The sequence below is a fragment of the Bryocella sp. genome, assembly GCF_058498515.1.
In genome coordinates this window covers 113816-154718 of the sequence record NZ_JBMHYI010000042.1, presented here as the reverse complement: position 1 = coordinate 154718, position 40903 = coordinate 113816, and the positions used below count along the sequence as shown (strand labels likewise).

Annotated in this window: 34 protein-coding genes and 1 pseudogene (1 of these 35 only partly in view); 14 read left to right on the top strand and 21 right to left on the bottom strand. The window is 63.9% G+C overall.

The features are described 5' to 3' along the window. Positions 1 to 113, top strand: a pseudogene (locus AC5E6W_RS12440) (IS30 family transposase); the annotation flags it as partial. A 76-nt stretch (positions 114 to 189) separates the two neighbouring features. On the opposite strand, the gene lysC reads toward AC5E6W_RS12440, so the two are convergent. After that, the gene (lysC, locus tag AC5E6W_RS12435; protein WP_491752623.1) at positions 190 to 1638 is read right to left on the bottom strand and encodes a lysine-sensitive aspartokinase 3; all 1449 of its coding nucleotides are present in this window, start codon (positions 1636 to 1638) and stop codon (positions 190 to 192) included. After that, the gene (gene asd, locus AC5E6W_RS12430) at positions 1635 to 2816 is read right to left on the bottom strand and encodes an aspartate-semialdehyde dehydrogenase (RefSeq protein ID WP_491752622.1); all 1182 of its coding nucleotides are present in this window, start codon (positions 2814 to 2816) and stop codon (positions 1635 to 1637) included. The genes lysC and asd overlap by 4 nt, the downstream gene beginning before the upstream one ends. Positions 2817 to 3066: 250 nt before the next feature. Here asd and AC5E6W_RS12425 point away from each other — a divergent pair, with 250 nt between their 5' ends. Continuing rightward, positions 3067 to 4272 carry a GGDEF domain-containing protein gene (locus AC5E6W_RS12425; protein WP_491752621.1) on the top strand — a complete coding sequence of 402 codons (1206 nt, stop codon included), beginning with the start codon at positions 3067 to 3069 and terminating at the stop codon, positions 4270 to 4272. Positions 4273 to 4560: 288 nt separating this feature from the next. On the opposite strand, the gene AC5E6W_RS12420 is transcribed toward AC5E6W_RS12425, so the two are convergent. The 7 genes from AC5E6W_RS12420 to AC5E6W_RS12390 form a co-directional block, all read right to left on the bottom strand. After that, complete coding sequence (locus tag AC5E6W_RS12420) at positions 4561 to 4872, bottom strand: hypothetical protein (RefSeq protein ID WP_491752620.1); 312 nt, start codon at positions 4870 to 4872, stop codon at positions 4561 to 4563. Between the two features lie 444 nt (positions 4873 to 5316). Next, a complete protein-coding gene (locus tag AC5E6W_RS12415) occupies positions 5317 to 6120 on the bottom strand; it encodes a carboxypeptidase regulatory-like domain-containing protein (protein WP_491752619.1) in 804 nt (267 codons plus the stop codon). A 222-nt stretch (positions 6121 to 6342) separates the two neighbouring features. Then, positions 6343 to 7359, bottom strand: coding sequence for an isocitrate/isopropylmalate dehydrogenase family protein (locus AC5E6W_RS12410; protein ID WP_491752618.1), 1017 nt, complete (start codon positions 7357 to 7359; stop codon positions 6343 to 6345). A 59-nt stretch (positions 7360 to 7418) separates the two neighbouring features. Further along, positions 7419 to 7901, bottom strand: a complete 483-nt coding sequence (gene nrdR, locus AC5E6W_RS12405) for a transcriptional regulator NrdR (RefSeq protein WP_491752617.1) — start codon at positions 7899 to 7901, stop codon at positions 7419 to 7421. A 12-nt stretch (positions 7902 to 7913) separates the two neighbouring features. Beyond that, complete coding sequence (locus tag AC5E6W_RS12400; RefSeq protein WP_491752616.1) at positions 7914 to 9065, bottom strand: lysylphosphatidylglycerol synthase transmembrane domain-containing protein; 1152 nt, start codon at positions 9063 to 9065, stop codon at positions 7914 to 7916. After that, positions 9010 to 9714, bottom strand: coding sequence for a lytic transglycosylase domain-containing protein (locus tag AC5E6W_RS12395; RefSeq protein WP_491752615.1), 705 nt, complete (start codon positions 9712 to 9714; stop codon positions 9010 to 9012). The genes AC5E6W_RS12400 and AC5E6W_RS12395 overlap by 56 nt, the downstream gene beginning before the upstream one ends. Positions 9715 to 10087: 373 nt before the next feature. Continuing rightward, positions 10088 to 11062 carry an HAD-IIB family hydrolase gene (locus AC5E6W_RS12390; RefSeq protein WP_491752614.1) on the bottom strand — a complete coding sequence of 325 codons (975 nt, stop codon included), beginning with the start codon at positions 11060 to 11062 and terminating at the stop codon, positions 10088 to 10090. Between the two features lie 100 nt (positions 11063 to 11162). On the opposite strand from AC5E6W_RS12390, the gene AC5E6W_RS12385 reads away from it, so the two are divergent. Next, positions 11163 to 12431, top strand: a complete 1269-nt coding sequence (locus AC5E6W_RS12385) for a threonine synthase (RefSeq protein WP_491752613.1) — start codon at positions 11163 to 11165, stop codon at positions 12429 to 12431. Positions 12432 to 12682: 251 nt separating this feature from the next. On the opposite strand, the gene AC5E6W_RS12380 is transcribed toward AC5E6W_RS12385, so the two are convergent. From AC5E6W_RS12380 to AC5E6W_RS12370, 3 genes are all read right to left on the bottom strand, one after another. Beyond that, complete coding sequence (locus AC5E6W_RS12380) at positions 12683 to 12991, bottom strand: hypothetical protein (RefSeq protein WP_491752612.1); 309 nt, start codon at positions 12989 to 12991, stop codon at positions 12683 to 12685. A 117-nt stretch (positions 12992 to 13108) separates the two neighbouring features. Further along, positions 13109 to 14032 (bottom strand): DMT family transporter, encoded by a 924-nt coding sequence (locus AC5E6W_RS12375; protein ID WP_491752611.1) that lies wholly within the window; start codon positions 14030 to 14032, stop codon positions 13109 to 13111. 183 nt (positions 14033 to 14215) lie between these two features. Next, entirely contained in the window at positions 14216 to 14821 is a 606-nt protein-coding gene (locus AC5E6W_RS12370) for a TetR/AcrR family transcriptional regulator (protein ID WP_491752610.1), read from the bottom strand. A 135-nt stretch (positions 14822 to 14956) separates the two neighbouring features. Between AC5E6W_RS12370 and AC5E6W_RS12365 the strand changes: the two genes are divergently transcribed. Continuing rightward, positions 14957 to 16627 carry a DHA2 family efflux MFS transporter permease subunit gene (locus AC5E6W_RS12365; RefSeq protein ID WP_491752609.1) on the top strand — a complete coding sequence of 557 codons (1671 nt, stop codon included), beginning with the start codon at positions 14957 to 14959 and terminating at the stop codon, positions 16625 to 16627. Positions 16628 to 16849: 222 nt separating this feature from the next. On the opposite strand, the gene AC5E6W_RS12360 is transcribed toward AC5E6W_RS12365, so the two are convergent. Further along, positions 16850 to 18958, bottom strand: a complete 2109-nt coding sequence (locus tag AC5E6W_RS12360; RefSeq protein WP_491752608.1) for a M13 family metallopeptidase — start codon at positions 18956 to 18958, stop codon at positions 16850 to 16852. Between the two features lie 108 nt (positions 18959 to 19066). Here AC5E6W_RS12360 and AC5E6W_RS12355 point away from each other — a divergent pair, with 108 nt between their 5' ends. Further along, complete coding sequence (locus tag AC5E6W_RS12355; protein ID WP_491752607.1) at positions 19067 to 20710, top strand: hypothetical protein; 1644 nt, start codon at positions 19067 to 19069, stop codon at positions 20708 to 20710. Positions 20711 to 20909: 199 nt separating this feature from the next. Here the strand turns inward: AC5E6W_RS12355 and rpsT are convergent, their stop codons facing one another. After that, complete coding sequence (rpsT, locus tag AC5E6W_RS12350) at positions 20910 to 21179, bottom strand: 30S ribosomal protein S20 (RefSeq protein ID WP_491752606.1); 270 nt, start codon at positions 21177 to 21179, stop codon at positions 20910 to 20912. A 298-nt stretch (positions 21180 to 21477) separates the two neighbouring features. Here rpsT and AC5E6W_RS12345 point away from each other — a divergent pair, with 298 nt between their 5' ends. Next, positions 21478 to 22290 carry a hypothetical protein gene (locus AC5E6W_RS12345; RefSeq protein WP_491752605.1) on the top strand — a complete coding sequence of 271 codons (813 nt, stop codon included), beginning with the start codon at positions 21478 to 21480 and terminating at the stop codon, positions 22288 to 22290. Between the two features lie 39 nt (positions 22291 to 22329). Here the strand turns inward: AC5E6W_RS12345 and AC5E6W_RS12340 are convergent, their stop codons facing one another. Continuing rightward, entirely contained in the window at positions 22330 to 22671 is a 342-nt protein-coding gene (locus tag AC5E6W_RS12340) for a hypothetical protein (protein ID WP_491752604.1), read from the bottom strand. Positions 22672 to 23100: 429 nt separating this feature from the next. Between AC5E6W_RS12340 and AC5E6W_RS12335 the strand changes: the two genes are divergently transcribed. The 5 genes from AC5E6W_RS12335 (at position 23101) to AC5E6W_RS12315 (ending at position 28259) form a co-directional block, all read left to right on the top strand. Next, positions 23101 to 24141, top strand: coding sequence for a PhoH family protein (locus tag AC5E6W_RS12335; RefSeq protein ID WP_491752603.1), 1041 nt, complete (start codon positions 23101 to 23103; stop codon positions 24139 to 24141). A gap of 98 nt (positions 24142 to 24239) precedes the next feature. After that, the gene (gene ybeY, locus AC5E6W_RS12330; RefSeq protein WP_491752602.1) at positions 24240 to 24947 is read left to right on the top strand and encodes an rRNA maturation RNase YbeY; all 708 of its coding nucleotides are present in this window, start codon (positions 24240 to 24242) and stop codon (positions 24945 to 24947) included. After that, the gene (locus tag AC5E6W_RS12325) at positions 24944 to 26359 is read left to right on the top strand and encodes a hemolysin family protein (protein WP_491752601.1); all 1416 of its coding nucleotides are present in this window, start codon (positions 24944 to 24946) and stop codon (positions 26357 to 26359) included. The genes ybeY and AC5E6W_RS12325 overlap by 4 nt, the downstream gene beginning before the upstream one ends. 185 nt (positions 26360 to 26544) lie before the next feature. Then, positions 26545 to 27699: a GTPase Era gene (gene era / locus AC5E6W_RS12320; RefSeq protein ID WP_491752600.1), complete on the top strand. Its 1155-nt coding sequence runs from the start codon at positions 26545 to 26547 to the stop codon at positions 27697 to 27699. Continuing rightward, a complete protein-coding gene (locus tag AC5E6W_RS12315; RefSeq protein WP_491752599.1) occupies positions 27699 to 28259 on the top strand; it encodes a GNAT family N-acetyltransferase in 561 nt (186 codons plus the stop codon). The genes era and AC5E6W_RS12315 overlap by 1 nt, the downstream gene beginning before the upstream one ends. 4 nt (positions 28260 to 28263) lie before the next feature. Here the strand turns inward: AC5E6W_RS12315 and AC5E6W_RS12310 are convergent, their stop codons facing one another. Further along, positions 28264 to 29262 (bottom strand): epimerase, encoded by a 999-nt coding sequence (locus tag AC5E6W_RS12310; protein WP_491752598.1) that lies wholly within the window; start codon positions 29260 to 29262, stop codon positions 28264 to 28266. A 209-nt stretch (positions 29263 to 29471) separates the two neighbouring features. Here AC5E6W_RS12310 and AC5E6W_RS12305 point away from each other — a divergent pair, with 209 nt between their 5' ends. Continuing rightward, complete coding sequence (locus AC5E6W_RS12305; protein ID WP_491752597.1) at positions 29472 to 30374, top strand: hypothetical protein; 903 nt, start codon at positions 29472 to 29474, stop codon at positions 30372 to 30374. A gap of 7 nt (positions 30375 to 30381) precedes the next feature. Here AC5E6W_RS12305 and AC5E6W_RS12300 read toward each other — a convergent pair whose 3' ends face one another. From AC5E6W_RS12300 to AC5E6W_RS12280, 5 genes are all read right to left on the bottom strand, one after another. Beyond that, the gene (locus AC5E6W_RS12300) at positions 30382 to 31770 is read right to left on the bottom strand and encodes an amidohydrolase (RefSeq protein WP_491752596.1); all 1389 of its coding nucleotides are present in this window, start codon (positions 31768 to 31770) and stop codon (positions 30382 to 30384) included. Between the two features lie 112 nt (positions 31771 to 31882). Next, entirely contained in the window at positions 31883 to 33280 is a 1398-nt protein-coding gene (locus tag AC5E6W_RS12295; protein ID WP_491752595.1) for a sigma-54-dependent transcriptional regulator, read from the bottom strand. Between the two features lie 137 nt (positions 33281 to 33417). Then, positions 33418 to 35805: a sensor histidine kinase gene (locus AC5E6W_RS12290; protein WP_491752594.1), complete on the bottom strand. Its 2388-nt coding sequence runs from the start codon at positions 35803 to 35805 to the stop codon at positions 33418 to 33420. Positions 35806 to 36065: 260 nt separating this feature from the next. Then, positions 36066 to 37253 carry a VIT1/CCC1 transporter family protein gene (locus tag AC5E6W_RS12285; protein WP_491752593.1) on the bottom strand — a complete coding sequence of 396 codons (1188 nt, stop codon included), beginning with the start codon at positions 37251 to 37253 and terminating at the stop codon, positions 36066 to 36068. Between the two features lie 180 nt (positions 37254 to 37433). Continuing rightward, on the bottom strand, positions 37434 to 38870 hold the full coding sequence (locus AC5E6W_RS12280; protein ID WP_491752592.1) for a M24 family metallopeptidase: 1437 nt from the start codon (positions 38868 to 38870) through the stop codon (positions 37434 to 37436). A 172-nt stretch (positions 38871 to 39042) separates the two neighbouring features. On the opposite strand from AC5E6W_RS12280, the gene fbp reads away from it, so the two are divergent. Together fbp and AC5E6W_RS12270 are read left to right on the top strand one after the other, a co-directional pair. Continuing rightward, positions 39043 to 40062 (top strand): class 1 fructose-bisphosphatase, encoded by a 1020-nt coding sequence (gene fbp / locus AC5E6W_RS12275; RefSeq protein WP_491752591.1) that lies wholly within the window; start codon positions 39043 to 39045, stop codon positions 40060 to 40062. Continuing rightward, positions 40059 to 40903, top strand: the 5' portion of a protein-coding gene (locus AC5E6W_RS12270; RefSeq protein ID WP_491752590.1) for an alanyl-tRNA editing protein. It continues 124 nt past the right edge of the window; the window shows 845 of its 969 coding nt (coding positions 1–845); the start codon lies at positions 40059 to 40061; the stop codon falls past the right edge of the window. Before fbp ends, AC5E6W_RS12270 begins: the two co-directional genes overlap by 4 nt.

The window sequence follows — 40903 nt, the reverse complement described above, 5'->3', positions numbered from 1 at the left end:
CCAGAAAAACACTCGGCTGGAAAGCCCCAGCAGAACTCTTCCTCCCAGATGGACAATTCGACTTCGTACACTTCTGGGCTAACATCACCAACAACGTTGCACTTGGTTCCTGAATCCGCCCACCCGGCGTTGGCGGGAGCAAATGCAGATTCCCTTCGGGAATGACAATCCAAAAAGGAAAAGAGGGGCCTACTTGGCGGCTGCGGCTGTTCTTGCTTCTACGTCGAAGACGTTGGGGTCGGGGTTGGTGAAGAACTTTTTGTGGAGGGAGCGGATGGCTTCTTCTACGTCGGACTCGTCGATCATGAAGCTCATGTTGATCTCGCTGGCTCCCTGGGAGATCATGCGCAGGTTGACGTGGGAGACGGCGGAGAAGACCTGGCCGGAGATGCCGGCCTCGCCGCGGATGTTTTCGCCGACGAGGCAGATGAGGGCCTTGTCGCCTTCGTACTTGACGTCAGCGATCTTGGAGAGCTCGGCGCAGATCTCGGGGAGGGCTTCGCGGGAGTCTACCGTTACTGAAATCGAGACTTCGCTGGTCGAGACCATGTCGATGGCGCACTTGTGGCGATCGAAGACGTCGAAGACCTGCTTGAGGAAGCCGTGCGCGAGGAGCATGCGGCTGGCGACGATGTCGATGATGGTGAGCTTCTTTTTCGCGGCGATGGACTTGAAGGGCGAGGTGCAGTGGGGCGAGGTGGCCGCGATCTCGGTGCCGCCGTTGTCGGGGTTGCGCGAGTTGAGGACGAAGACGGGGATGTTCTTCTGCACGGCCGGGAGGATGGTGGCGGGGTGCAGGACCTTGGCGCCGAAGTAGGCGAGCTCGGCGGCCTCTTCGAAGCTGATGGTCTTGACGCGGAGCGCGTCGGGACAGATGCGCGGGTCGGTGGTCATGATGCCGTTGACGTCGGTCCAGATCTCGATGGCTCCGCCGTGAAGGCCACCGCCGACGAGAGCTCCGGTGTAGTCGGAGCCGCCGCGGCCCAGCGTGGTGGTGATGCCTTTGCAGGAGCCGAGAAAGCCGCCCATGACGGGGACCTTGCTGGCTTCGACGAGCGGGAGGACATGCTCGGTGAGGGCGCGCTCGATCTGGTCTTCCTGGGGATGGGCCTTGCCGTAGTGGTCGTCGGTGAGGATGACGGTGCGGGAGTCGACGTGAACGGAGTTCATGTCGAGTTCGGCGAAGGCAGCGGCGACCATGATGGACGAGAGGCGCTCGCCGAAGCTGACGACGTTGTCCTCGGTGCGTGGGGTGAGCTCGCCGACGGCGCAGATGCCGCGGAGGAGATCGTCGAGCGCGTCGAAGTGATGATGGATGGCGAGCTGCACGGCCTGGAGGCGGTCTTCGCTGGTGGCGGGAACTAATTCGCCGATCGTCTTGAGGTGGCGGGTGCGGAGGGTGTCGGAGAGCTGGAGCGCGCCTTCGCGATCGTTCTTTCCGGCGGCGGCTGCGGCGGCGAGGAGGGTGTCGGTGACCTTGCTCATCGCGGAGACGACGACGATGGGCTTGAGGTTCTTGGCGACACGGCCGGCGACGATGGCGCCGGTGCGCCTGATGGCGGTGGCGTCCTCGACGGAGGTGCCACCGAACTTCATGACGACGATGTCGGGACGAGGTGTGGTTACAGCCTGGCTCATGCGTTCACCAGACTGTCAGCTTCGGTCGGGATGACGTTGCTGTTCACGGGGGGGAACTTGCGGAAGTCGAACTTGCCGAGGACGGCGAGGATCTCGGCGTTGAGGATGGCGGCTCCGGCGGCTCCGCGGACGGTGTTGTGGGAGAGGAGGGTGAACTTCCAGTCGAAGAGGGAGCAGGGGCGGAGGCGGCCGACGGTGGTGGCCATGCCGTCGCCGCGCATGAGGTCGAGGCGAGGCTGTGGGCGGGTGGGGCCGGGCTCGTAGGCGACGGGCTGCAGCGGGGCGGACGGCAGATGCGTGCCGGCGAGGATGGACTGCGGGAGCTTGCCACTGAGCGGCTGGAACTCGGCCCAGGCGGCGAGGATTTCGGCTTCGGTCGCGGGCGTGGAGAGCTTCACGCTGACGCACTCGGTGTGGCCTTCAAGCACAGGGACGCGGTTGCACATGGCGGAGACGGTGATGGGTGCGGGCTCGAAGCCGACGGCTGCGTCGCCGTGGACGCGGACGCCGCCGAGGAGCTTGCCGACTTCTTCCTGCAGCTTCTCTTCTTCATTCTTGATGAAGGGGATGACGTTGCCGAGGATGTCGAGGGAAGGGACGCCGGGATAGCCGGCGCCGGAGACGGCCTGCATGGTTGCGACGAAGAGCTTGTCGATACCGAACCTGGCGTGCAGTGCGGCCAGGGGCAGCACGAGACCGATGGCGCAGCAGTTGGGGTTGGTGACGAGGAAGCCGCCGCTTGCTTTGCGGCTGGCTTGCGACTCGATGACTTCAAAGTGCTCGACGTTGACCTCGGGCACGACGAGGGGGACGTCGGAGGCCATGCGGAAGGCGGAGGAGTTGGAGATGACGGCGCAGCCGGCGGCGGCGAAGCGGGGCTCTAGCTCTTTGGCGATGGGGGCGTCGATCGACGAGAAGATGATGCGGGGCAGATCAGCCGCGTGCTCGTCGGGCGTGAAGGCCTCGGGCGTGTTAGGCTGCAGCACCATGTTCGCGATGCGCTCGGGCAGGGGCGTATCGAGACGCCAGGCGCAGGCTTCGGCGTAGGTTTTGCCGGCGGAGCGGTCGGAGGCGGCGAGCCAGGTGATGTTGAACCAGGGGTGGTCGGCGAGGAGCTGGATGAAGCGCTGACCGACGGCGCCCGTGGCGCCCAGAATTCCAACGTTACGGCGTTCCATCAGGGTATTTTAGCAGCGGCGAAGCCGCGGGTAGCTCGCTGGCGCGGGGTAGCGCTTCGCGGTAGCGTGCTGTCGCACGTCTAGGAGTACATGGCGGGGATCGGCTGCGTGAGGCGGTGAGTTCCTGGCGCTCTAGCGTTGCATCGGCAGATTCCGCTGTGGCGTTTCCGTCCAATTTCGTCGAGCAGAAGTTGTATAGGGACGATGCGTATGGCTTTTTATACTGTCGCAAATCGATCCATCACACGCATTGAAGCTGCTCACCCAACTCGACGTGAGAACACTGATGGGGAACGACATCGTCGTTTGCCTTCTGCTGATGCTTGTGATGTTTCTGATGGCTGGCCGCCTTCGGGAGATGACGGGGCTTCGGCAGCTTGCCGTGTCCTACCTATTGATGAGTTGTGGGCTGAGCATCCTTCTGCTGCGAGGCGTGGTGCCGCCACTGGCGACGATTCTGATCCAGAATGGCTGTTTCTATGCAGGGATCATGCTCCAGTTTGCCGGCACCCAGGCGTTGCTGGGTCTTCGTGCGCGCCTTGGCCCGTCGCTTGCGATAGCGATCCTGTCGGATGCGACGTTGGGCTATCTCCACTCGCCCAACAGGATTGGTATCCGCATTGCGATCTACTCCTGCACGTGCCTGGCGTTGCGGATCCCGCTGTTGATGAGCCTGTTGCGTCATGCGCAGCGGGGCCTGGTGGTGAGGCTGCTTAGCGGATTCACCGTGTTCTTCATGGTGTGCGAGGTGGCGCGCGGCGTACTGACCCTGATGGCAGGAGCTTCCAGTGATCTCTTCAGATACAACATCGTGCAGTCCACTTACATCGCAGTCACCCTCATTGCGGGCTGCGGTATCGGCTTTCTGAGCGTGGTGCTCGCGGCACAAGAGGCGACGGGCTTGAGCGAGCGCAGGGCACGGCGCGACATGCTGACAGGTGCGCTCAATCGCCTGGGGATCGAAGAGCTGCTCGCGGTGGAATTGAGCCGCTGCAGGCGTACGCAGACTGCCATGGCGCTTGCGCTTCTGGATATTGACGATTTCAAGTTGTTCAATGACAAGGATGGCCATTCCGCGGGCGATGACGTGCTGCGGAAGATTGCCGACTGCATCTCGCGGAACCTGCGCCCTTACGATGCCTGCGGCCGTATCGGAGGCGACGAGTTCCTGGTGTTGATCCCGGCGTCCGGCTCGCTGGAGGCGGAACGGATCTGTCACCGCATCCTGGGAGCGGTGCTAGATCTGCCCAGTTACCCCAACGTGGGGAGAGCTCCTACTGTGAGCATCGGGTTCACCGAGGTCGACGAGCTGGATACGGTCGAAGATCTGATGAAGCGAGCGGACGAGGCTCTTTATGCTGCGAAGCGGCTGGGAAAGAACTGTGCGCAGGTGAAGCTGGCTCCGATTGGTGGCCAGACTCGCATCGTCGATGTGGCTGTGAGTGCGTCGATGTAAGCGGGGTGGTTGGCGTGAAGTGCTCTAGCTCGCTGGCGCGAGGTAGCGCTTCGCGTTGGCGCGCTGTCGCGCGTTAGGAGTTGTCAGTGGGCGTTCATGCCATAAAGAAGGTTTATGGAGTCGCCAGCATTCCCCTCAGCGGCTAAAGCCGCATTTTAATCACTACCCTTATGGCGGGACTGAAGTCCCGCCCTGACAAAGCGGGCTTAGCCGTTCCATAACGCGCGAAGCGCGCTGACACTCGCTCACGTGCGAAGCACGCAAAAGCGGATCAGCGCGCTGCAGTGGTTAGTCGACTGCGACGACGCGGCGGCGGGTGTAGACGCGGGAGCCGCCTCCGCCCCAGGCGATGAGGAGCGAGATGACGTGCAGCAGGAACCAGATGGTGATGCCCTGGTCCTGGTAGATCCAGAAGAGGATGAGGAGGCGCGGCACGAGGATCGCGACGATGATGGGGATGAGGCCGACGGTCGGCGGGATGTAGGTCGTCATGGAGTGCTGCAGCCAGGCCACCAGGATGCAGATGCGAGGCAGGAACAGCGAGAGCACAAGAAACCATAAGGGAATCGAGTGGACTGGGAAGGTAAGGGAGAAGTTCATGCGTGCGGCCTCTCTGGCAGTTGAGCGGGAATGTTAATCGGAGCCCTAGCTTTCAGTGGGATGTGGCGGGTCGCGGTGGAGTTGTGCCGGGGCCGTGAATTCGGGGCGTGGCAGGTGGCGAATTCGGGGGTCCTTCGCGTCGCTCAGGATGACGACGAAAAGCAAAAGCAGATCCCCTGCGGGGATGACAACAAGAGAGGCAACGGCAAGTGCACCCGGACCAACCGTACCTGAAGAGGGCGATTTCATCGCGGGCTGGCGAGGTCCCTCACCGGCTGAAGCCGGTTCTCTGGCGGGCCTTTGTGTCAGGGCTGAAGTCCTCCGACGATGCTCAGGACGACCTGTCGTTCGTGCTCTGCCGTGGATGCCGCGGGCCGTGCCCTGCAGTTCGTCCGTGCCCCCGGCCGTTTTTGCTCTGCCGTTCGTGCTCTGCCCTTCGGCTCGCTACTTTGTGGGAGCGGTGAAGGTGAAGTCGGCTTTGGTGGTGCTGCCGCCGGTGACGGCTATGGGGACTTCTTGTTCGCCCATTTTTTCGTGGACGGCGGCGAGGATGTAGTGGCCGGGGGGCAGGCCGTGGATGGTGAAGCTGCCGTCGGGGCCGGTGACGGCAAAGTAGGGGTTGGGTGCGACGTTGATGAAGGCGTTCATCCACGGGTGGTTGTTGCAGCGGACGGGAATCATCGCTTCGGCGGTCTTGAAGATGGCGGTCTGGGGCGCGGCTTGCGGGCCTTGCGAGATGTCCACGGTGGTGTTGCCGGGATTCGTGGGCACGACGTGGATGTTGTGCATGGTGGCGTCGGAGTTATGGAACGAGACGGAGGCACCCTGCTGCAGTGCGATGACGTGCGGGGTGTACCTGCAGTCTTTCTGATCGAGCAGGACGGGCGCGGTTCCGGCGGAGGCTGAGGTCTCCTGGGCTCCGGATTTCACGTAGACGTAGACGTTGGCGACGTGGCCCTTGTCGATGACGTAGGGCTCGCTCATGTTGTCGGCGCCGAAGGCGCAGCCGGGGTCCATCGACATGTCGATGTGGACTCGCTGGGGGATGGCTCCGGTGAACTTCACGATGCCGCTGACAGAGCCGAAGGAAGACGGTGGCGCGGCTGAAGGCGTGAAGACGGGTGCTTGCGAGTAGGACGTTGTTGCTGAGGTCGAGGCATCGCCGGCGGAGGAGGGTGTGCTCTTGCAGCCGGTGGCGAGCAGGATGGCGGCGAGTGTGGCGGCGGGGATCAGGGCTCGGACGTTCACGCTTCTATGATGCTCCTGTTTTCGGATGTCTTGAAGGGCGCAGACCCGCAATGCCGTCGCAATGCCGTCGAGCCAGAAACGTTCACACCTCTACAGAATGCTTCTTCTGTAGAGGTGCGAGGTGTTCAGGATTTCAGGGGCGAGGATTCCTGCGCGGCCCGAGCGGTTATAGGGGAGCTCTGTTGAGCTTCGAGGTTTCGAGCTACGAGCTATGAGGAGAGGCTATAGCGCGGCGATGACCGATTCGGTGAAGGCCTTGGTGCCGGAGGTTCCGCCTACGTCGCCGGTGAGGGTCTTGCCTTCGGCGTAGACCTTTACGAGGGCGGCGTGGATGAGGTTCGCGGTCTCGGACTCATCGATGTGATGGAGCATGAGGACGGCGGATTGCAGGAGGGCGGTGGGGTTGGCTTTGTCCTGGCCGGCGATGTCGGGCGCGGAGCCGTGGACGGCTTCGAAGATCGCGTGCTCCTTGCCGAGGTTGGCTCCGGGTACGAGGCCGAGGCCGCCGACGAAGGCGGAGCAGAGGTCCGAGAGGATGTCGCCGTAGAGGTTGGTGGTGAGGATGACGTCGTACTGCCAGGGGTTGAGCACGAGCTGCATGCAGGTGTTGTCGACGATGTGCTCGATGTACTGGATCTCGGGATAGTCCTTGGCGACCTTGCGGCAGCACTCCAGGAAGAGACCGTCGGACATCTTCATGATGTTGGCCTTGTGGATGGCGTGGATCTTCTTGCGGCCGTGCTTGCGGGCGTAGGCGAAGGCGGACTCGGCGATGCGGGTGGAGCCCTTGCGGGTGATGATCTTGAGGGACTGCGCGATGTCGGGATTGATCATGAGCTCGAGGCCGGCGTAGAGGTCCTCGGTGTTCTCGCGGAAGATGATGAGGTCGATGTCCTTGTAGTTGGACTTGAGGCCGGGAAGCGTCTTGACGGGGCGGAAGTTCGCGTAGAGATCGTACTTCTTGCGCAGGGCCACGTTGATGGACGAGAAGCCGGAACCGATGGGCGTCGCGGTGGGCCCTTTGAGGGCGACGCGGGTGGCTTCGAGTGAGGTGTAGAAGGCTTTGGGGATCAGCTCGCCGGTGCGCTCGAAGGCTTCTGCGCCGGCGTCGAAGCGGTCCCACTCGAAGGAGCAGCCGGTGGTCTTTCCTGCGGCTTCGAGAATCGAGACTGTGGCCGCTGCGACCTCCGGGCCGATTCCATCGCCCGGTACCAGCGTGATCTTGTGAGTGCGTGACATGTGTGGGGGCATTCCTTTTCAGTTGAGAGCGTCGTCGTTGAACTTACTTCGTTGAAGCGCTAGCGTGCTGCGCGTTTGGCCTTCGAGTCCTTGCCGCTGAGGAGGTCTTCGAGCTCGAGTTTGAACTCGTTGACGTCTTTGAAGTCGCGATAGACGGAGGCGAAGCGGATGTAGGCTACGGTGTCGATGTCTTTGAGGCGAGTCATGATGAGCTCGCCGATTTCGCGGGTGGAGCGTTCGCGTTCGGGCGAGTCGACGACGGCGGATTCGACGGCGTCGACGATCTGCTCCATCTGGGTCGCGGAGACCTTACGCTTCTGGCAGGAGTGGAGCAGGCCGGCGAGGACCTTCTTGCGATCGAACTTCTCGCGACGGCCATCTTTCTTGATGACCATGTAGGGGATTTCGTCGAGGCGCTCGTAGGTGGTGAAGCGGCGGTTGCAGCGCTCGCACTCGCGGCGGCGGCGGATCGATTCGGCTTCTTTGGATTCGCGGCTGTCGATTACCTTGTCCTGGGTAAAGCCGCAGTACGGACATTTCATTTGATATTGATTCTAAATGACGGTGGGCGTGGCATCTTGCTTCGCGCTGTCCTGAGCGGTGGCGCGCAGGCCCGTTCCGGTCAGCTGAGCGAAGACCAGGCCGACAGGTACGACGCTGAGGTTCATCACGAACTGCAGCACAGCGCCGCAGGCGGTTGCGACTTCGAGAGGCACGGCAAAGAAGCCGTGCAGCGCGGTGGCGAGGACGGCGATCTGGGTGAACCAGCCGATGATGGGAAGCTGAAGCAGCGAGCCTCCCATGCTGGTGGCCATGAGCAGCATGACTCCGGCGATGGAGAGCGAGGCCAATGGCGGGCAGGCGACGAAGGCGTGCGCGCAGAAGAGGTAGGCGGCGGCGATGCCGATCCACATGATGAGGGAGAGTGCGGCGGCGTAGAGGAACTCGGCGAGGGTGGAGATGGCTTGCAGGCCCTGGCGGAAGTCGAGCAGACGGTGGGCTACGGTCTTTGCGAGGTTCGCGGAGATGGGCTGCAGGAGGCGTTGGGCGATGCGGGCTATGAGCTCGCCGCGGAAGCGCAGGCCGAGCGCGATGAGGGCGAGGAAGAGCGTGCCGGCGAGGGTGGCGATACCGGCTCGCGCGAAGGCTTCGTGATGGGGCGTGGATGTGGGAGCGAGGGCGAGCGTGAGCGAGAAGAGGACGGCGGCGGAGCCGAGGTCGAAGGCGCGCTCGATGGAGTAGATAGCGAGCTGCGTGCCGACTGGGGTCTGCGTGCGGCGCGCGATGAGGATGGGGCGGGACATGTCCGTGAGCCGGCCGAAGAGGCCCACGATGGTGAAGCCGATGACCTGCCAGGGGAGGAGGTCGAGGGTGCGGACGCGCTTGATGGGGGCGAGCAGGACGGACCAGCGCAGGGCGCGGAGCCAATAGCCGACGTAAATGCAGGCGATGCCGAGGAGGATCCGTGGCAGCGAGGCGAGGCGGGCCTGAATGAGCAGCATGTGCCAGTCGAAGTGGAGGCTGGCGCGCTGGCGATAGAGCAGGGCGGCGATGCCGAGGAGCAGGAGTGCGGTGAGGACGGGCTTGAGGCGGCCTGGCCTGGGATGTTGGAGTTCAGGGCGCTGAGGGGCTGCAGCAGGCATCAAGCGGTCAGTGAGCCGGCTGGGGAGCGTGTTCGGCTGCGGCGCGGCGATGCCGGTACTCATTCATGACGCGGGCGACGTAGGCACGAGTCTCGCGGAAGGGCGGCACGCCGTGATAGCGGTCGACGGCCGCGGGACCGGCGTTGTAAGCGGCCAGCGCGAGGGCGAGGCCGTGGGCGTCGTCGCGGGGATCGTAGCGGTTGAGCAGGTAGTTGAGGTAGGCGGTTCCGGCGGCGATGTTTTCTTCGGGGCGGAAGGCGTCGTGCACGCCGAGCTGCGAAGCGGTTCCGGGCATGAGCTGCATGAGGCCCTGGGCTCCGGTGCGTGAGACGGCACGGATGCGGCCGCCGGATTCGGCGTGGACTACGGCGGCGAGGAGGGCGACGTCGATGTCGATGGCGTTGCTGACAGTGTTGAGCAGGGCGGGGATGTTGGTGCTGGTCGAGGCGTGGGCGGTGGGTGGGGCTGGCGCGGGCTTGCTTGCGGGCGGATCGGGCAGCGTCTCGATGGTGGCGACGGAGGTTGCAGGGATCTCCTGATAGGACTGGCCGGAGGAGAAGTAGAGGCGGACGTGGTCGCCAAGGGTTTCGTGGCGGGCGCAGTCGTACGAGAAGCCGTTGGAAAGGGTGATGTGCTCGAGCGCGTGCGCGGAGGCGGCGCACGCGAGGCAGGCGGCGAGGACCGCGAGACGGCTTGGAGTGAAGGCGAGCACTGAGTAGCAGAATAGCTGAGTCGCGGAATAGCTGAATAGCGGAATAGCTGAGTAGCGGAATAGCTGAATAGCGGAACAGCGAACGGGCGGTCATGCGGGGGTGAGGGGTAATCGGGACGAGGACGTCCTGCGAACCCACATCTCAAAAGCGAGATGTGGGGCACCCGGGATTGTGCTGGAGCGGGACTGCGGGTGTGCCCTCTGGCGAGCGTTCTGCGAACCCATGTCTCAAAAGTGAGATGTGGGGCACCCGGGATTGTGGTGGGGCTTGAGGGTTGCGGGCGTCGAGAGAAAAATTGCGATCGAGTTGCGAGTTGCGAGTTGCGAGTTTCGGGTCGGGAGCTGGGAGTTGCGGGCTGCTTATTGGTTTCGGTTAGCGGGTTGTCGTGAGGGTGAGGGATTCGTTCAGGGCGGATTCGATGGCTTCGGCTACGCCGTCTTCGTCGTTGGAGGGAACGATGAGCCAGCCGTCGCGTTGGGCGCGAACGAGTAACTCTTCGGGGGCGTTGGACATGAGGACGGGGCGGCCGGCTGCGGCGAGCATGGCAAGGTCATTCCAGTTGTCTCCGATGGCCATGACGTCCTGCATGCGGATGCCGCGGAGTTTGGCGAGCACCTCGAGGCCGGAGGCTTTGGAGCAGCCGGCGGGGAGGATGTCGACGATGGAGAGATCGCGGTCGGGGTAGATGGTGCGGTGGAGGGTGATCTCGGCTTCGGGGTGGGTGTCGTGGCCGACTCCGGCGACGCGTGGGTCTTCGAGGAGGCGGGCTTCGGCGGCGGTCATGCGCTCGATGGTGCCGCACATCATGGCCTGGATGGGAGCGGAGGGGTGGTGGGTCAGAAGCGATTCAGGATCGTCTTCGACGTCTATCTCCGGAAGGGCATCTTCGAGGCGGTCGACGGAGAGGAAGTACGGCTCGTTGACCTGCATCCAGCGGGAGATGGAGGCGTGGAGCAGATCCATGCGCTCGGCGACGAGGGAGCCGGGGGCGTCTTCGCCGTTCTCGTCCACCTTGTCGAAGGTGAAGACGAGCGTGGAGCGGAATTCGCCGGCGTGCTCGCAGAGCCAGCGGGAGGTGGGGATGGAAAGATGGGTGCGGTGGAGGAGCTGGTGGTCGAGGGTGCGGAGCACTGTGCCGTTGGAGGTGACCATGGCGCTGCGGGGGTCGAGGCCGAGGTCGCGGAGGACTTTCATCGCGTAGCAGTGACGGCGGCCGGTGGCGATGACGATCTCGATGCCTGCGGCTTCGGCGCGTTTGAGCGCGGCGAGGTTGCGGGGTGAGACCTTGCCGCTGGAGTTGAGCAGGGTGCCGTCCATGTCGATGGCGATGACGCGTGGGGTTTGCACAGTTCAAGTCTAGCCAAGTGGCTCGTGGCGCTGGGTTTCAGGCTTCTGACGGTTGTCGTGGGAAGCACAAACGCCAGTGTTCTTATAGGATTGCTGTGATATGGCACGAATTGCTTTCCTGGAATGTGCGGTATGCGGAAATCGAATTTCCGCGGATGAACCGCAAACTGTTTGCCCAATTGATGCCGGCTCGCTGATGGTGCGGTACGACCTGGAGTCGCTGAAGAAGACGGCCAAACGTGAGAACGTGGCGGCGTATGCCGCGGCGGCGAAACACAGCCTGGGCATGTGGCGGTATGCCGATGTGCTGCCGGATGTCACTCCGGTGACGCTGGGTGAGGGCTTTACGCCGTTGCTGCAGAGCAAGCGGTACGACGGGCTCACGATCAAGGAAGAGGCCGCGAACCCTACGGGCACCTTCAAGGCTCGCGGGATGGCGGCTGCGGTGACGATGGCGAAGCACTACGGCCTGAAGCACCTGACGGCGCCATCCGCCGGAAACGCCGCAGGGGCGCTGGCGGCGTACTGCGCGGCTGCGGGGATCACGGCGCATATCTTCATGCCGAAGGATGTTCCGTTTGCGAACATCCTGGAGGCTCGGGCGTATGGCGCGGACTTGACGCTGGTCGATGGGTTGATCTCCGACTGCGGGCGCATGGTGGCGGAGCGGGTTGCGGCGCAGAAGAAGCTGCATGCCGAGGGTGAGTTGCCGGCGAACGAGGTGTGGTTCGAGGTCTCGACGATGAAGGAGCCCTTCCGCGTGGAGGGCAAGAAGACCATGGGCTATGAGCTGGTGGAGCAGCTGGGCTGGGAGTATCCCGACGCGGTGTTCTATCCGACTGGTGGCGGCGTGGGCTTGATCGGCATGTGGAAGGCGTTCGAGGAGATGGAGGCGCTGGGCTGGGTGAAGGGCAAGCGGCCGAAGATGTATGCGCTGCAGGCTGCTGGATGCGCTCCGCTGGCGAAGGCGTTTGCGGAGGGTAAGGAGCGCAGCGAGTTCTTTACGGGCGCGGCGACCGAGGCGAGTGGGTTGCGGGTTCCGAAGCCGTATGCGGACTGGATGGTGCTGAAGATCGTGCGGGAGTCTGGCGGCGAGGTTGTTGCTGTCGACGATAAGGCGATCTTTGGGTCGATTGCGGACTGGTCCAAGCATGAGGGGCTGCTGCTGTGCCCGGAGGGTGCGGCGGCGACTGCTTCTTACGACAAGCTGCTGGCCGAAGGCAAGCTGAAGGCCAGTGATCGCGTGGTGCTGTTCAACACGGGCGCGGGGCTGAAGTATGTGGACACTATCGCGGAGGCCTGGGGGATTCGACGCCAGGTGACGTTGCCGACGTCGCTGCCGGTGGGGGGGATTATTACTCCTGTGTAGCAGCGGAATAGCTAAGTAGCGGAATGGCTAAATAGCTGAGTCGTTGGGTTGCGGAGATGTGGATAGCGAACAGCGGAAGGGCAGCCTGGCGGCTGCCCTTCTTCTGCTGGGAATCGAATGTGCTGCGTTGCAGCGGGCGTTGATGTTGTAACGATGTCGTTGCTACGTACGCACGGCTATTCTGCTGTTCTGCTTCTCTGCTGTTCTGCTATTTCGCTGTTCTGCTATTTCGCTGTTCTGCTGTCCCTCTGCTACTTGGTGCAGGGTTTGTTGTAGGCGGGGCGGGCTCCGTCGGCCTTGGCCTGGGCTTCGGATTCGTACTTGCCGGCCTTCGTGGTGCCGTAATCTTCCTTGCCGTAGCAGTGGTAGACCTTGGTCTGGGTATTGACCCAGACCATGCCGGGGCCGCCGCCGGGTGCGGGAGTTTTTGCTCCCTTGGCTGCGGGAGAGGGCTTGGCAGCAGCCGTTGGCGCGGGAGCAGCAGCCGGCGCCTGGGCAATGGCTGCGGCGGAACAGAAGAGAGTGACGGCGAGGGCCCTGAGAGTGTGACGAATCTTCATGGAGAACTCCTAAGCTCAGAATGGGGAAGGAAGGGGATACCGCGGAATCCTATCAGTTGGGCGTGTCGTTCGCGCAAGGTGGAGCGGCGGTTGGGCACGAGTCATCCCAACGTGGCATCAGGGCTCGGTGGTGATGGCCTCGATGGGTAGCCTGGGTGTGTTTTGCGTGGTGAGGGTTACGGCCGCGGCGAGGATCAGCCCACCACCGACCCAGGCGCTAGGCCCGAGGGTTTCATGCAGGAGGAAGACTCCGAGCAGCGAGCCGATGAGGGGCTCGAAGTTGAGGAGCACGCCGGCTTGCGAGGCGGGCACCTGCGACAGTCCCCAGTTCCAGAGCAGGGTGCTGGATGCGGTGCAGAAGAGGCCGCTGGCGGCGAGGGCGAGCCAGGCCTTGAGACTGACGTGATGGACCGGCGGCAGGCCGTAGATGAGCGGCACGAGGACGGCGAGCATGATGGTGCCGGAGAGCAGGCCGTAGGCGGTGATGACGACGGCGCTGTGATGCTGGACGAGGGATTTGTTGACGAGCACCCAGCCCATGGCGATGGCTAATGAGACGACGACGAGGAGGTCACCGCTGAGCGATGGGCCGCCGCTGCCTGCCGAGTGATGGCCTCCGAGTGCGATGAGCGCGGCTCCAATGGTTGAACCGATGAGTGCGATCCAGCCGAGGGCGGGCAGGCGCTCGTGTGCGAAGGCGATGGCCCCGAGGGCGAGCAGGACGGGCATGGTGCCGACCATGAGCGAAGCGTGCGAGACGGTGGTGAGCGAGAGGCCCTTGAACTGGAGCAGGAACTGGATGGGCACACCGAGCGCGGAGGCGAAGAGCAGGCGGCCCCACTCGCTGCGATTGAGGCCGGGGCGGTGCGTGGCGACCAGCGGCAGCAGGCCGAGGGCCGCGAAGAGGAAGCGGTAGAGGACCATCGCGCCGACGTTCATCTCGACGAGTGCGATTTTGCCGAAGAAGAAGCCGCAGCCCCAGAACATGGACGCGAGGGCGCACGCGGCGAAGCCGAGGAGGCGATTGGGGCGCGAGCGCATCGGTCTAGTGTCGCAGAGTGGGGTGGGAGCTGTAGAGGAGTGAGGTATTCAGGGGAGCAGGCACGAGGGAATTGGTTGCCAACCCACCTCTCAAAGGCGAGAGGTGGGGCACCCGGCGTCCTGCGAACCCACATCTCAGAAGCGAGAGGTGGGGCACCCGACGTGTTTGGGCACCCGGGTTATTCAGGCTTTGTAGCTGAGGGCGCGGAGCATAAAGGCGGTGAGCTCGGCGGCTTCCTGTTCGAGCGAGCTGTCGGGGTGGGCCATGCGGCGCTCGAGCAGGCCTCGGATCATGTCCATGAGCGCCCAGGCTGAGGACTCGAAGGGCTGCTCGGGGATATTGCCGGCCTGCATGGCGTGCTGGAAGAGGACCATGAGGAAGTAGATGGTGGGGCGTTGCCAGCGGAGGCTGCGCTTGAGGTTGCGGCTCTCTCGCTTGAGGGTGACGATGACGCGATAGAGCGCGAGCCGCTCACCCCAGTAGGTGAGACGCGTGATGAGGAAGGCGTTGAGCTTGGCGGGGAAGTCGGGGGCGGCTTCGACGCGGACGGCGGTGAGGTCGGCGATCTCCTGGAGGCAGCGCTCGACGGCGGCGACGAAGATCTCGTCCTTGGAGTCGAAGTAGGCGTAGACGGTGGCCTTGGAGAGGGAGGCTGCGGCGGCGACGTCGTCCATGCGGGTCTCGTCGTAGCCCTTGTCGCCGAAGACGCGGGTGGCGGCGTCAAGGATCTCGGAGCTCCGGAACTCCTTGAGCGGCGTTGGTTTACGGACATGGGACGAGGCTGGCAACGAGGGTCCTGGGGTCTCCGTGCGCTTTTTGAATCCGACGCTCAGTGTAGAGCGTCCGATGACTAGACTCATGAGTTCAGTTTTTGTACTCATGAGTCTAGTTTTTATACTGATGAGTTCCGCCGGGGGGTTGGATTGGTTGTTGAAGACGATCTGGAGCTGGAAGAGTCGTCTGACGGCGCGCGGAACGCTGAAGGAGCGGAGGCGGCGCTCGCGGTCGATATTCCTTCCTTCGACAATGAGATCGAGGCTCCGCGACGGATCTTCAATCCCTGGATTGTAGCGATGGTGGTCACGATCGGGACGTTCATGGAGGTGCTGGACACCTCGATTGCGAACGTGGCGCTGCCGCATATTGCGGGCAGCCTTTCGTCGTCGCAGGACGAAGGCGCGTGGGTGCTGACGAGCTACCTGGTGGCGAATGCGATCATTCTTCCGATCAGCGGCTGGATCTCCAGCGTGATGGGGCGGAAGCGGTTCTACCTGACGTCGGTATTGTTTTTTACGATCTTCTCCGCGGTGTGCGGGCTGGCGCCATCGTTGGCGATGCTGATCCTGTTTCGCGTGCTGCAGGGGCTGGCGGGCGGTGGGTTGCAGCCTTCGGTGCAGGCGATTCTGGCGGACGCGTTTCCTCCGGCGAAGCGTGGCATGGCGATGGCGCTGTACACGATTGCGATCCTGATCGCGCCGGTGCTGGGACCGACGCTGGGTGGCTGGATCACGGACAACTACTCGTGGCGCTGGATTTTTTACATCAACATTCCGGTGGGCATTCTCTGCTTCTTCCTCACGCGGATGGTGCTGGAAGATCCACCGCACATGAAGCAGCATATGAAGGCGGCGCGGAAGCTGCGCATCGACTATGTGGGACTGAGCCTGATCTCGCTGGGGCTGGCGACGCTGGAGATTGTGCTCGACAAGGGACAGGAGCTGGACTGGTTTGGCTCGAAGTTCATTGTGGCGTTTGCGACGATTGCAGCGCTGGCGCTGGTGGGGGCGGTGGTGTGGGAGTGGCGGCACAAGGCTCCAGTGGTGAACCTGCACCTGCTGCGGGAGAGGAACTTCCGATCGTGCTGCATCATCATCCTGTGCCTGTACGCGGTGCTGTATGCGACGACATACCTGCTGCCGCTGTTCATGCAGCAGATGCTGGGCTATGACGCGACGACGGCGGGCATTGCGATGTCTCCGGCGGGGCTGTTCACGATGGCGCTGGTGCCGCTGGTGGGGTTTGTGCTGACGCGGGGCTTCGATCCGCGCAAGCTGATCTTCCTGGGGCTGTCGTGCATTGCGATTTCGCTGTTCTGGATGGGGTCGATGAACCTGGGGGTGGCGGAGAAGGACATGATTCTGCCACGCATCCTGCAGGTAATGGGCGTGGGGCTGACCACTGTACCGGTGAGTACGATTATGTTCCGGTTCCTGCCGAAGGAGCAGAGCGGGCAGGCTGCGGGGCTGTATGCGCTGGTGAGGAATGAGGGTGGAAGCATTGGCATTGCGCTTTCGAGCACGATGCTGGAGCGGAAGACGCAAGCGTACCAGCAGCAGCTGAGCCAGCACCTGGACCCGGCGTCACCGCTGGTTCGCGAGGCGATGGGCGGCCAGGGGCAGACGCTGATGCATTACGGCCAGCAGGGCTACAACCAGATGGCGCTGCTGTACGAGCGGATGCAGCAGCAGGCGCTGCTGCTGAGCTACATGGACCTGTTCCGGACGTTGTGTGGAGCGACGGTGGTGTTGCTGCCGCTGATCTTGTTCCTGAAGCGGCCGCCAGCGATGAAGCATGTGGAGCTGGACGCGCATTAGGTCGTGACGATGGCCGGCGCTATCCCCTCAGCGGCTAAAGCCGCATCGGTTTGCATGGACGAATGTCACGGCTGAAGCCGTGACCTGCCGTTCGTCGCCCGATTGGAGGCACCGCGCTTGCCGTCGTGCAAAGAAAGCCCGGGTCCGTTGGGGGACCCGGGCTTGGTGTTGGGGTTCAGTTACCAGACGCCAGTTGGCCAGATGTCAGATTTCCGATGAGGGTTACCAGACGCGGCAGCTCTTGTCGGGGGTCATGGGTGAGTCTTTCTTGCAGCCGAAGGCCTGGCCGAAGGCGGGCTGGTTGACGATGGAGCCGTTGGCGCGGAAGTGGTCGGGGGAGTGGGGGTCGGTGAGGACCTGGGCTCGGACCTGTTCGGGGCGGGAGTTCTCGCACCAGTTCTGGGCGAAGGCGATGTAGAAGCGCTGCGGGCCGGTGTAGCCGTCGACCTTCTTGGTGATGTCGATGCCATCCTTCTTCGCTCGGGCGAGGTAGGCCATGTAGGCGAGGAGCAGGCCGCCGTTGTCGGCGGTGTTCTCGCCGAGGGTGAGCTTGCCGTTGACCTTGACGTCGTCTACCGCGGTGAAGCCGCCATACTCGCCGACGAGGCAGCCGGTGCGGGACTCGAAGTTCTTCTTGTCGTCGGCGGTCCACCAGTCGTGCAGGTTGCCGGCGCCGTCGAACTGCGCGCCCTGGTCGTCGAAGCCGTGGGTGAGCTCGTGACCGATGATGGCGCCGATATGGCCGTAGTTGACGGCGATGTCGGACCTGGGGTCATAGAAGGCGGGCTGCAGGATCCCGGCGGGGAAGTTGATGTTGTTCATCGAGGGATCGTAGTAGGCGTTGACGGTGGGCGGGGTCATGCCCCACTCGAGCTTGTCGACGGGCTTGCCGATCTTGTCGAGCTGGCGATCGTTCTCGAAGGCGGTGGCGCGCTCGGCGTTGCCGAGGGCGTCGGTGGCGGAGACGGTGAGCTTCGAGTAGTCGCGCCAGTGGTCGGGATAGCCGATCTTGTCGGCGACGGCGTGGAGCTTGTCCTTGGCCTTGACGCGGGTCTCGGGGCTCATCCAGTCGAGGGTGTCGATGTCCTTGTCCATGGCGGACTCGATATCGTGCACCATCTCGAGGGTCTTGGCCTTGGAGTCGCCGGCGAAGTACTGCGAGACGTAGACCTGGCCGAGAGCTTCGCCGAGCGCACTGTCGACGGCCTGGGCGCAGCGCTTGTCGCGGGAACGCTGCTCGGGCTGACCGTTGAGAACGGTGCCGTGGAAGTGGAAGTTTTCCTTGTCGATGGGGCGGGGCAGCTGCGCGGCGAAGGTGGAGAGGAGCTGATAGCGGAGGTAGGCGCGCAGGGTTTCGTTGTCGGCCTGCATGACGGCGGAGACGAGCGCGGGGAAGAACTTGGGGTTGGCGTTGATGACCGAGTCCGGGCCGAGCGGGCCGGGAAGCGCAGTGGGAGCGTGGACGGCTTCGAGGAACGGCTTGACGTTGAACGGCGCGGCGGAGTGCTCGAACTCAGCCATGGTCTGGGGGTGGTAGACGACCATCGGATCGCGGCGCTCGGTGTTGGTCTGAGAGGCTTCGGCGAGCTTGGTCTCGAAGGCGAGGATGTTCTTGGCGTCGGTGGCGGCCTTGTCGGGTGCCTCGCCGGCGAGGACGAGCATCTTCGCGACGTGGTCGACGTACTGGTCGCGGATCTGCTTGTCCTTGTCGCCGGTGCGGGTGTAGTAGTCGCGCTCGGGCAGGCCGAGACCGCCCTGGTCGAAGGTGGCGACCTGCTTGGTGGCGTCCTTGAAGTCCTGCTGCTGACCGAAGGCGAAGAAGGCGTTGACGCCCATGCGCTGGAGTTCGCCGGTGAGGTAGGCGAGGCCGGACTTGGTGACGTGATCGATCTCGGTGAGGAGCGGCTGGATGGGCGTGAGGCCCTTGTCGTCGATCAGCCTGGTGTTGAGGCAGGCGGCGTAGTAGTCGCCGATCTTCTGCTCGCTGGCGGTGCGGGTGGCGGAGGGCTCCTTGAACTTGTCGAGGATGCCGGAGAGCTCCTGGTTGTTGACGTTGTAGAGGACGTAGAACTGGTCGACGCCGGACTGGTCGGCGGGGATGGGATGGGTGGCGGCGAACTTGCCGCAGGCGTACTTGTAGAAGTCCTGGCAGGGGTCGGCCGCGGTGTCGATGGACGAGGCATCGAAGGCGCTTCCGGGAACGTAGCGGGCTGCCGGCTTGGCGGGTTCCGGGGTGGTAGGGGCTTGCGCAGCCGCTGCGAGAGGCGCGAGCGAAAGGCAGGCGGCGAAACCGAGCAGGGCGTGGGGGCCGGAACGGCGAGCTGAAATCATCGTCTAACTCCTCTGAATGAGGCCTGCCTGCCGCACCGCCCTCGTGCGTTGTGGCGGGTGGCTGGCGATGGCCTGTCTGTGCAAGAGTACATGTACGCGGAGAGGGTAATGCGAGTTCCATCCGGGGCAGGGCGCGGGCGGCGGGACGGCGGCGGCAGGCTGCCGGGGGCAGACGCGCGCGTTGCGAGAGTTCTGATCATGGGGTTGTGTGCCGGCTATGGGGCGATGGCCGCGATGGCGGCGGACCGGCCACCGGTGGTCGCGGAGCGGCTGGCTCTGGAGTCGATCGGGGTCAATGGGGTTTCGGCGACGTTGTTGAGCGCGGGGGCTTCGATGCTTACGGTGCACTTTCTGGACGACACGCACCTGCTGGTGACGTTCGGAACGCATGGGCTGGTGCGGCGGCTGGAGAACGACCCCAAGGACGACGAGGACCGCATGGTGGCGATGGAGATCGTCGAACTGCCGAGCGGGAAGGTTGTGGCGAAGGACGAATGGCAGGCGCACGATCATGCGCGCTACCTGTGGAACCTGGGTGGCGGGCGGTTCGTGATGCGCACGGCGCAGGAGTACTTCGAGATCGAGCCGCTGGCGCACCTGGCTTCGGGCAAGCCGTTTGAGCGGATCCAGATCAAAGCGTTTCAGCGGCCGTCGCTGCTGCTGGTTTCGCCGGACCAGAACATCCTCACGGTCGAGAGCCGGGTGCGGGTGAAGCAGAAGGAACAGCAGTGGGGCGATGTGGCGATGGGCAACGTCCCGGTGACGATGCTGGTGGAGTTCTACCGCATGCATGGCGGAGGGGACGGCTCGCGGCTATCGCTGGAGCTGGCGGGGCGGGTGCTGGCACCGCAACCGCTGTTCCTGCCGATCAGCGGAGATGGTGCGCTGTATGCCGAGCCCAAAGGACGAAGTCAGCGCTGGCAGGTGAAGTTCACGCCGTTTGGCGGGGCGGAGATGAAGGCGGGCGAGATCGATTCGAGCTGCGATCCGCAGCTGCAGCTGGTGAGCCGCAGCGAGTATATCGCGGTGGTGTGCCGGGGGCCTGCCGATACGGTGGTGCTGAAGGCGTATGCCTTCGATGGGCATGAGGCGTGGGAAGAGCCGCTAAGCGGGATGGATGATCCGGTGTATGCGACGGCTCCCGAGACGGGGCGGTTTGCGGTAGTGCGCAAGCTCGATTCGGCCGGGCCGGGGGAGATATCGAATGGGGACAGCGCTCCGGTGGCGCGGCAGGAGCTGCGGGTGTACCAGACGGAGAGCGGCGACCTGCTGCTGAAGGTGGAGTTGTCGCCAGCGTTCAAGTCGGCGGAGAACTTTGATTTGTCGCGCGATGGGTCGCTGGCGGTGGCGGTGAAGGATCGCGCGCTGGTGGTTTATAAGCTTCCGGAGCTGGACAAGCAGGACCGGAAGGATATGGAGCTGGCGGCGAAGTCGGCTCCTCCGGTGGTGAGCTCAGGGGCGATCCGGCTGCCGGCGGTGGTGGAGACGGCGAGCGTGGAGGCGGCCGCGGGAGCCGTGGCGGCGGAGAAGGTTAGGGCTGAGGTGGCTTCGGGAGCGGCGAGTGGTTCGGCGAGTGGTGCTCCGACGGCTAAGGGGAGGGCGGTGGAGGCTCAGCAGGCTGCTGCGGAGGCTCCGAGGCCAGCGGTGCGGCGGACGCCTCCTACGTTGCTGAAGCCGGGAGAGAAACCGGAGTTTGGGAAGGCGAATCCTCAGCCGGCAGAGTCGGCGGACTCGCCAGATGTTCCGCACTAGGAGTGGTCGGGGGGCTACTTCGGTGGGTGGGGTGCGAGGTCAGTGATCGCGGTCGTTTGCTGCCGCAAACGATACCCACCGGGCGTCGTGCAGGCCCACATCTCTTCGAGATATGGGGCACCCGACATGGTGCAGAGACAGGAAGGCCAGCCTTCGCAGGCTGGCCTCTGGTGTCTCTACTGTCTCTACGGAACGCGGGTTAGGCCTTGACGATGGCTTTGACGCGGGCGTTCAGGCGGCCCTTGTAGCGGCTCGCGGTGTTCTTGTGGATGACGCCCTTCTGGACGCTCTTGTCGAGGGCGGAGACGGTCTTGCGGTAGGTCTCGTTGAGGGTTTCCTTGTTGCCGGCGGTGAGGGCATCGCGCATGGAGCGGAGCGCGGTGCGGAGCTTGGACTTGTTGGAGCGGTTGACGATGGTCTTGCGCTCGGTCTGGCGGGCGCGCTTGAGGGACGAAACATGATTCGCCATGCGGGAGTACCTTCTTTTCTTTTCTGCCGGTTGTCGGAGAAAGGGGATGCAGACTGGTGGCTGTTGCGGACGGGCCTGAGAGCCTATCAAGACGCAGCGCTAGCCGCTCCTCTGCACTTTCTATTCTAGGGCTACGAAGGATAGGGGTCAAACGGCCGTGGTTCCCGGCTACAATCCGGCCATGCGTCCCCGCATGATCGTGATCGCTCTCGTGTTGCTGGCTGGTTCCTTATGCCGAGCGCAGGATACTTCCGCTATTCCCCCGAAACCAGCCAAGCCTCCGAAGCTACCGGCTCCGTTGACCGACGCGCTAGCGTGCGGGCCGTTTCTGTGGGGGGCCGATGGGCCGGCTCGGCCGCAGGCGAAGATGCTGGTTCCGGTGACCATCGATGGGAAGCCGTTTGTCTATCAGCTGGACACGGGGGCGGATGAGGTGTCGGTGTACGGGAGCCGGCCGCATCCGGAGTGGAAGCCGCTGGCGCAGGGCGTGCGGATGACGAACCTGCAGTTCGGCGGAGCGACATTGCCGTCGGTGGTGGCGTACCCGCTGCTGGCGGTGCCGGATACGGAGGTGCAGGGAACGATTGGGCTGGATCCGCTGGTGGGGCGGGTGCTGGTGATCGATTTTCCGCGGCGGCGGGTCTGTCTGGTGGATCAAGCGGACATTCCGGCGAATCTTGTCCATGCGGCGCAATGGAGCAATGCGGAGGTTCGGCACGGGAAGTTTTTCGTGCGGGCGGAGATCAATGGGAAGCGGTCGAACCGGCTGGCGTACGACACGGGCGCCAGCGGGGATGCTCTGGTGATGGACCTGGAGCCCTGGAAGGCGGCGACAGGGAAGAGCGATCCAAAGGAGGCGACGGGGCGGTTTGCGTCGCAGACCTGGGACAGCACGGTGGAGTATGTGACCGCTCCTGCCACCGGGGATATGATCCTGGCCAACCATGTCTATGAGCACCCGCTGGTTGCCACGGCCGCGGTTCGCGACCGGGATTACACGGATATTTTCCAGGCGGACGGCGTGCTGGGGAATGCGCTGTTCCACGACAGCATTGTGATCCTGGACCTGACGGCGCATGCGCGGTTCGGGCTGATTTATCCGGCGTTGTAGGGCGTTGTACGTTGTGCGTTCTACGTTGTACGGGAGACGCTAGCTGCAGTTGAGGTATTTGTTGTGGGGCCAGCCGTTCTGGCCGCAGCTGAGGTAGAGGCTGGCGGCGAAGAGCAGGGTCATGAGGATGGTCGCCCAGAGGAGCATCTGGACGGGGAGCGCGGTGACGAAGGGCTTGTCGCGGTCGGGATTGCTGCGGATGGGGAAGACGAAGAGGACGCCGCCGGCGAGCGCGATGCAGATGGCGAGGATCAGGCGGACGAGGCTTTCGAGGACGCGGTCTTCCCAGCGGGTGGCCGGCATGAAGAAGGCGGCCACGCCGACGCGGTAGATCGCGACGATCGTCCCGGCGGTGAAGGCGGCTTTGAGGAGATCGAGCACAGTGCAGCAGAACAGCAGATTAGCTGAACAGCAGAGAAGCAGAACAGCAGAACAGCAGAAGAGCAGAGGAGCAACAGCAGATCCCCTTCGGGGATGACAACCAGAAAGGCGAGAGCTCCTAGCCCGAGGCGCTGTTCTGCTTCTTTGCTGTTCTGCTGTTCTGCTATTTTCGTTATTTTGCTGCTTTTGGGGGCGATTGGTCGGATTTTGATGTGGTTTTGCACCGGTGTCTCTTGACTCGGCGTTTCGGCGGGGCTAGAGTTTCGGCAAATCGAACCCCTTGATGCTCATGGCCAATCCGGTGCCGGCGCTACCCGCCAAAAGAAGAATGCGGGGAAGCGTGAGGCGCGCGGGCGGGGCTGCGGGCATCGAATTCCCGACAATTGTGTCTAACAGCAGGTGGTCCTCTGATGGAGGTCAGGTCCCGACTTGGTGAAAAAAGCGCTGCAACTCACGCCCGGAATTGAGCCGCTCTACGGCACACGCGACGAGAACCTTCGTCTGATGGAAGACAGGCTGGGGGTTCAGATCGATCTTCGATCCGACTCCATCCATGTCCTGGGAGAACCCGAGGCCGTAGCCCGGGTGGAGCGCATCTTTACGGACTTCGAGGCGCTGCGGCGCGGCGGGGTCCATCCACACAATGGGGAGCTGAACGGTTTGCTGAAGATGGTGGTCGCCGACCCGACGGTGACGCTGAGGGGGCTGATCGACAGTGGCAAGCAGCGGGCTGTCGGCGTGAAGAGGGTTGTCCAGCCGAAGACGCCGAACCAGCGGAAGTACATCGAGGCCATCGAGCAGAACGACATGGTCTTCGGGATGGGACCGGCCGGTACGGGCAAGACGTACCTTGCGGTGGCGATGGCGGTGAGCGCGCTGCTGGCGAAGAAGGTCTCGCGGATCATCCTGGTGCGTCCGGCGGTCGAGGCGGGCGAGCGGTTGGGATTCCTGCCGGGATCGCTGCAGGAGAAGGTCGATCCGTACCTGCGACCGCTCTATGACGCGCTGTATGACCTCGTCGATCCGGTGAAGGTGGACAAGTGGCTGGAGACGAATGTCATCGAGGTGGCTCCGCTGGCCTTTATGCGTGGGCGAACGCTGAACGAGGCGTTCATCATCATGGATGAGGCGCAGAACACGACGGGCGAGCAGATGAAGATGTTCCTGACGCGACTCGGGAACGGCTCGCGCGCGGTCATCACGGGCGACCTGACGCAGATCGATTTGCCGAACCCCAAGAAGAGTGGCCTGCTGGAGGCTCTGCGGGTGCTGGATGCCGTGGAGGGCATCAAGTTCTGTCACTTCGAAGACAACGACGTGGTGCGGCATCACCTGGTGCAGCGGATCGTGCGGGCGTACGAGACGCATCATCGCGAGGAGCAGATGCCGTTGCCGATGGAGGGAGCTGCAGGTGAGGGCGGCATGGTGCTGGGGAATGAGCGGCCGGTGAAGCGGGCGCTGAAGCAATAGGGAGCGGAATAGCTGAATAGCGGAGTAGCAGAATAGTGGAGTCTTGCTATTTCACTGTTCTGCTATTTTGCTGCTGTCTTGTTAGCATCGAAACACACATGATCCTGCTCGATCCGCCGCGACGATTGCATGCATCGGCCGATCCTTGGGATGGCTCGGGGCTGTCGCGCCTGGCGTTGTCGCGATTCTTTGCGCGGGCGCGTAAGGCTGTGGGGCTGGCGGGTGAGGTGGATGTGCTGCTCGCGGGGGACGCGACGCTGAAGCGGCTGAATCGGGATTTTCGGGGAAAAGATAAACCTACCGACGTGCTCAGCTTTCCTTCTCCGGAGGAGATCTTCGAGCAGCGGGCGGGGGATCTTGCGATTTCATTGCAGACGGCGGCGCGGCAGGCGAAGGCGTACGGGCATGGGCTTGAGGATGAGGTTCGGATCCTGATGCTGCATGGGTTACTGCATCTTTCAGGGATGGATCATGAAGCGGATCGCGGCGAGATGGCGGCGCGCGAGGCGGAGTTGCGGGCGGCGCTGAAGCTGCCTGTGGGGTTGATTGCGCGGGTGGAGGGGCCTCAGCGGCTGGAGCTGGTTGCTGCTGGGAAGAGTTCTGAGGGACGGGCTAAAGCCCGTCCCCTTCAAAGCGCGGCTGGGGTGGGCAAGAGGGTCGCGGGCAAGAGGCTGGTGGGTAGGGCTCCAGTTGGCCAGTTCCCAGATGGCCAGATGCCAGTCGTGAAGGCGCCCGTGGTGAAGGCGTCGAAGAGGATTGTTCGCAAGAGCGCGAAGAAGGCCAAGCGAGCGCGGAGGGTTGCATGAGTGTGGCCTTCGAGTTTGGGCTGTTTGCGCTGCTGTGTGTGCTGGCGCTGGCGTCGTATGTGGACCGGATTTACTTCGAGATGGGCAAGTTTCTCTCGCGGGAGTATGCGGAGAACATTGATGCGTGGGAGCGGAGGGTCGAGCCGAAGCTGAGGATCGGCAGCGAGTCTGCGGCGATTTCGGCGAGCGTGCTGCGGCAGGTGGCGATGGTGGCGATGGCGTTCCTGGTGGCGCTGCGGCTGCGAGGCGCGCTGGGACACAGTGCGGCGTCGATTGGGCGGGCGGTGTTTGAGCTGCTGCTGACGATCCTGATCTTCGACCGGCTGATTCCGGAGCTGTTCTTCACGCGCACGCAGGGGCAGTGGATCGTGCGCATTGCGTGGCTGGTGCAGGCGCTGTTTTACCTGGTGCTGCCGATCACGCTGACGATTGGGTTGCTGCTGTCCATCGTTGGGCTGGCGGAGCCTGAGACCGAGGAGCCGGAGCATCCGAGCGAGGCGATGGATGCACTGCTGGAGGCGGGTGAGGAAGAGGGCATCTTCGAGGAGAGCGACCGCGAGCTGGTGCGGTCGGTGGTGGAGTTCGGCGACAAGGTGGTGCGCGAGGTGATGGTGCCCCGGCCCTCGATGCTGGCTGTGCCGGGGAGCATGACGCTGGAGGAGTTTACGGCCGAGGTGAACCGGCATGGGTTCTCGCGCGTGCCGGTGTATGAGGAGTCGATTGACCACATTACAGGTGTGGCGTTTGCGCGCGACCTGCTGGCAGTGCGCGATGAGGATGCTAGGCGGCGAACGGTGGCGACTCTGCAGAAGCCGACGGTGTTCGTCCCGGAGACGAAGAAGGTGAATGAGCTGCTGCGCGAGATGCAACGCCAGAAGCAGCACATGTCGATTGTGATCGACGAGTATGGCGGCGTGGCGGGACTGGTGACGATTGAGGACCTGCTGGAGACGATCGTCGGCAACATTGAGGACGAGCACGATACGGGCGAGTCGCGGCCTGTCGCGGAGCCCGAGGGGACGTGGCTGGTGCCGGGGGACTTCGAGGTTGACCGGCTGCGCGAACTTTTCACGGAGCGCGAAGAGCCGAAGAGGAAGCTGGAGCTTACGGATGGGGACGATCCTCCGCGCGCGGACGAGGAGGAAGAGCGGGACGAGGAGGAAGAGCGGGACGAGGAGGACGAGTCGTTCCCGATGCAGCAGACCGCGGAACAGATGCTGGCGCAGGTGCTGGATCCGTACGACGCGACGACGGTGGGCGGCCTGGTGAGCGAGATTGCGGGGCATATTCCGCTGCCAGGCGAGGTGGTGGAGGATGGTCCGCTGCGGCTGGAGGTGGTGGCGTCGACCGACCGGACGGTGGAGCGCGTGCGCGTGGGGCTGACGGCGATGGATGAGAGCGAGCCGGAGTGAAGGGCTGGCTTCTAGCTCCTAGCTTTTAGCTTCTAGCTAAAGACTAAAAAATGAGGATTGAGTTTTGGGCTCTGAGCCGGGAGTTTTGAGCTCGAAGCGAGCCGTTGAAGCCGGAGCTGGGAGTTTTGAGCTCGAAGCCAGGGACTCGAAGCTAGCGGCTTCCGTTTCGGTGTCATCATAGAGTAATGGCATTACGCAGTGGATTTGTATCGATCGTGGGGCGGCCGAATGCGGGCAAGTCGACCCTGTTGAACGCTCTGCTGGGGCAGAAGCTGGCGATCGTGACGCACAAGCCCCAGACGACCCGCACCCGTATTCAGGGCGTGCTGGAGCTTCCTGTACGCAAGAAGGGCAAGGGCGATCCGGGCCGGCCGGCGGCGCAGGTGGTCCTGGTGGACACGCCGGGCGTGCACAAGCCGGAGACGCAGCTGGACAAGCGGATGATGCAGGAGGTTCACGACGCGCTGGAGACGCGCGATGTCGTGGTCTTTATGGTCGACGCGACGCACCGCATTCATGAGGAAGAGGCTCCGCGGACCGATGCGGAGGGCAGGACCGTGCGCACAGTGGGGATGCAGAAGCGGGCGATGTCGCGGTCCGAGGATGCGTTCGTGCTGCAGGTGATCTCGAAGCTGGACTGCCCGGTGGTGCTGGCGCTGAATAAGATCGACGAGCTGCCGCGGACGGCGCTGCTGCCGATCATTGCGCACTGGTCGTCGAAGTTCAAGTTTGCGGATGTGATTCCGATCTCGGCGAAGAAGAAGGAAGGGTTGGACCTGCTGCTGGACAAGGTGGTGCGTCTGCTGCCGGAGGGCCAGCGCTACTTCCCGAAGGACCAGCTGACGGATCAGCCGGAGCGCTTCCTGGTGGCGGAGATTATTCGCGAGAAGATTTTGCTTCTGACGGGCGAGGAAGTTCCGTATGCGACGGCGGTGGTGATCGAGGCGTTCGAGGAGCCGGAGACGCGCAAGAAGGGCAAGGACGGCAAGCTGCCGGTGACGAAGATCAACGCGGCGATTTATTGCGAGCGCACGGGGCAGAAGGCGATCCTGATTGGGCGCGCGGGCTCGATGCTGAAGCAGATTGGAACGAGCGCGCGCAAGGAGATCGAGGGGCTGTTGGGGACGCGGGTGTTCCTGGAGCTGTTTGTGAAGGTGCAGGATGAGTGGCGCAGCTCGCGCGGGTTTGTCGAGAACCTGGATTGGCGGCGGCAGCTGGAACAGATGGCGGAGAAGCAGCAGCTGGATCGATCGCTGGCTGCAGCGGCGGCTGGCGTGAAGCTCAACGAGTTCGACCAGGTGGAGATGGAGAACCTGGATCCGGCGGACGACGAGGAGTAATGTCGCTGCTCACGCGGTGGTGGAGACCGGCGAACACGCTGCGCACGGAGCGTCTCGAGCTCGTCGCCATTACGGCGGAGATGCTGGAGGCGGAACGGCGTGGTGACGGTTCCCTCGCGGAGTGCCTGGGCGCGCGCATGACGGACGAGTGGCCTTCGGCCGACTGGGAGCCGCATGTGCTGGAGTTCATCCAGAAGCAGATTGATGCGGGCGGCCCCGCGGAAGCGTGGCACCGTTACGTGGTGCTGCGCGAAGGCTGGTTTGCGCGGACGCTGATCGGGTGCGTTGGCGGCTTTCCCAAGGATGCGGGGGATGTGGAGATTGGGTACTCGACGCTGCCGGCGTACCAGCGGCGCGGCTATGCGACGGAAGCCGCGGCGGCGCTGGTGGAGATGCTGCTCCGCGAGGACGGTGTGACCTCGGTGAGTGCGCAGACATTTCCTCGGCTGGTGGAGTCGATGAAGGTGATGGAGCGCATCGGGATGAGCTATGTGGGGCTTGGGGATGAGGATGGTACTGTGCGGTACCGCAGGATGCGGGAGGACGTGGCGGGGGTCTGAGGCGCTAGTGGGCCGCAGCCTGGGCGCGGGCGACGAGGTTCTTTGTGGCGGAGGGCCAGTCGGGAAAGCGGAACTCGAAGCCATTGCGGAGCAGGACTCCGGGAACGACTCGGCGGGACTTGAGGATGAGTTCGGTCTCCGTGCGCATGAGGAAGGTGCCGATCTCCATCATCCAGCGGGAGGCGGGCAGGCCGATGGGCTGATGCCAGGCGTTGCGCAGGGTGGCCATGAACTCGCGGTTGGGCAGGGGCCCGGGTGCGGTGAGATTGACGACTCCGTCTGTGGCGTCGGTGATCTCGGGCTGGGCTAGCAGAAGTTCGATCGCGGCGCAGAGGTCGTGATCGTGCATCCAGGAGACATATTGGGTACCCGAACCATTTGTCCCGCCGAGTCCAAGGCGGGCGAGCCTGGAGAGCACGCTGAAGACGCCGCCGGGGTCGGGGCTCATGATCATGGAGCTGCGGAGGCGGATCTTCCTGGTGTGGGGCGTCTCGATGGAGGCGAAGGCGGCTTCCCAGCGCTTGGCGACGTCGATGGAGAAGGACCAGGTCTCGGGGAGGTTGGCGGGCTCGTTGGTGCCGCGCTCCGAGGGCAGATCGCCGAGGATGCCGGTGAACTCGTCGTTCGGTGTATCGCGGGAGTCGCGGTAGATGGTGCTGGTGGAGGCGTTGAGCCAGAGGCGTGGCGGCCTGGGAGCGTCGGCGATGAGGCGGCCGAGGAGCAGGGTGGGCTCGACGCGGGAGTCGAAGATGGCTTGGCGGTTCTCGGCGTTGTAGCGGCAGTTCACGCTGCGGCCGGAGAGATGGATGACGGCGTCGGCGCGGTGGAGTTCGTCGACCCAGTCGCCGGGAGTGCGGCCGTCCCAGGGCAGGGTGAGCCAGAAGTTGGCGGTGTGCGCGGCGGCATCGCGTGAGAGCACGATGACTTCGTGCCCATGCGCGTGTAGATGCCTTGCGAGGATGGTGCCGACCTGGCCAGAGCCGCCGGGGATGAGAATGCGCATAACTTACTCTACGACTCCGATCGCTTTCGCAGACGGGGCACTGGCAGGGATGATTCGTACCAACCGATGTGTCGCGCTTTCAGCGCTCATAGCACTTGTGCCCCGTAACCGCGATCGAGCTCCCGATCTTTGGGTTGGTAGGGATCTCCCAGTGTCTATACTGCGCAGGAACTGTTTATGATTGCTCGATACTCCACTCCGGAGGCCACATGAGTCTCATTGCGCCCATCCTTCAAGGTCTTGCTTCACTAGGCTGGGTAATCTTCGCCTTTACTGTGCTCTTTCTCTTCCGCTGTCAGATTGCGAAAGCCTTTGGCCGACTTACCAAGGGTGAGCTCCTCGGTCAGAAATTCGAGCTTCAATCAGATCTAGCAGTGTTGGAAAGTTCGGTCGCCGCATCAGCTACGATCGCTGGTCGCATATCGGAATCGACCGGGATTCAGGATACTGGTGCCGTATCGCGGGCGGAATTCGATCCACGTGTGGATCGGATCTTAGAGCAGGCGGCAACGGCTCCGAAGGTTGCATTAATGAGTCTTGCAGACGAGCTGGAGCGTCAGTCGATACAGGGGCTTGCTGCTCGCGGACTGCTCCGAGGGCGAAATTCTGTACCGACAACCGAGGCGTTCACGGAGCTGCAGCAGTACGGCCTGCCTGAGAATCTGAAAGGCTCGCTCAACCTCTTCTTGAGCGTTCGTAACAAGATCATCCACGGCAGAGACGCTAGCGATGATGACGCACTTAGAGCTTTGGATTCTGGGATGACGATCCTTCGGGCGATAAAATCCCTGCCGTTAGAAACCTATTTCGTCGATCACCCCGGTGTTGAGGTCTACTCGGATTCTGGTTGCACGAGACTCATCCCGGGCGTTAAGGGCGTGATTCTGGATGTCACATCTCCGGGCGGCGTGCAAAAGCGACGACAGATCTTCCCCACCACACGCCTGCACTTCCAAAAAGGAAAGCAGGTAGCTTGGGAGTGGGAAACAAGTAGAACTTGGCCTGAGGCGTGGTACCGAGATCCAAACACGGGTCAGGCCCTGTCGGCATGGGGCGGATCCTGCGAATTTATTGGGCGGCACTTGGATGATGTCTATCAGCCCACGCCCTAAATGGGGACTACTGCAGGAGCGTCAGCGCTTCGGTGGTGAGGGCTTTTACGCCGGTTTCTAGCGTGGGGGCGGGGAGGGGCTCGAACTTGCTGGTGTGGGGGCCGGGGAGTGGGATGCCGGCTTTCTGGGCGGCGGCGAACTTGGCAGGGTCCATGGCGCCGAGCCAGAGGAAGGCTACGGGGATTTCCTGCGCGGGTGGCTGGCCGGCTACGGCGGGTTTGAAGCCGAGGCCGAAGACTCCTACGTCTTCCGAGCCCATGACGCGGGTGGTTTCGATGACGTTGTCCTTGCCGAAGGAGCTTGCGAGCGTGGCTCCCATGCGGCGCATGAGGGCGGGGTCGTTGTAGAGGACGGGCGTGGATTCTTCGTCGAGCACGTGGACGGTGGCGGCTTTGTCGGCGGGCAGGCCGGCGGAGATGGTGATGCCGGCGGCCATCTGGTTGAGGCCGGTGATGACGGTCTGCAGGGCCCTGGGGCTGAAGGCGCGGACGGTGAGCTCGAGCTTGACTTCGTTGGGGATGATGTTGCGCTTGGTGCCGCCGTGGATGTCGCCGACGGTGACGACGGTGGGGTCCTGGGGATCTTCTTCGCGGCTGACGATGGTCTGCATCTGGGTGATGAAGTAGGCGGCGAGCGTGATGGGGTCCTTGCCGACGTTGGGCGCGGAGCCGTGACCGCCGATGCCGTGGATGACGACGTCGATGGAGGTCGAGGAGGCGAGCGTGTCGCCGAGGACGAAGCCGACTTTGCCTGCGGGCAGGGCGTTGGTGTCGTGCAGGCCGATGATGAAGTCGGGCTTGCCGAAGCGGGTGTAGAGGCCGTCCGCGAGCATGGCTTTGGAGCCGTCGATGGTCTCTTCGGAGGGCTGGCCGACGATCATGATGGTGCCGTGCCACTTGGACTTCATGGCGGCGAGGGCGCGGGCGGTACCGATGAGTACCGTGACGTGGACGTCGTGGCCGCAGGCGTGCATGACGCCGGTCATCTGGCCGGCGTTCTGGCCGGACATGGTCTTGGTGACAACGTGCGAGGCGTAGGGAAGGCCGGTCTCCTCGGTGACGGGGAGGGCGTCCATGTCGCCGCGGATGAGCAGCGTGGGGCCGGCGCCGTTCTTCATGATGCCGACGACGCCGTAGGCTTGCGAGCTATCGGGATATTTGCCGACGCGTTCGGTGACGGTATAGCCAGCGTCACGGAGGTCTTTGGCGAGGATGCCGGAGGTGCGCTCTTCGTAGTGGGAGAGCTCGGGATGGGAGTGGAGGTCTTTGTAGAGATCGACGAGGCCTGGGGTTTCGGTGTGCGCGAAGGTGGCGACGTCTTGTGCGCTGAGTTTCGGCGCTTGCGCGCAGAGGGCGAGCAGAGAAAGAGGAAGCAGAACCTTCGCGGTGCGAAGCATGGGCGCACTCCTGGTGGGGGATTTGTTCAAGTATAGCGAGGCCGGGGCTGAAGCCCTTTGTGTTGGCTGGGGCTTTCCGCAGGCTGAAGCCTGCTGCTACTCCGGGGTGTAGCTATTCGCCGACGTTGATGCCGAGGGTCTTCATCTTGCGGTAGAGGTGGGAGCGTTCGAGGCCGAGGGATTCGGCGGCGCGGGTGATGTTGCCGCCGCAGCGGTCGACCTCCTTGAGGATGTAGTCGCGCTCGTAGGCTTCGCGGGCCTGCTGGAGGGTGGTGGGTTCGGCGCTGCCGCCGCGGGCGGGGCCGGAGTCGGAGCGCTGGACGAGCATGGGCAGGTGCTTGGCTTCGATGCGCTGGACTTTGGGGTTGAGGATGAGGACGCGCTCGACGACGTTGCGCAGCTCGCGGACGTTGCCGGGCCAGCGGTACTGCTTGAGCTGCGTTAGTGCGGCCTCGGAGATCTCGACGCGGGGGCGGCCGTACTCCTGGCCGAACTCGAGGAGGAACTCGCGCGCGAGGAGCGGGATGTCTTCCTTGCGGTCGCGCAGGGGCGGGACGAAGAAGGGGATGACGTTGAGGCGATAGAAGAGGTCTTCGCGGAAGTTGCCGCGGGCGATCTCTTCTTCGAGATCCTTGTTGGTGGCGGCGATGACGCGGGCGTCGATGTGGACGGGGGTGGAGGCGCCGACGGGATAGAAGCGCTGTTCGTCTAATGCCCTCAAGACTTTCGCCTGGGTTTTGAGGCTCATGTCGCCGACTTCGTCGAGGAAGAGGGTGCCGCCGTTGGCTCGCTCGAAGGTGCCGCGTTTTTCGGTGGGCTGGTTGGCGGTGCGTCCGCCGTAGGTGGGGCCGGCGCCGTGGCGATAGCCGAAGAGCTCGGCCTCGATGTAATCCTCAGGGATGGCGGCGCAATTGAGCTCGACGAAGACGCGGTCGCGGCGGAGCGACTCGGCATGAATGCTGCGCGCGATGAGCTCTTTGCCGGTGCCGGACTCGCCGAAGATGAGCACGCGGCCGTTGGTGGGGGCCATGAGGCCGATCTGCTGGCGGAGGGCCTTGATGGGCACGCTGCCGCCGGTGATGGGGCCCTGCACGGTGAGCTGGCGGGAGAACTCGAGGTTCTCGCCGCGGAGCTTGCGCTGCTGGACGGCGTTGCGCAGGACGAGGAGGGTGCGGTCGAGCGAGAGAGGCTTTTCGAGGAAGTCGAAGGCTCCGAGCTTGGTGGCGCGGACGGCGGCTTCGATGGTGCCGTGGCCGGAGATCATGATGACTTCGGGGGCGTTGGCGCGGGGTTCGGTAGCGTCGCCGCGGATGCGAGCGAGGACGTCGAGGCCGTCCATGTCGGGCAGCCAGATGTCGAGGAGGATGGCGTCGAAGTCGGCGTCGCGGGTGAGCTCGAGGGCCTCGGCGGCAGTGCCGGCGGTGGTGACGGTGTAGTCCTCCTCGCGCAGGATGGCTTCGAGGGAGTCGCGGATGTCAGCTTCGTCGTCGACGATGAGGATGTGGGTCATAAAGGCAGCAGAACAGCGGAGAGGCAGCTAAATAGCTAAATAGCAGAACAGCGAATAGCGAAGTGCAACGGCGGTTGCGAGTTGTGAGTTGCCAGATGCCAGTTTGCCAGTTGCCAGACGGCCTGTGGGCCTGTGGGCTAGTTGAGGTGGTGGGCTGGTTCTTCGTTGGATGCGGTGGAGGGTTCGTTGTCTTCGGTGAGGGGGGCGGGTTTCAGTTCGATGAGGAAGCGGGCTCCGGCGGGGAAGTTTTTCTCGGCGCGGATGGTGCCCTGGTGTTCCTGGATAATCTTGGCGGCGATGGAGAGGCCGAGGCCGGTGCCTCGTTCCTTGGTGGAGAAGTAGGGGAGGAAGAGGCGCTCGCGCATGTCGTCGGTGAGGCCGGGGCCGGTGTCGGCGATGGAGAGCTCGACCATGGGGGATGTGTTGGGGCCGGAGTCTAGCAGGCGGGAGGAGATGTCGAGCTCGCGGAGCAGGGAGTCCTGCATGGCTTCGGCGGCGTTGTCGATGAGGTTGGAGAGGGCGCGCTTGAGGGATTCGGGGTCGGCCATGACCAGCGGCAGACCGGGCGCGAGCGTGAGGCGGACGCGGATGTGGGAGAGACGACCGGCGAAGAGGGCGAGGGAGTTTTCGACGATGTTGTTGAGGTCGGCGGGACGGGGGCGCGCGGCGGGGAACTCGGCGAGCGCGGAGAACTGATCGACGAGGGATCTCATCGTCTGGACAGACGAGGAGATGATCTCCGAGCCTCGCTGGATGACGGCGGGCGAGGGTGACTCGACGTTGTGGTCGGAGAGCAAAGTGGTGAGGCGGCCGACGTGGCGCTGGATGAGCTCGGCGTTGAGCGAGATGGGCGTGAGGGGGTTCTTGATCTCGTGCGCGACGCGGCGGGCGACTTCTTTCCAGGCGCTCTGTTTCTGGGCGCGAAGGAGCTCGGTGGCGTCTTCGAGGACGAGGACGTAGCCGTGTTCCTCGTGCTCGGCCGGGGAAGGGATGCCGCGCTCCAGGAGGGCGACGGTGGCGGAGAGATGCAGCGTGCCGGTGTTGGATTGCATCTCCATCGCGGCGGAGGCTGCTCCCATGCGGTGGGCGCGGCGCATGAGGCGGTCGATGGTTTCGACGATCTCGGCAGGCAGGACCTGGGCGAGCGTGAGGCCGACGAAGTGCTTCTGGCCGCCGGGGTCGAGGAGCTCGGAGAAGGCGCGGTTGGCGACGAGGATGCGGCCGCCGGCGGAGAGCGTGACGACGCCGTTGGGGATGGTGTCGACGATGGTTTCGAGCTCGTTGCGGCGCTGCTCGAGCTTGGCATTGAGCCCGGAGAGCTGCGCGGTGGAGTCTTCGGCGAGCTGATGGGCGTGCTCGAGGTCGGAGGCCATGGCGTTGAAGCTGGCGGTGAGCTCGCCGAGCTCGTCGGTGGCGGAGGCGGGGACGCGGTGGGCGTAATCGCCGCTGGCGATGGCCTCCATGGCGTCGGCGAGGGACTCGATGGGGCGCGTGACCTGCTTGGCGAGGTTGAGCGCGAGCCAGCAGCAGGCGAAGAGCGCGAGGCCGGTGATGAGCAGCAGCATCATGAGGAAGAGGCTGCGGATGACGCGGCGCTCGCGGAAGGTGGTCCAGTAGTTGTCGGAGGCGATGCGCATCTCGCGCGTGGTGGCGGTGATGCCGCTGGGGATGGGAAGGCCGGCGACGACGATGCCGCCCTGCTTGAGGCCGGAGGTGGCGAGGGTGTAGTCGGTGCCGGCGATGGTGTAGAAGGGGTCGTCGGCGCGGCGGGCGGCGTCGAGCAGGGTCTGCTCGGGGGTGCTGTGCAGCTGGATGGTGGGCTCGGGCGGGGGAGGACCTTCGTCGGCTGTGGGAGAGATGGGCGTGAGGGCGCGGATGTGGGTGACGCCGCCGCGGACGTCTGGCAGGCGGAGGGAAGCGAGGGGCTGGCCGCTGTGGAAGACGATGGCGAAGCCGCCCTGCAGCGTGAGCTCATGGCGCGCGAGGACAGAGCGCACGGCCTCGGCCTGCTGCGGACTGGCGGCGGTGTCAGGCGGCAGGGGAATGTCGGAGAGCTCGAGGGCGATGGAGTCGGACTCGGAGCGGGCGTTGGCGGTGGCGTAGTGGAAGAGCTCTTCGGCGAGGCGGGTGGAGTCGTCGCGCATCTGGGTGACGGGCTGCGAGAACCAGCGGTCGATGGCGCGGTTCATCAGCAGGTAGCTGAAGGCGACCATGAAGACGAGCGGTGCGAGGGAGACGAGGACAGCTCCCCAGAGCATGCGGGTGCGGAGGCGGGTGCCGAGGACGCGGCTGCGCTGGTCGGCGTAGAGCTTGAGGACGTTGCGGACGAGGAGAACGAGGACGCCAACGAAGAGCAGGAACGCCAGCACCGAGAGGGCGATGAAGACGAGGGTCTGGATGGGCGAAGCGGGGTTGAGGAAGCTGAGGTTGAAGGCGTTGAGGGTGCCGAGTCCGAGAAAGAGGAGCAGCAGGCACACGCCCAGTGCGATGACCACACCCTGCCGGCCTCGGAGGCGAATGCCCATGGAGAGAAGTGTACTCGTTGGGGCTGCGGCGGCCTTTGGGCAGTTGAGGATGGAAGACAAAGGGCGACGTGCGGGGCACGGGAGCGATGATCTGGGATCGGCTTGGATAGTGCCTTGGCCCGTAGTCCTCATTTGACCGATCTGCTCGGGAATCCGTTCCTCAGAACCGAAACATCACTACACAGAAGCCGACTTGATCGCAGCCGCCGTTCTAATCGCTAAGATTGGGTTTCCACGATGCCGTCATTGCGTCGATCAGTTCACCCGGCGATATGCCCAATGCCAACACCGATGATGTAGGTGACGGCTCCTTCGAGTGCGCCGACGGCCGTCATCTCCAGGCCGCTGCTCCACCAGGAGCGAATGGTGATGAGCGATTTGGCTGCGCCAACAGCAAAGTGCGCCGCAAGAGAGATGATGGCGGCAACGATGATCGCCGGCATTCCAGCCATAAAGAAGAACGGCAATACGGGGATGAATGCTCCGACCGCCGTGGACAGCGCTCCAGATACTGCCGAGACCCAAGGCACGCTGAGCCCCTCTTCACTGATGTGCAGACGTTCCCGTGCGAGAGCTGCGACAAGCTGATCTTTTTTCTCCGCGATGTGCCCAACAAAGTGGTCGGCATCCTCGGCGGAGAGGCCGCGTGCCTGATAGGTCAGCGAGAGCAACTCGCGCGCTTCGGCCTCGTTGTATTCGACGGCATCGCGCTCGCGGGCAAATTCGGCCTCGTAGATTTCGCGTTCGCTCTTCGCAGCAAGGTATGCGCCCGATCCCATCGAGAGTGCGCTGGCGATCATTCCGGCAAGGCCAGCGATCAGCACGAAGTGTGCGTTGCCGAGGGTTGCCCCGGAGACACCGGAGACGATACCGAAGATTGCGCCGAGTCCATCATTGACGCCGTAGATGGCGTCTCCGATCCAACTCGCCGCTTTGGGACGCCCCTTTTCTCTTTCCGTCACCAACTCATCGAGAGCCTGCTGGGCTTGTTCCGGAGCCAATGGTTCCGCTGGCAAGTGATGGCGGATCAGGCCACCCAGCGTGATGTAGTGGTCGGCCTCATCGGCGAGGATCTCCTTGAGCATGGCGGTGGTGGCCGCGTCACCGAGTTCCTCGATCTGCTTGCCATAGCGCGCGATGTCGCGGCTTTCATCGAGTTCGAGACGCCGTAGCGCCAGTCCCTGCCCACCGATGCGGCTGGCGAGCGAACCGGCCTCGCCAGACTCGGATCCTTCATACTGCGGAACCGGCGCGCCAAGTGCGGTGAGCCGAATGGCCCATAGATCGGCATGGTTCTTCTCGGAGAGAGCGAGCTTGCGTAACACAGAGCGGCGGTGCGGCTCAGTCTCCTGCTTCGAAAGCGTGTTGTACGTGTGATAGCCCCGCATCTCTGCCTGCCAGTTGTGGCAGAGAGCTTCGATGAGCTGTTCTGTGTTCCTCGGGTTCATGAATGGCCATCGCTTTCCGCAACGCGGTACTGTCCCTATCGATTGAACCAGTGGAGTGGCCGCGATGTTCCATCATGACGGAAAGCCCACCTCATCTGCTCGGAAATCGCCGAGTCACTCATCGAAAGTGGGGCATTTCGCGGGGAAATGATGCATCCACGCCGCATTTGATAAGTGCGATCAGGGATGGGGTTGGGAGTCTGCGGGCTTTGTGTCGTGCGGAGTCTCGGCCGGCGTGTCTTTGGCGTTCTTTTGGGGCAGGACGGCGGGGATGGCGAAGGGATCCTGCAGGCTGGGGCTCTGCCAGAGGAGCAGCTCGGCGCCTTTGTCGGTGACGACCATGTCGTCTTCAAGGCGGAGGCCGAACTTGTCGCGGACGTAGATGCCGGGGCCGTTGGAGAAGACCATGCCGGCCATCATCTTCTGGTCGTTGCCCTGGACGAGGTAGGGCCACTCGGATTGGTCGAGGCCGACGCCGTGGCCGAGGCGGTGGGTGAAGAACTCGTAGCCGGCGCCGTATTTGGCGTCGCGGAAGATCTGGCGGGCGGTGGCGTCGGGGACCTGCATGGGGACGCCGGGGCCGGTGGCTCCGAGGGCGGCGGCCTGCGCGTTGTGGACGATCTCGAAGAGGGTGCGCTGGGCTTCGGTGGGCTTGCCGAAGACGAAGCTGCGGGTGATGGAGGCCCAGTAGCCTTCGACGTGGCAGCCTCCGGAGAGAACGACCATCTGGCCTTCGCGAATGACCTGCGGTTTGGCGGCGGGTTGGGGGTTCGCGCCGTCGGCGCCGACCTGGCAGGTGACGACGCCCTGCACGCCGCAGCGGTCGTAGCCGCGCTGGACGAGGGTTTCGAACTGGTGGGTGGTCTGGCCGGGTTGAAAGGCGAGGTAGGCGGCTTTGAAGACGTCGAAGGTGATGTGGTTGGCGAGGCGGATGAGTTCGACTTCGGCGTCGGTCTTGAGGCTGCGGCAGCCGGCGGTGACGGGGGTGGCGGAGACGAGCTTGACGCCGGGGCAGGCGTGGCCGATGCCGGAGACGAAGCCGAAGTTCGTGTGCTCGTCGACGCCAATCGTGGCTGAGCTGAGCTCGGATTCCGCGAGCGTGCGCTTGAAGGTGACGAAGGGATCTTCGTTTTCCTGCCAAAGATAGAAGTTGGTGGTCTTGCGCTCAGGAAGGACCGACTCCAACTGACCGTCGGAGGCTCGGGGCTGCATGATGGCGTCGTTGAGCCACTCGTTGTCCATCTGCGGCGAGATGAGGAAGGGTGCGGCGGACTGGGGCAGCACCCAGCCGAAGAAGCGGTCGCTCTGCTCCCAGTCGAGGCCGGTGAAGTACTTCATCGAGGGGCCGGTGGTAACGAGGATGGCGTTGAGGCCGTACTGCTTCATGAGCGCGCGGGCGAGGTCGAGGCGCTGGTCGCGCTCGTCGACGGGGATGGGGTGGATGTCGGCGCGGCGGTTTTTGAGGTCCTGGAGGGACTGCGGGAGGTCGACGGCGCACTGCGCGGCCGGTGCGTCAGCGGGCTTGGCGGCGTCGGGCTTGGCGGGGGAATCCTGCGCGTAGAGCGAGAGCGCTGGGGCCGTTGCGGCGGTGAGCAGGAAGCGGCGGCGCGTCAGCATGGGTGGATTGTAGGTCGTCCTGCGCGGTGGATAACGGGGACGGAGACTGGGCCGTGGGCGACGTGCGTGCGCGATTACGGAACGATTGGGCTTTGCGAATGCGCTGGCCGGATGCTATTTTCGCCGTGTCTTCGGGGAAACGCTTTCTGCCCGGACGGCCAAGGAGCGAACCATGATCATCACCGTGCAGCAACATCTGCTGCAGCAACAGCGCAACGTCAGCGACGCGACGGGACGCTTCACGTGGTTGATGCATGGCATCACGCTGGCGACGAAGATGGTGGAGTCGAAGATCCGGTCGGCGGGGCTTTCGAACATCCTCGGGGCGTATGGCGAGGTGAACGTGCAGGGCGAGCAGCAGCAGAAGCTCGACGTGTATGCGAACCAGGCGCTGCTGCACTGCCTGGGGCTGGCGGAGGGCGTGGCGGCGCTGGTGTCAGAGGAGGACGCGAACCCGATCACGGTGGATCTGAACCCGGATAACGGGAAGTATCTCGTGGTCTTCGATCCGCTGGATGGGTCGTCGAATATTGATGTGAATGTGAATGTGGGCACGATCTTCAGCATCCTGCGGCGGCCGGAGGGCAGCGATGCGAACGATCACGACATCTCCCACTGGGCGCTGCAGCCGGGCTACAAGCAGGTGGCGGCGGGGTATGTGCTCTATGGGCCGTCGACGATCCTGGTGTATACGGCGGGTAAGGGCGTGTTTGGGTTCACGCTGGATCCGACGGTGGGAGCGTACGTGCTGACCAACGAGAAGATGTGCATGCCGGAGCAGGGGCCGTACTACTCGACGAACGAGGGAAATGCGAACGACTGGCCGGAGGTGTATCGCGAGTATGTCCGGCGCTTGAAGGGCGGCGAGATCGGCGGGCAGGGTTATGGCGGGCGGTATATCGGGAGCCTGGTGGCGGATTTTCATCGCACGCTGCACAAGGGTGGGGTGTTTCTGTATCCGCCGACGCACAAGACGCCGGGCGGCAAGCTAAGGCTGCTGTATGAGGCGAATCCGCTGGCGTTTATTGCGGAGCAGGCGGGTGGGATGGCGGTGACGGAGACGGGCAGGATTCTGGAGATTGAGCCGACGTCGATTCACCAGCGGACGCCGTTCGTGGTGGGCAGCATGGTCGAGGTGAAGGCGTTCAACGACCTGGTGGCGGAGAGGCATGCCGCGGAGATGGGTAAGTGAGTTCGGTGGCTGAGAGGTTGTATTACGATTCGCCGGCGCTGGAGTTTGCGGCGGAGGTTACGGACATCCGGCTGCATTCGGCGACGCAGGACGAGAGCGGAGCGAAGGTGCAACTGTGGCAGATTGCGCTGGACCGGACGGCGTTCTATCCCGAGGGCGGAGGGCAGCCGTGGGATACGGGCGTGCTGGTGGCGACGGCGCCGAGCGGAGCGACGCTGGAGGTTGCGGTCGAGCGGGTGGAAGAGGATGACGCGGGCGAGGTGTGGCACTTCGTGCGCAAGCCGCTGATGGCGGGGACGGTGATCGAGGGCCGCGTGGATGCGGCGCGGCGGATGGATCATGCGCAGCAGCATTCGGGGCAGCATTTGTTGTCGGCGGTGTTTCTGAGGGAGCTGGGGGCGAGGACGGTTTCGTTTCATTTGTCGCCACTGAAGACGGGGAGTGAAAGCTCGACGATTGATCTTGCTTTGCGTGAGGGTGAGACCAAGTTGAGTGAGGAGGATCTTGCGCGCGTCGAGGATGCGGTGGCGCGGGAGATCTATGCGGATCGGGCGATGAAGCCGAAGTGGGTGGAGCGGGATGAGGCTGGGGCGATGCTGGAGCGCGGCGAGCTGAGGAAGCTGCCGGAACGCGAAGGGCCGATGCGGATTGTCGAGATGGAGGGCGTGGAGTTCAACGCCTGCGGCGGGACGCATGTGGCGGCGACTGGAGCGATTGGTGGGTTGCTGCTACGGAAGATCGAGAAGAACAAGAAGGGCTGGCGGGTGGAGTTTGTGTGCGGGCTGCGTGCGGTGCGGGCGGCCCGGAGAGATTTTGCGTTGCTGAGTGGTGTGGCGCGGAC

Excerpts from the sequence above, each read along its gene's own strand:
- lysC (WP_491752623.1), bottom strand. The coding sequence starts at position 1,638 with ATGAGCCAGGCTGTAACCACACCTCGTCCCGACATCGTCGTCATGAAG.
- asd (WP_491752622.1), bottom strand. The coding sequence starts at position 2,816 with ATGGAACGCCGTAACGTTGGAATTCTGGGCGCCACGGGCGCCGTCGGT.
- AC5E6W_RS12420 (WP_491752620.1), bottom strand. The coding sequence starts at position 4,872 with ATGAACTTCTCCCTTACCTTCCCAGTCCACTCGATTCCCTTATGGTTT.
- AC5E6W_RS12410 (WP_491752618.1), bottom strand. The coding sequence starts at position 7,359 with ATGTCACGCACTCACAAGATCACGCTGGTACCGGGCGATGGAATCGGC.
- nrdR (WP_491752617.1), bottom strand. The coding sequence starts at position 7,901 with ATGAAATGTCCGTACTGCGGCTTTACCCAGGACAAGGTAATCGACAGC.
- AC5E6W_RS12400 (WP_491752616.1), bottom strand. The coding sequence starts at position 9,065 with ATGAGTACCGGCATCGCCGCGCCGCAGCCGAACACGCTCCCCAGCCGG.
- AC5E6W_RS12385 (WP_491752613.1), top strand. The coding sequence starts at position 11,163 with ATGGCACGAATTGCTTTCCTGGAATGTGCGGTATGCGGAAATCGAATT.
- AC5E6W_RS12380 (WP_491752612.1), bottom strand. The coding sequence starts at position 12,991 with ATGAAGATTCGTCACACTCTCAGGGCCCTCGCCGTCACTCTCTTCTGT.
- AC5E6W_RS12375 (WP_491752611.1), bottom strand. The coding sequence starts at position 14,032 with ATGCGCTCGCGCCCCAATCGCCTCCTCGGCTTCGCCGCGTGCGCCCTC.
- AC5E6W_RS12360 (WP_491752608.1), bottom strand. The coding sequence starts at position 18,958 with ATGATTTCAGCTCGCCGTTCCGGCCCCCACGCCCTGCTCGGTTTCGCC.
- AC5E6W_RS12355 (WP_491752607.1), top strand. The coding sequence starts at position 19,067 with ATGCGAGTTCCATCCGGGGCAGGGCGCGGGCGGCGGGACGGCGGCGGC.
- rpsT (WP_491752606.1), bottom strand. The coding sequence starts at position 21,179 with ATGGCGAATCATGTTTCGTCCCTCAAGCGCGCCCGCCAGACCGAGCGC.
- ybeY (WP_491752602.1), top strand. The coding sequence starts at position 24,240 with ATGATCCTGCTCGATCCGCCGCGACGATTGCATGCATCGGCCGATCCT.
- AC5E6W_RS12325 (WP_491752601.1), top strand. The coding sequence starts at position 24,944 with ATGAGTGTGGCCTTCGAGTTTGGGCTGTTTGCGCTGCTGTGTGTGCTG.
- era (WP_491752600.1), top strand. The coding sequence starts at position 26,545 with ATGGCATTACGCAGTGGATTTGTATCGATCGTGGGGCGGCCGAATGCG.
- AC5E6W_RS12315 (WP_491752599.1), top strand. The coding sequence starts at position 27,699 with ATGTCGCTGCTCACGCGGTGGTGGAGACCGGCGAACACGCTGCGCACG.
- AC5E6W_RS12310 (WP_491752598.1), bottom strand. The coding sequence starts at position 29,262 with ATGCGCATTCTCATCCCCGGCGGCTCTGGCCAGGTCGGCACCATCCTC.
- AC5E6W_RS12305 (WP_491752597.1), top strand. The coding sequence starts at position 29,472 with ATGAGTCTCATTGCGCCCATCCTTCAAGGTCTTGCTTCACTAGGCTGG.
- AC5E6W_RS12300 (WP_491752596.1), bottom strand. The coding sequence starts at position 31,770 with ATGCTTCGCACCGCGAAGGTTCTGCTTCCTCTTTCTCTGCTCGCCCTC.
- AC5E6W_RS12295 (WP_491752595.1), bottom strand. The coding sequence starts at position 33,280 with ATGACCCACATCCTCATCGTCGACGACGAAGCTGACATCCGCGACTCC.
- AC5E6W_RS12290 (WP_491752594.1), bottom strand. The coding sequence starts at position 35,805 with ATGGGCATTCGCCTCCGAGGCCGGCAGGGTGTGGTCATCGCACTGGGC.
- AC5E6W_RS12285 (WP_491752593.1), bottom strand. The coding sequence starts at position 37,253 with ATGAACCCGAGGAACACAGAACAGCTCATCGAAGCTCTCTGCCACAAC.
- AC5E6W_RS12280 (WP_491752592.1), bottom strand. The coding sequence starts at position 38,870 with ATGCTGACGCGCCGCCGCTTCCTGCTCACCGCCGCAACGGCCCCAGCG.
- fbp (WP_491752591.1), top strand. The coding sequence starts at position 39,043 with ATGATCATCACCGTGCAGCAACATCTGCTGCAGCAACAGCGCAACGTC.